Source organism: Streptomyces sp. NPDC101118 (assembly GCF_044759445.1).
In the GTDB taxonomy this organism is placed as follows: Bacteria; Actinomycetota; Actinomycetes; order Streptomycetales; family Streptomycetaceae; genus Streptomyces.
Genome location: NZ_JBIVZG010000006.1, coordinates 172,652 through 228,711, shown reverse-complemented (window position 1 = coordinate 228,711; position 56,060 = coordinate 172,652). Strand labels below are relative to the sequence as shown.

Annotated in this window: 52 protein-coding genes and 1 tRNA gene (2 of these 53 running past the window's edge); 34 read left to right on the top strand and 19 right to left on the bottom strand. The window is 72.7% G+C overall.

What is annotated here, in order from left to right:
- Positions 1-364 carry the 5' portion of a DUF6299 family protein gene (locus tag ACIQUQ_RS13775; RefSeq protein ID WP_403974945.1) on the bottom strand. Its footprint begins 74 nt before the window's first position, so the window shows 364 of its 438 coding nt (coding positions 1-364); its start codon is at positions 362-364; its stop codon lies beyond the left edge, outside the window.
- Positions 365-527: 163 nt separating this feature from the next.
- On the opposite strand from ACIQUQ_RS13775, the gene ACIQUQ_RS13770 reads away from it, so the two are divergent.
- Together ACIQUQ_RS13770 and ACIQUQ_RS13765 are read left to right on the top strand one after the other, a co-directional pair.
- The gene (locus tag ACIQUQ_RS13770; protein ID WP_403974943.1) at positions 528-1,154 is read left to right on the top strand and encodes a hypothetical protein; all 627 of its coding nucleotides are present in this window, start codon (positions 528-530) and stop codon (positions 1,152-1,154) included.
- Between the two features lie 57 nt (positions 1,155-1,211).
- Positions 1,212-1,709 (top strand): DUF5949 family protein, encoded by a 498-nt coding sequence (locus tag ACIQUQ_RS13765; protein ID WP_403974941.1) that lies wholly within the window; start codon positions 1,212-1,214, stop codon positions 1,707-1,709.
- Positions 1,710-1,867: 158 nt separating this feature from the next.
- Here ACIQUQ_RS13765 and ACIQUQ_RS13760 read toward each other — a convergent pair whose 3' ends face one another.
- The 3 genes from ACIQUQ_RS13760 to ACIQUQ_RS13750 all read right to left on the bottom strand — a co-directional run bounded on the left by ACIQUQ_RS13760 (position 1,868) and on the right by ACIQUQ_RS13750 (position 4,812).
- Positions 1,868-3,130: a cytochrome P450 gene (locus ACIQUQ_RS13760; RefSeq protein WP_403974939.1), complete on the bottom strand. Its 1,263-nt coding sequence runs from the start codon at positions 3,128-3,130 to the stop codon at positions 1,868-1,870.
- A 103-nt stretch (positions 3,131-3,233) separates the two neighbouring features.
- Entirely contained in the window at positions 3,234-4,400 is a 1,167-nt protein-coding gene (locus ACIQUQ_RS13755) for a low temperature requirement protein A (protein ID WP_403974936.1), read from the bottom strand.
- Positions 4,401-4,545: 145 nt separating this feature from the next.
- Complete coding sequence (locus tag ACIQUQ_RS13750; protein ID WP_403974933.1) at positions 4,546-4,812, bottom strand: hypothetical protein; 267 nt, start codon at positions 4,810-4,812, stop codon at positions 4,546-4,548.
- Positions 4,813-4,982: 170 nt separating this feature from the next.
- Here ACIQUQ_RS13750 and ACIQUQ_RS13745 point away from each other — a divergent pair, with 170 nt between their 5' ends.
- The 5 genes from ACIQUQ_RS13745 (at position 4,983) to ACIQUQ_RS13725 (ending at position 11,674) form a co-directional block, all read left to right on the top strand.
- Positions 4,983-6,407 carry an MFS transporter gene (locus ACIQUQ_RS13745; protein ID WP_403974931.1) on the top strand — a complete coding sequence of 475 codons (1,425 nt, stop codon included), beginning with the start codon at positions 4,983-4,985 and terminating at the stop codon, positions 6,405-6,407.
- Positions 6,408-6,730: 323 nt separating this feature from the next.
- Positions 6,731-9,001, top strand: a complete 2,271-nt coding sequence (pflB, locus tag ACIQUQ_RS13740) for a formate C-acetyltransferase (protein WP_403974928.1) — start codon at positions 6,731-6,733, stop codon at positions 8,999-9,001.
- 148 nt (positions 9,002-9,149) lie between these two features.
- Complete coding sequence (gene pflA, locus ACIQUQ_RS13735; RefSeq protein ID WP_403974925.1) at positions 9,150-9,965, top strand: pyruvate formate-lyase-activating protein; 816 nt, start codon at positions 9,150-9,152, stop codon at positions 9,963-9,965.
- Positions 9,966-10,038: 73 nt separating this feature from the next.
- Positions 10,039-11,460, top strand: a complete 1,422-nt coding sequence (locus ACIQUQ_RS13730; RefSeq protein WP_403974923.1) for a NarK family nitrate/nitrite MFS transporter — start codon at positions 10,039-10,041, stop codon at positions 11,458-11,460.
- A 31-nt stretch (positions 11,461-11,491) separates the two neighbouring features.
- Positions 11,492-11,674 carry a hypothetical protein gene (locus ACIQUQ_RS13725; protein WP_399949717.1) on the top strand — a complete coding sequence of 61 codons (183 nt, stop codon included), beginning with the start codon at positions 11,492-11,494 and terminating at the stop codon, positions 11,672-11,674.
- A 10-nt stretch (positions 11,675-11,684) separates the two neighbouring features.
- On the opposite strand, the gene mscL is transcribed toward ACIQUQ_RS13725, so the two are convergent.
- The 6 genes from mscL to ACIQUQ_RS13695 form a co-directional block, all read right to left on the bottom strand.
- Positions 11,685-12,173 (bottom strand): large conductance mechanosensitive channel protein MscL, encoded by a 489-nt coding sequence (gene mscL / locus ACIQUQ_RS13720; RefSeq protein ID WP_403974920.1) that lies wholly within the window; start codon positions 12,171-12,173, stop codon positions 11,685-11,687.
- Between the two features lie 126 nt (positions 12,174-12,299).
- Positions 12,300-12,764 carry a hypothetical protein gene (locus ACIQUQ_RS13715; RefSeq protein ID WP_403974917.1) on the bottom strand — a complete coding sequence of 155 codons (465 nt, stop codon included), beginning with the start codon at positions 12,762-12,764 and terminating at the stop codon, positions 12,300-12,302.
- A gap of 228 nt (positions 12,765-12,992) precedes the next feature.
- Positions 12,993-13,826 carry an S-methyl-5'-thioadenosine phosphorylase gene (locus ACIQUQ_RS13710; protein WP_403974914.1) on the bottom strand — a complete coding sequence of 278 codons (834 nt, stop codon included), beginning with the start codon at positions 13,824-13,826 and terminating at the stop codon, positions 12,993-12,995.
- Positions 13,827-13,923: 97 nt separating this feature from the next.
- Positions 13,924-14,241, bottom strand: coding sequence for an FmdB family zinc ribbon protein (locus tag ACIQUQ_RS13705; RefSeq protein WP_403659152.1), 318 nt, complete (start codon positions 14,239-14,241; stop codon positions 13,924-13,926).
- A 67-nt stretch (positions 14,242-14,308) separates the two neighbouring features.
- Positions 14,309-15,643 carry an MFS transporter gene (locus ACIQUQ_RS13700; RefSeq protein WP_403974912.1) on the bottom strand — a complete coding sequence of 445 codons (1,335 nt, stop codon included), beginning with the start codon at positions 15,641-15,643 and terminating at the stop codon, positions 14,309-14,311.
- Between the two features lie 274 nt (positions 15,644-15,917).
- On the bottom strand, positions 15,918-17,420 hold the full coding sequence (locus ACIQUQ_RS13695) for a potassium/proton antiporter (RefSeq protein ID WP_403974910.1): 1,503 nt from the start codon (positions 17,418-17,420) through the stop codon (positions 15,918-15,920).
- A 270-nt stretch (positions 17,421-17,690) separates the two neighbouring features.
- On the opposite strand from ACIQUQ_RS13695, the gene ACIQUQ_RS13690 reads away from it, so the two are divergent.
- On the top strand, positions 17,691-20,435 hold the full coding sequence (locus ACIQUQ_RS13690; protein WP_403974908.1) for a penicillin acylase family protein: 2,745 nt from the start codon (positions 17,691-17,693) through the stop codon (positions 20,433-20,435).
- 105 nt (positions 20,436-20,540) lie between these two features.
- On the opposite strand, the gene ACIQUQ_RS13685 is transcribed toward ACIQUQ_RS13690, so the two are convergent.
- A complete protein-coding gene (locus ACIQUQ_RS13685; protein ID WP_403974906.1) occupies positions 20,541-21,086 on the bottom strand; it encodes a 5-formyltetrahydrofolate cyclo-ligase in 546 nt (181 codons plus the stop codon).
- Between the two features lie 147 nt (positions 21,087-21,233).
- Between ACIQUQ_RS13685 and galU the strand changes: the two genes are divergently transcribed.
- From galU to ACIQUQ_RS13650, 7 genes are all read left to right on the top strand, one after another.
- Positions 21,234-22,136, top strand: a complete 903-nt coding sequence (galU, locus tag ACIQUQ_RS13680; RefSeq protein ID WP_403974904.1) for a UTP--glucose-1-phosphate uridylyltransferase GalU — start codon at positions 21,234-21,236, stop codon at positions 22,134-22,136.
- Positions 22,137-22,140: 4 nt separating this feature from the next.
- Positions 22,141-23,463 carry a gephyrin-like molybdotransferase Glp gene (gene glp, locus ACIQUQ_RS13675; protein ID WP_403974902.1) on the top strand — a complete coding sequence of 441 codons (1,323 nt, stop codon included), beginning with the start codon at positions 22,141-22,143 and terminating at the stop codon, positions 23,461-23,463.
- Between the two features lie 72 nt (positions 23,464-23,535).
- Entirely contained in the window at positions 23,536-24,015 is a 480-nt protein-coding gene (gene moaC / locus ACIQUQ_RS13670) for a cyclic pyranopterin monophosphate synthase MoaC (protein ID WP_403974899.1), read from the top strand.
- A 98-nt stretch (positions 24,016-24,113) separates the two neighbouring features.
- Positions 24,114-24,605, top strand: coding sequence for a molybdenum cofactor biosynthesis protein B (locus ACIQUQ_RS13665; protein ID WP_403975135.1), 492 nt, complete (start codon positions 24,114-24,116; stop codon positions 24,603-24,605).
- A gap of 17 nt (positions 24,606-24,622) precedes the next feature.
- Positions 24,623-25,228 carry a GNAT family N-acetyltransferase gene (locus ACIQUQ_RS13660; RefSeq protein ID WP_403659174.1) on the top strand — a complete coding sequence of 202 codons (606 nt, stop codon included), beginning with the start codon at positions 24,623-24,625 and terminating at the stop codon, positions 25,226-25,228.
- Positions 25,229-25,403: 175 nt separating this feature from the next.
- A complete protein-coding gene (locus ACIQUQ_RS13655; RefSeq protein WP_403974897.1) occupies positions 25,404-26,456 on the top strand; it encodes a hypothetical protein in 1,053 nt (350 codons plus the stop codon).
- A 106-nt stretch (positions 26,457-26,562) separates the two neighbouring features.
- Positions 26,563-26,636 (top strand) — tRNA-Ala (locus ACIQUQ_RS13650).
- 149 nt (positions 26,637-26,785) lie between these two features.
- Here ACIQUQ_RS13650 and ACIQUQ_RS13645 read toward each other — a convergent pair.
- A complete protein-coding gene (locus ACIQUQ_RS13645) occupies positions 26,786-27,451 on the bottom strand; it encodes a hypothetical protein (RefSeq protein ID WP_403974895.1) in 666 nt (221 codons plus the stop codon).
- A gap of 95 nt (positions 27,452-27,546) precedes the next feature.
- Here ACIQUQ_RS13645 and ACIQUQ_RS13640 point away from each other — a divergent pair, with 95 nt between their 5' ends.
- Positions 27,547-28,110 carry a hypothetical protein gene (locus ACIQUQ_RS13640; protein WP_403974894.1) on the top strand — a complete coding sequence of 188 codons (564 nt, stop codon included), beginning with the start codon at positions 27,547-27,549 and terminating at the stop codon, positions 28,108-28,110.
- A gap of 123 nt (positions 28,111-28,233) precedes the next feature.
- On the opposite strand, the gene ACIQUQ_RS13635 is transcribed toward ACIQUQ_RS13640, so the two are convergent.
- Positions 28,234-29,160 (bottom strand): LysR family transcriptional regulator, encoded by a 927-nt coding sequence (locus ACIQUQ_RS13635; RefSeq protein WP_403974892.1) that lies wholly within the window; start codon positions 29,158-29,160, stop codon positions 28,234-28,236.
- A gap of 136 nt (positions 29,161-29,296) precedes the next feature.
- Here ACIQUQ_RS13635 and ACIQUQ_RS13630 point away from each other — a divergent pair, with 136 nt between their 5' ends.
- Positions 29,297-29,731 carry a nuclear transport factor 2 family protein gene (locus ACIQUQ_RS13630; RefSeq protein WP_403974889.1) on the top strand — a complete coding sequence of 145 codons (435 nt, stop codon included), beginning with the start codon at positions 29,297-29,299 and terminating at the stop codon, positions 29,729-29,731.
- A gap of 1 nt (position 29,732) precedes the next feature.
- Entirely contained in the window at positions 29,733-29,939 is a 207-nt protein-coding gene (locus ACIQUQ_RS13625) for a 4-oxalocrotonate tautomerase family protein (protein WP_403974886.1), read from the top strand.
- A gap of 107 nt (positions 29,940-30,046) precedes the next feature.
- Here the strand turns inward: ACIQUQ_RS13625 and ACIQUQ_RS13620 are convergent, their stop codons facing one another.
- Entirely contained in the window at positions 30,047-30,322 is a 276-nt protein-coding gene (locus tag ACIQUQ_RS13620; RefSeq protein WP_399949766.1) for a DUF6355 family natural product biosynthesis protein, read from the bottom strand.
- A gap of 207 nt (positions 30,323-30,529) precedes the next feature.
- On the opposite strand from ACIQUQ_RS13620, the gene ACIQUQ_RS13615 reads away from it, so the two are divergent.
- The 3 genes from ACIQUQ_RS13615 to ACIQUQ_RS13605 all read left to right on the top strand — a co-directional run bounded on the left by ACIQUQ_RS13615 (position 30,530) and on the right by ACIQUQ_RS13605 (position 33,483).
- Positions 30,530-31,897 (top strand): CoA transferase, encoded by a 1,368-nt coding sequence (locus ACIQUQ_RS13615; protein ID WP_403974883.1) that lies wholly within the window; start codon positions 30,530-30,532, stop codon positions 31,895-31,897.
- 133 nt (positions 31,898-32,030) lie between these two features.
- A complete protein-coding gene (locus ACIQUQ_RS13610; RefSeq protein WP_403975133.1) occupies positions 32,031-32,516 on the top strand; it encodes a GNAT family N-acetyltransferase in 486 nt (161 codons plus the stop codon).
- Between the two features lie 175 nt (positions 32,517-32,691).
- The gene (locus tag ACIQUQ_RS13605; protein ID WP_403975131.1) at positions 32,692-33,483 is read left to right on the top strand and encodes an exodeoxyribonuclease III; all 792 of its coding nucleotides are present in this window, start codon (positions 32,692-32,694) and stop codon (positions 33,481-33,483) included.
- Between the two features lie 58 nt (positions 33,484-33,541).
- Here ACIQUQ_RS13605 and ACIQUQ_RS13600 read toward each other — a convergent pair whose 3' ends face one another.
- Positions 33,542-34,276, bottom strand: coding sequence for a MerR family transcriptional regulator (locus tag ACIQUQ_RS13600; protein WP_403974881.1), 735 nt, complete (start codon positions 34,274-34,276; stop codon positions 33,542-33,544).
- 167 nt (positions 34,277-34,443) lie between these two features.
- On the opposite strand from ACIQUQ_RS13600, the gene ACIQUQ_RS13595 reads away from it, so the two are divergent.
- The 3 genes from ACIQUQ_RS13595 to ACIQUQ_RS13585 are packed head-to-tail and all read left to right on the top strand — an operon-like array spanning position 34,444 to position 37,807.
- Positions 34,444-36,006 carry a flavin-containing monooxygenase gene (locus tag ACIQUQ_RS13595; RefSeq protein WP_403974878.1) on the top strand — a complete coding sequence of 521 codons (1,563 nt, stop codon included), beginning with the start codon at positions 34,444-34,446 and terminating at the stop codon, positions 36,004-36,006.
- Complete coding sequence (locus ACIQUQ_RS13590; protein WP_403974876.1) at positions 36,003-36,926, top strand: alpha/beta fold hydrolase; 924 nt, start codon at positions 36,003-36,005, stop codon at positions 36,924-36,926. The genes ACIQUQ_RS13595 and ACIQUQ_RS13590 overlap by 4 nt, the downstream gene beginning before the upstream one ends.
- The gene (locus ACIQUQ_RS13585) at positions 36,923-37,807 is read left to right on the top strand and encodes an SDR family oxidoreductase (RefSeq protein ID WP_403974874.1); all 885 of its coding nucleotides are present in this window, start codon (positions 36,923-36,925) and stop codon (positions 37,805-37,807) included. The genes ACIQUQ_RS13590 and ACIQUQ_RS13585 overlap by 4 nt, the downstream gene beginning before the upstream one ends.
- Positions 37,808-37,892: 85 nt before the next feature.
- On the opposite strand, the gene ACIQUQ_RS13580 is transcribed toward ACIQUQ_RS13585, so the two are convergent.
- The gene (locus tag ACIQUQ_RS13580; RefSeq protein WP_403974872.1) at positions 37,893-41,165 is read right to left on the bottom strand and encodes a S41 family peptidase; all 3,273 of its coding nucleotides are present in this window, start codon (positions 41,163-41,165) and stop codon (positions 37,893-37,895) included.
- 254 nt (positions 41,166-41,419) lie between these two features.
- On the opposite strand from ACIQUQ_RS13580, the gene ACIQUQ_RS13575 reads away from it, so the two are divergent.
- A complete protein-coding gene (locus tag ACIQUQ_RS13575) occupies positions 41,420-42,010 on the top strand; it encodes a TetR/AcrR family transcriptional regulator (RefSeq protein ID WP_403974870.1) in 591 nt (196 codons plus the stop codon).
- Positions 42,011-42,113: 103 nt separating this feature from the next.
- Positions 42,114-44,324: an MMPL family transporter gene (locus ACIQUQ_RS13570; protein ID WP_403974868.1), complete on the top strand. Its 2,211-nt coding sequence runs from the start codon at positions 42,114-42,116 to the stop codon at positions 44,322-44,324.
- Between the two features lie 69 nt (positions 44,325-44,393).
- Here ACIQUQ_RS13570 and ACIQUQ_RS13565 read toward each other — a convergent pair whose 3' ends face one another.
- Positions 44,394-44,888 (bottom strand): SsgA family sporulation/cell division regulator, encoded by a 495-nt coding sequence (locus ACIQUQ_RS13565; protein ID WP_403974866.1) that lies wholly within the window; start codon positions 44,886-44,888, stop codon positions 44,394-44,396.
- Positions 44,889-45,059: 171 nt separating this feature from the next.
- On the opposite strand from ACIQUQ_RS13565, the gene ACIQUQ_RS13560 reads away from it, so the two are divergent.
- The 4 genes from ACIQUQ_RS13560 to ACIQUQ_RS13545 all read left to right on the top strand — a co-directional run bounded on the left by ACIQUQ_RS13560 (position 45,060) and on the right by ACIQUQ_RS13545 (position 48,969).
- Complete coding sequence (locus tag ACIQUQ_RS13560) at positions 45,060-46,118, top strand: energy-coupling factor ABC transporter permease (RefSeq protein ID WP_403974864.1); 1,059 nt, start codon at positions 45,060-45,062, stop codon at positions 46,116-46,118.
- Between the two features lies 1 nt (position 46,119).
- On the top strand, positions 46,120-46,881 hold the full coding sequence (cbiQ, locus tag ACIQUQ_RS13555) for a cobalt ECF transporter T component CbiQ (protein ID WP_403974861.1): 762 nt from the start codon (positions 46,120-46,122) through the stop codon (positions 46,879-46,881).
- Positions 46,869-47,663 (top strand): energy-coupling factor ABC transporter ATP-binding protein, encoded by a 795-nt coding sequence (locus tag ACIQUQ_RS13550; protein ID WP_403974859.1) that lies wholly within the window; start codon positions 46,869-46,871, stop codon positions 47,661-47,663. The genes cbiQ and ACIQUQ_RS13550 overlap by 13 nt, the downstream gene beginning before the upstream one ends.
- 88 nt (positions 47,664-47,751) lie before the next feature.
- Positions 47,752-48,969 carry a serine hydrolase domain-containing protein gene (locus ACIQUQ_RS13545; protein ID WP_403974856.1) on the top strand — a complete coding sequence of 406 codons (1,218 nt, stop codon included), beginning with the start codon at positions 47,752-47,754 and terminating at the stop codon, positions 48,967-48,969.
- 164 nt (positions 48,970-49,133) lie between these two features.
- Here ACIQUQ_RS13545 and ACIQUQ_RS13540 read toward each other — a convergent pair whose 3' ends face one another.
- Positions 49,134-50,750 carry a penicillin-binding transpeptidase domain-containing protein gene (locus tag ACIQUQ_RS13540; RefSeq protein WP_403974854.1) on the bottom strand — a complete coding sequence of 539 codons (1,617 nt, stop codon included), beginning with the start codon at positions 50,748-50,750 and terminating at the stop codon, positions 49,134-49,136.
- Positions 50,751-50,898: 148 nt separating this feature from the next.
- Here ACIQUQ_RS13540 and ACIQUQ_RS13535 point away from each other — a divergent pair, with 148 nt between their 5' ends.
- Positions 50,899-51,720, top strand: a complete 822-nt coding sequence (locus ACIQUQ_RS13535; RefSeq protein WP_403974852.1) for a hypothetical protein — start codon at positions 50,899-50,901, stop codon at positions 51,718-51,720.
- Between the two features lie 69 nt (positions 51,721-51,789).
- Here the strand turns inward: ACIQUQ_RS13535 and ACIQUQ_RS13530 are convergent, their stop codons facing one another.
- Positions 51,790-53,535 carry a dolichyl-phosphate-mannose--protein mannosyltransferase gene (locus tag ACIQUQ_RS13530; RefSeq protein ID WP_403974850.1) on the bottom strand — a complete coding sequence of 582 codons (1,746 nt, stop codon included), beginning with the start codon at positions 53,533-53,535 and terminating at the stop codon, positions 51,790-51,792.
- A 58-nt stretch (positions 53,536-53,593) separates the two neighbouring features.
- Here ACIQUQ_RS13530 and rsmI point away from each other — a divergent pair, with 58 nt between their 5' ends.
- From rsmI to ACIQUQ_RS13515, 3 genes are all read left to right on the top strand, one after another.
- On the top strand, positions 53,594-54,496 hold the full coding sequence (gene rsmI, locus ACIQUQ_RS13525) for a 16S rRNA (cytidine(1402)-2'-O)-methyltransferase (protein WP_403974847.1): 903 nt from the start codon (positions 53,594-53,596) through the stop codon (positions 54,494-54,496).
- 160 nt (positions 54,497-54,656) lie between these two features.
- Entirely contained in the window at positions 54,657-55,226 is a 570-nt protein-coding gene (locus ACIQUQ_RS13520) for a hypothetical protein (RefSeq protein ID WP_403974845.1), read from the top strand.
- Positions 55,227-55,236: 10 nt separating this feature from the next.
- A protein-coding gene (locus tag ACIQUQ_RS13515; RefSeq protein WP_403974842.1) for a TatD family hydrolase crosses the window boundary here: on the top strand, positions 55,237-56,060 show its 5' portion. 49 nt of this gene lie beyond the right edge of the window; 824 of the gene's 873 nt are visible here — the first part of the coding sequence; it begins with the start codon at positions 55,237-55,239; the stop codon falls past the right edge of the window.

The following is a 56,060-nucleotide window of genomic DNA, read 5'->3' as shown; positions in this document are numbered from 1 at the left end:
AGTTCTCCAGGGTCATCAGCCGGGCCTGCACGCGTGCCGGACCCTCGCGGAAGCCCAGGTCGCCGCCCAGCGGCTCGACGGGTCCGCTGCTGGACCACGGGTGTTCGCCCCCGTCGCAGACCGCGTCGGTCGACCCGAAGCCGATCTGCCGGCCGTTCTGCTCCAGGCTGCTCGTCAGGAAGACCGCCCGGTCGGGTGACGCGCCGGAACAGCGGTAGGTGCCGGAAAGGGTGACCGTACCGTCGGGTGCGATGTGCACTTCGTCCCGTACGGAAATCTGACCGGAGAATGCGTCGGCCGCGGCGGGTGAGGTGAAAGTCGCCAGTGCGGCCAGGGTGGCGAGGGCGAGTCCGGTGATGCGCATGATGCCTTCCGGGGGTGGGGGGAACGGCGGCGGTGCGCCGCCGAATCGAATTGTGCTGATCGCGCGGGGCGAACTCACTCGCCGTGCCCCGTGTCGTTGGGTGCATTTGTCCGCGCGGCCGCGTGAGTATGGCGGGAATTCGAATCCCCGGAAGGGACCCCCCATGCGTCGAGCCGCGCCCCTCTCCCTGGCCCTCCTCCCCCTTCTGCTGCTCGGGTCCGCCGCGTGCCAGAGCGCCCAGGGGGGTGCGGGCGGCGCTCCCGCCGTCGCGCCGCCGCTGACCGGGCGCGACGACGCGCGGGGCGGCGCGGACGCGGAGGGTGCCGACGCCGCGGACGCGGTGGTCCGGGGGCAGGAGCGGGCCGGCAGCCGGGCCGGGGCGGCCCGGATCGGGGACACGGTGAACTTCCGGGGGCGTGAACTGGGCCGCCACCTCCAGGCCGTGCTGCACGCGTACGTCGACCCGGCGGTCAGTGCCGCCAGGGAGTACGCGCCCGCCGCGGGCAAGCGGTGGGTGGGTGCCGGGATGCGGTTCGTCAACGTCGGAGGTGCCTCGTACGGGGCGCTCGGGAGCATGTGGGCGATCGACGCCGAGGGGGTGCGCCACCCCTCCGTGCCCACGGGTGAACTGACCACCGGAAAACCGCTCCCCTTCGATTCCCTCGCCGTCGGCGAGCAGGCCGAAGGCTGGGTCGTGTTCGAAATTCCGGAGAACGTGCGCATCGTCCGTCTCCAGTACCGCGACGCGAACATGCAGGCGAATTCCGGAGAGGGTTTCTGGCAGGTCTAGTCCGAGGGGGTGAAGGGGCGGGAAAGGGCGCCGGAAAATGCCACTAGGGTGCCGCGCATGACTTCGACTCACACCGAATCCGCGGTACGCGGGAACCAGCTGGGCACCCTTTCCGTCCTCGCCTGGATCGGCGACCCGGAGGAGGGCCACGACATCCCCTACCTGCTCGCCTACTCCCTCGGCGACGGCGAGGGCGGGCCCGAGGCGGGCGAGGCGGCCGTGCGGGCGCTGCTGGAGAAGACGGGCCTGCCGATCGGCGACGTCGTCCTCGACGGCACGCGGATGCCGAGCCTCCCGGTCACGGTCCTGGTCGAGGCCGAGCAGGCGGTGCTCACGATGCCGGGCATGAACGTGCAGTGCCCCGCCCCGCCGGAGTGGGTGGCCGCCGCCGACGAACTCGGCCAGGTGTACTTCCTGTTCGCGACCCGCCCCTGGCCCGAGGCCACGCCGGGCCGCCCGGTCAGCCCCGAGCAGCTCCAGGCCTTCGCGGGCGACGAAGGGGTGCTGACCAGCAGCGCCCACTGCCTGCTGCCGGTGACCAAGCTCCGCAAGTGAGCGGGTAGTTCCCCGGTTCCTCCCCGGACGGGGGCGCGGGGAGGGCGGCCGCCGCCGGGCTCCCAGCCTGCCCGGTGGCGGCCCGTCCCCGGCACCGGGGGCGGGCCCCCGTACGCATGGCCCCCGTACGCATGGCCGCCGTACCGCCGTCGACGGCCTTACGGTCGGCGCTCGCCCGGGCAGGAGAACGCGAACCGCAGCGACCTGACCCGGTTGTCGAAGTTGGAGCCCGCGAGATCGGGCAGCCCGACCGCCCGCAGGCCCACCGGCCGGGTCAGCAGCTCGTGGAACAGCGCCTTCATCTCCACCTTCGCCAGGTGCGCGCCCAGGCAGAAGTGCGGGCCGCCGCCGCCGAACCCGAGGTGCGGGTTGGGGCTCCGGGTGATGTCGAAGGCGTCGGGGTCCGGAAAGACCGCCTCGTCGCGGTTGGCGGACGCGTAGTAGAGCACCACCTTGTCGCCCGGCCGGAAGGTGTGCCCGCCCAGCGTGTGCTCGGTGGTCACCGTCCGGCGGAACTGGATGATCGGCGTCGAGTGCCGGATCATCTCGTCCACCGTCCCGTCCGCGTACCGCTCGAAGTCCGAGAGCAGCAGCTCGCGCTGGTCCGGGAAGTCGGTGAGCAGGCTCAGCCCGTGGGTGATGGCGTTCCGCGTGGTCTCCACCCCCGCGACCATCAGCAGCGAGAAGAAGGCGCCCAGCTGGCGGGCGCCCAGCGCCTGCCCGTCGACGTTCGCGCACACGAGGGCCGAGATCAGGTCGTCGGTGGGGTGACGGCGTCGCTCGCGGCCGATGCCCGCGACCATCCGCTGCATCCGCGCCAGCGCCCGCAGGCCCCGGCCGGGCATCCGCAGGCGGGCCGCCAGGCCGCGCTCCACGCCGATGTTCTCGGAGGCGTGGTTGACGCGGTCCGCGATCTCCGGCCGGTACTCCTCCGGAATGCCCATCATGTTGCAGATGACCTCCAGCGGCAGCCGGGAGGACACGGCGGCGACGAACTCGTCCGGGCGCCGGTCGAGCATGTCGTCCACGATCCGCGCGGCCACCTTGTGGATGTCGCGCTCGGCCTCGGCCAGCAGCCGCGGGGTGAACGCCCGCGAGACGATCTTCCTGAGCCGGGCGTGGTCCGTGCCGTCCAGGTTGACCATCGAGTCGCCGAACAGGGCCCGTACCCAGCGCGCGGGTTCCGGGGTGGTGACCCCCGGCGCGCTGGCGAAGACCTTCGGCAGCCGGCTGGCCTCGGTCACGTCGGCGTGCCTGACCAGCGCCCAGTGGCCGCGCTCCGGCCCCCGCCACGAGGCCGGCCGCTCACGGAAGTAGGCCGGCCCGTCGAGGGCGCGCAGCCGCGCGAACTCCCTGAGGCGGTCGGCCGGGGCCAGTTGCCAGAACGCCGGATCGGCGAGGTTCCCTGTCACGGCCGTCATCCTCACGTGCCGCGGGGCGGGTTGCGGGCCCGTACGGCGGATGGGCGGCCAGATTCCACCCATCGTGTGAGGCGGGATGCGTTTACGTGGACACGGGCGCTCGTTACACGGACATCCGGGCGGGGGGACCGGTCCGCTCGGTCAGGACGACGCCCACGGCCACCGTCAGGGCCGACACCAGACCGGCCACCAGGACCGCGGCGTCGCCCGCGAACGAGCAGGCCAGCACGGCCAGCGCGGACACCGGCAGGACCAGCTGCTGCACCGCGCCGCGCTTGAAGTGGCGGGAGTGCAGCAGCCAGACGGTGATCAGGAAGACGGCGGTGGGCACGGTCACCGACAGGTTCGCGGCGAACTGCGAGATGTGCCCCTCGCCCGTCGCGTGCTCGACGGCCACCTCGATGCCGGCGCCGATCGCCGCGGCCGACCCGAAGATCACGTAATGGCCGTAACCCCAGGGGATGGCCTCGCGGTTGCTGGTGAGGATCTCGTGGCCGGGCACGGCGAAGTAGATCCACCAGGCCGCGAAGACGACCAGCAGACCGCCCGCCGCGATGGGCAGCAGCTCGTCCAGCGCCTCGTGCTCGTCGAGCGCGGACTGGACCGCCACGGTCGCCGCCGCGATGGTCTCGCCGAGCACGATGATGGTGAACAGCCCGTACCGCTCGGCGATGTGGTGCGCGTGCCAGGGCGTCTCGAAGCCGCGCTCGGCCACCATCGGCACGGCCAGCTCGGCCACCACCAGCACGAGGAACAGCCAGCGCCTGCTGCTCTCCGGAGCCGCCAGCAGGGCCACCCAGCCCACCTGGCAGATCACCAGCCCGACGGCGTACGTGAGGGCCGTGCGCCGGGCCGGGCCCTGCTCGCCGGCGGCGGCGCGCAGCCACTGGGTGGTGAGCGCCAGGCGCATCAGCACGTAGCCGAGGACCGCGACGGTCCAGTCGTTGTCGTTGAAGGCGCGCGGCACGCCGGCGGAGTAGACGAGCACGCCGGAGATCTGCACCAGGGTCGCGATCCGGTAGGGCACGTCGTCGACGTCGTAGGCGGAGGCGAACCACGAGAAGTTCATCCAGGCCCACCACACCCCGAAGAACACGAACAGGTAGCCGGTGATGCCGGCCGCCGCATGGTCCTCGATCAGGGCGTGCACCAGCTGTTTGCCGGCCTGCGCGACGGCGACGACGAAGCACAGGTCGAAGAAGAGCTCCAGCGGGGTGGCCGCGCGGTGTTCCTCGTCGCGGCTGCGGGCGGTCATCGGTTGGTACGCCATGCCGCCCAGCACACCAGAAGGGGCCCGTCCGGGCGGGCCGGACGCGCGGCGGGGCCGCCCGGCATGCCTCGGGTGGTCGCGGGGGGTGTGCCGGGGCGCGGCTCGGGTGCGGGGGAGTGGGCGAGGCCGCGGGTGCGGGGTGCCGTCAGGCGGCCCGTCCGGCCCCGGGGGCGTACGGGTGCCGGGCGCGCGTCTCCTCGTACCGGCGCAGCATCAGCCGGGCCGGCCGGGGGTGGTCCGCGAGCGGCGCGGTGACGGCCCAGGCCCCGGTGCCGGCCGGCGCCCGGATGAACCGGCCGGGGGCGAGCAGGTGGGCGGCGACGGCGGTCCGGTGGTGGCCTTCGGCGAGGGCCGGGGCCCGGTCGTCGAGGTGCCCGACGCGCGGCCGCCGGACGCGCAGGGCGGCGGTCAACCGGGACCCGGCCGGAGCTGCGGACCTGAGTACTGCAGGGCACGTGCCGACGGGCCGTGGGGCGACGGGACCTTTTCCGTTTCCCACGGTCCGTTCGCCTCTGATGTGAGGGCCCCCGCGGGGCGAATCCTGGAAAAGTCAGGCAACGTACCAACCTCCGGGAAGATCCGATGACTTCCGCTATCCAGGACGCGCGCACGACGCAGGGCGGACGTGCGCAATCGCCCGATCCCGAGCAGTACCGGCCAGGACGCACGATCACCGACTGGGCCCCGGAGGACCCCGCCTTCTGGCGGTCCACCGGCAAGAAGGTGGCCACCCGCAACCTCTGGATCGCGGTCCCCGCCTTGCTCGTGGCCTTCGTGGTCTGGCAGGTGTGGAGCATCACCGCGACCAACCTCAAGGACGTCGGCTTCGGCTTCAGCCAGTCCCAGCTGTTCTGGCTGACCGCCGTGCCCGGCATCACCGGCGGTACCGCCCGGATCTTCTACACCTTCCTCGGCCCGATGATCGGCCAGCGCCGGTTCACCGCCATCTCCACCGTGGTGCTCGTCGTCCCGCTGCTGTGGCTGGGCTTCGCGGTGCAGAACCCGGAGACCCCGTACGGCGTGATGGTCGCCATCGCCGCGCTCTGCGGCATCGGCGGCGCCAACTTCTCGTCCTCGCTGGCGAACATCGGCTTCTTCTACCCCAAGCAGGAGAAGGGCAACGCCACCGGCATCAACGGCGGCCTGGGCAACCTGGGCGTCTCCGTGGTGCAGCTGCTGACCCCGATCCTGATCACCTCCTCGGTGCTGGCGATCGGCGCGGGCCAGAAGAAGGCGAACGGCTCGGAGATCTACCTCCAGAACGCCGCCTTCGTGTGGGTGCCGGTGCTGGTGGTCCTGGCGGCCGTGGCCTGGTTCGGGCAGAACGACCTGAAGGTCGCCTCGACCCCCTTCAGCCAGCAGAAGATCATCTTCAAGCGCAAGCACAACTGGCTGATGACCTGGCTGTACGTCGGCACCTTCGGCTCGTTCATCGGCTTCGCGGCGGCCCTGCCGCTGCTGATCAAGACCACGTTCCCGGCCTACTCGGTCGCCACGTACGCCTGGATGGGCCCGGCGCTGGGCGCGCTCGCCCGGTGGGCGGGCGGCTGGATCGCCGACAAGCTGGGCGGCGCGCGGGTGACGATCCTGTCCTTCGTGGGCATGGCGCTCTCGATCATCGGAGTGATCAACTTCCTGCCGGCCGGCGGCGGTGAGGGCAACTTCTACGGCTTCTTCTTCTGCTTCCTGTCGGCGTTCTTCTTCTCCGGCATCGGCAACGGCTCGACCTTCCGGCAGATCCCGGTGATCTTCCGCGGGCAGCACCTGAAGGGCCTGACCGAGGGCACCCCGGAGTACGCCAAGGCACTGAAGCAGGCCGAGATCGAGTCCGGCGCCGTCACCGGCTTCACGGCCGCGATCGCCGCCTACGGCTTCTTCTTCATCCCGGCGATGTTCGCCAACTTCGCGGTGACCAGCGCGATGTGGGGCTTCGTCGGCTTCTACGCCAGCTGCATCGTGGTGGCCTGGTGGTTCTACGCCCGCAAGGGTGCCGAAGCGCCGAGCTGACCCCGCGCTCTCGGGGCTGCTCCAGCCGGGGGCGATGGTCGCGGCCATCGCCCCCGGCTCGCGCACGGGCGGGGCGGCCATGGGGCTGCGGGGCGCGGTCGGCATCCCTCCCCTGGCCGCCCAGATTCTTGTGAATGCATTCACAAGCTCACTAGGGCCCTAAGTCCCGACGAAAATCCCAGGTCAAAGAGGGTGTCGGAGGGAGTGCCGGGCGGCGGGTAGGACCTCCGGTCCGCAGCAGGGGACCAATGCGGCGCCAAATGATCGATCAAAAGGCGTGCAATGGAAGCAAGCAATGAGGCGAGATCGGAAGGTTGCGGGTCATGACTGCTGCTCGTACGGAGACGACCGTGAACGGCGGAGCCTGGGAGGGCTTCAAGGGCGGCCTGTGGCGCGACGCCATCGACGTCCGTGACTTCATCCAGCAGAACTACACCCCCTACGAGGGCGACGACGCGTTCCTCGCCGGCCCCACCGAGCGCACCACCGCCGTGTGGAAGGCGATCACGGACCGCTTCCCCGAGGAGCGGGAGAAGGGCGTCTACGACGTCGCCCACGACATCCCCTCCACCATCACCGCCCACGCCCCCGGCTACATCGACCGCGACAAGGACCTGATCGTCGGCCTCCAGACGGACGCCCCGCTGAAGCGGGCGATCATGCCGTACGGCGGCTGGCGCATGGTCGCCGGCGCCCTGGAGACCTACGGGTACCCGGTCTCGGCCGAGCTGGAGAAGGTCTTCACCGAGTACCGCAAGACCCACAACGCCGGTGTCTTCGACGCCTACACCCCCGAGATCCGCGCCGCCCGCAAGGCCGGCATCGTCACGGGCCTCCCGGACGCCTACGGCCGCGGCCGCATCATCGGCGACTACCGCCGCGTCGCGCTCTACGGCGTCGACCGCCTCATCGCCACCAAGAAGGACGAGAAGGACGAGCTCAACGCCCTCCCGCGGGACCCCGCCGCGGTCGAGGAGACCATCCGCCTCCGCGAAGAGCTGTCCGAGCAGATCAGGGCGCTCGGCGAGCTCAAGGCCATGGCCGCCTCGTACGGGTACGACATCTCCGGCCCGGCCGCCACCGGCCGCGAGGCCATCCAGTGGCTGTACTTCGCCTACCTGGCCGCCGTGAAGGAGCAGAACGGCGCAGCCATGTCGCTGGGCCGCACCTCCACCTTCGTCGACGTCTACCTCCAGCGCGACATCGAGGCCGGCCTCCTCACCGAGGAACAGGCCCAGGAACTGGTGGACGACTTCATCATCAAGCTCCGCATCGTCCGCTTCCTGCGCACCCCCGAGTACGACGAGCTGTTCTCCGGCGACCCGACCTGGGTCACCGAGTCCATCGCCGGCATGGGCGAGGACGGCCGCCCGCTCGTCACCAGGACCTCCTTCCGCTACCTCCAGACCCTCTACAACCTCGGCCCGGCCCCCGAGCCGAACATGACCGTCTTCTGGTCGCCCCGGCTCCCGCAGGGCTTCAAGGAGTTCTGCGCCAGGGTCTCGATCGACACCTCCTCCGTGCAGTACGAGTCGGACGAGCTGATGCGCCCCCGCTTCGGCGACGACACCGCCATCGCCTGCTGCGTCTCCGCGATGCCGGTCGGCAAGCAGATGCAGTTCTTCGGCGCCCGGGTGAACCTCGCCAAGACCCTGCTCTACGCGATCAACGGCGGCCGGGACGAGAAGTCCGGCGCCCAGGTCGGCCCGGAGACCGGGTCCATCACCGCCGAAGTCCTCGACTACGACGAGGTGATGGCGAAGTTCGACGAGCAGATGGAGTGGCTCGCGAACGTCTACGTCCACGCGCTGAACGTCATCCACTACATGCACGACAGGTACGCGTACGAGCGCATCGAGATGGCGCTCCACGACCGCGACGTGCGCCGCACCATGGCCTGCGGCATCGCCGGCCTCGCGGTGGCCGCCGACTCCCTCTCGGCCATCAAGCACGCCAAGGTCACCGTCCACCGCGACGACACGGGCCTCGCCACCGACTACACCGTCGAGGGCGACTACCCGGCCTACGGCAACAACGACGACCGCGTCGACGACATCGCCGTCTGGCTGGTCGAGGAGTTCATGAAGAAGGTGCGCAAGCACCCCACCTACCGCAACGCCGAACACACCCAGTCGGTCCTGACCATCACCTCCAACGTGGTCTACGGCAAGAAGACCGGCAACACCCCCGACGGCCGCCGGGCCGGCGAGCCCTTCTCCCCGGGGGCCAACCCGATGAACGGCCGCGACACCCACGGCTACGTCACCTCGGCGCTGTCGGTCGCCAAGCTCCCCTACGAGGACGCCGAGGACGGCATCTCGCTGACCAGCACCGTCACCCCCGACGGCCTGGGCCGCACCCCCGAGGAGCGGATCAGGAACCTGGCGGGTGTGCTCGACGGCTACACGGCCAGCGACGGCTTCCACATGAACGTCAACGTCCTCAACCGCGACGTGCTCGAGGACGCCATGGCACACCCGGAGAACTACCCGCAGCTCACCATCCGCGTCAGCGGCTACGCGGTGAACTTCGTCCGGCTGACCCGCGAGCAGCAGCTCGACGTCCTCAACCGCACCTTCCACGGCTCCCTCTAGAGCCCCCCCGACCGCGCGGCCCGGGGCCCGGCCCTCACCCCGGCCCCGGGACCGCGCGCCACCACCGGGCACCGCCGGCCGCAGCCTCCGGCGACCGGACCGTCCGAGACCAGACAGCCCGAGACCAGACAGTCCAGGAGCGCCTGCCATGACCATCCTGCTGGGCCAGAACCTCCCCCGTGCCACCGCCGGCCCCGCCGCCGTCACCCCCGCCGCGGCCGTCACCGGCCGCCCCAGCGAGGGCTCCGTGCACTCCTGGGACCTGTCGACCGGCGTCGACGGCCCGGGCACCCGCTTCGTCACCTTCCTCTCCGGCTGCCCCCTGACCTGTCTCTACTGCCACAACCCCGACACCTGGCGGATGCGGAACGGCAGGCGGACCTCCGCCGACGACGTCATCGCCGAGGCCGCGAAGTACACGCGCTTCATCGCCGCCTCCGGCGGGGGAGCCACGATCTCCGGCGGCGAACCGCTCCTCCAGCCCGTCTTCGCCGGCGAGCTGCTGCACCGCATGAAGCACGAACTCGGCCTGCACACCGCCCTGGACACCTCGGGTTTCCTCGGCGTGAGGGCCACCGACGCGCTCCTGCGCGACGTGGACCTCGTCCTCCTCGACATCAAGTCCTGGGACCCCGCCACCTACCGCAAGGTGACGGGCCGCCCGCCGGCACCCACCCTGGACTTCGCCCACCGTCTCGCGGACCTCGGCAAGGAGGTGCACGTGCGCTTCGTGCTCGTGCCCGGCCTCACCGACGCCCCGGCCAACATCGAGGGAGTGGCGTCCTTCGCCGCCTCCCTCGGCAACGTCTCCCGCGTGGACGTGCTGCCCTTCCACAAGCTGGGGGAGGGGAAGTGGCAGGCGCTCGGCATGGAGTTCACCCTCCACGACACCCCGTCCCCGACGGCCGGGCAGGTCGCGCACGCCCGGGGCGTATTCGCCGCCCAGGGCCTGGACGCCGTGTGAGCCCCGGGTCCCGTTGGGCCGTCCGCGGGACGCACGACAGGCCGAATATGGACATCCGACCTAGCGTGGACGAGTGTCCATACCGACCAGAACCACCCCGCGCTCGCACCGGGCGGAGACCTACAAGCCCGGATCGACCATCGTCGAGTGGCGTCCCGAGGACGATGCCTTCTGGCAGGCCACCGGCAAGCGGGTGGCCACCCGCAACCTGTGGATCTCGATCCCCGCACTCATGCTGGGCTTCGTCGTCTGGCAGGTCTGGTCCGTCACCGTCGTCCGGCTCGGGGACGTCGGCTTCGGCTTCTCCAAGTCGCAGCTCTTCTGGCTGACCGCCGTCCCCGGCATCACCGGCGGCACCTTCCGGATCCTCTACACCTTCATCGGCCCCATCTTCGGCGAGCGGAAGTTCACCGCCTTCAGCACGCTGATCCTGGTGGTCCCGATGCTCTGGCTCGGCTTCGCCCTCCAGGACACCGGCACCCCCTACTGGGAGATGGTCCTCATCGCGGCCGTCTGCGGCATCGGCGGCGCCAACTTCGCCTCGTCCATGGCGAACATCGGCTTCTTCTTCCCCAAGCGCGAGAAGGGCAACGCCAACGGCCTCAACGGCGGCCTGGGCAACCTCGGCGTGAGCGTCGTCCAGCTGGTCGCCCCGCTGGTCGTCACCGCCGCCGTCCTGGGCGCCCCCGCCGGCGGCCCCCAGCACGACACCAAGAAGGACACCGACGTCTGGCTCCAGAACGGCGCCTTCGTCTGGGTCCCGCTGCTCGTCGTCATGGCCCTGCTGGCGTGGTTCCTGATGAACGACCTCAAGGTCGCCGCCGCCCCCTTCAGCCAGCAGAAGATCATCTTCAAGCGCAAGCACAACTGGCTGATGACCTGGCTCTACGTCGGAACCTTCGGCTCCTTCATCGGCTTCGCCGCCGGCCTGCCGCTGCTCATCAAGGACAACTTCGAGTCCCAGGGCTACCAGGCCCTCACCTACGCCTGGGTCGGCCCGCTGGTCGGCGCGCTCACCCGCTGGGCCGGCGGCTGGCTCTCGGACCGGATGGGCGGCGCCAGGGTGACCATGCTGTCCTTCGTCGGCATGGCCGCCTCCCTCGTCGTGGTGATCTTCGCCCTGCCCCACGACGGCGACCAGGGCAGCTTCTGGACCTTCTACACCGGCTTCCTGGCCGCGTTCTTCTTCTCCGGCCTCGGCAACGGCTCGACCTTCCGGCAGATCCCGGTCATCTTCCGGGACCAGCACGCCAGGGCCGCGCAGGGCCAGGGCGAGCAGGCGCAGGCCGCCGCGCTGAAGCAGTCCGAGATGGAGGCGGGAGCGGTCACCGGCTTCTCCTCCGCCATCGCCGCCTACGGCTTCTTCTTCATCCCCGCCATGTTCGCGAACCTCCACGTGACCACAGCGCTGTGGATCTTCATCGGGTTCTACGCGACCTGCCTCGCGGTCTGCTGGTGGTTCTACGCCCGCAAGGGCGCCGAGGCGCCGAGCTGAGCCACCCGCACCCCGGCCGTACCCTGGAGCCATGAGCAGCACCGCCCCCACCCCCGAGCCCGCGCCCCGGCCGAAGCCCGCGCTGATCTTCGACGACCCCCTGGACCGGCAGTCCTCGGACGACACGGACCACGGGTGGGGCGAGCGGCCACCCGCCGACAGCGCCGCGGACCTCGCGCGCTTCCTCGACGAGAAGCCGCCCCACCACCTCTGAGCGGCCCGGACTAGTCCGCGACGGGGGCCCGGTGGGCGCCGGTGCCGCCCTCGCGCTGGGTGACCAGGTGGTCGCGGATCTCCTTCAGCACCTCCAGTTCGGTGATCTCGACGATCTCCTGCACGCCCTCGCGGGCCTTGCGCCGGTCCTCCTGGCGGGCCAGGTACTTCGACATGGGCAGCACCATCAGGAAGTACACGACCGCCGCGGTGATCACGAACGTCAGCGTGGCGTTCAGCACCGAGCCCCAGAGGAGGTTCACCCCCGTCGGGTTGCCCGCCCCGTCCACCCCACAGGGCTCCTTCAGGCAGGTCGCGTACACGTCCAGGTTCTTCGTGCCGACCGCGCCGACCAGGGGGCCGATGATCCCCTTCACCACGGAGTTCACGATGTTCGTGAACGCCGCGCCGATGACCACGGCCACCGCGAGGTCGACCACGTTGCCGCGCATCAGGAAGGCCTTGAACCCCGCCAGCACGCCGACCTTCTTCTCGCTCACCACTGAGCCTCTCTTCACGGGTGTCACAGGACACGGAGCCAACGGTTCCGAAAACTACGGCAGTCGGGCCGCGCAGTGTCCAATCGACGCACACCTCAAGGCGACTTGACCGGGCGTGTGTACGAATCAACACAGTGTCACCGCCAGTCGAGCCACCGCACCCGCCCCCACCAGCGCCCGCGCGGTCTCCCGCGGCACCGACAGGACCACCAGCGCCCCCGCGTCCCGGGCGCCCTCCTCCGGCACCGGAACGGCACTCACCCGCGCCGCTGCCGCCACCACCCGGGGCCGCTCCCGCTCCCGCCCGGGCTCGCCCGCGGCCACCACGTCCACCCGGTCCCCGGCCCGCAGCAGCCGGACCGTCGCCGCGTCCGCGATCCGCACCGGCGCGGACACCAGCGGCACCGCGGCCGGCGCCACCACGGGCCGCACCGGCGCCGGGTCCCCGCGCGAGGCCTCCGCCCGCGGACCGGCAGCCGCCAGCGCGGCCGCCACCACCGCCAGCCCGGCCGCGGTCGCCCGGCGTCTGCGCCGCAACGCCCTGCGCAGCCGGGCCGCGCCGCCTCCCCGTACCCGCAGGGGCTCGAACATCGGCACCGCGCGCGGCGGGGGACACGTAACGGAGGGGAAGGCATCGGATCCGGACATGACGAACACCGCCCATCGTGAGGCTCCAGCACCGGGCACTCCGCCCGGACAGCCCCCACGATCCGCCACCCGGCCCCCACCCCGCTCCGCCCTGTGGACCGCCCACAGCATGTGGAAAACCCCGCCACCCACACGGGTGACGGGGTTACGTTCCGACGGCGGCGCGGCGCCCTACGGCAGCTCGATCCCCAGGTCCCAGCCGTCGTGCGCGTGGGTGCACAGGCAGTCGCGCTCGTCCGTCTTCGGCAGCGCCTCCACGGCGTCGAAGAGCACCGACCGCAGCCGCCCGATGTTCTCGCCGAACACCCTCAGCACCTCGGTGTGCGAGACGCCCTCACCGGTCTCCGCGCCCGCGTCCAGGTCCGTGACCAGGGCCATCGAGGTGTAGCAGAGCCCGAGCTCGCGGGCCAGGACCGCCTCCGGGTGCCCGGTCATGCCGACCACCGACCAGCCCATGGCCGCGTGGAACTGCGACTCGGCGCGAGTCGAGAAGCGGGGCCCCTCGATGACCACCATCGTGCCGCCGTCCACCGGCTCCCAGGAGCGCCCGCGGGCGGCCGCCACGGCCACCCGGCGCCCGGCGGGGCAGTACGGGTCGGCGAACGTCGTGTGGACGACGTTCGGCCGGGTGCCGTCCGGCAGCGGCTCGCCGTCGAAGAAGGTCTGCTCGCGGCCCTTCGTACGGTCGACCAGCTGGTCCGGCACCAGCAGGGTCCCCGGCCCGTACTCGGCGCGCAGGCCGCCCACCGCGCAGGGGCCCAGCACCTGGCGGACGCCCACCGAGCGGAGCGCCCACAGGTTGGCCCGGTAGTTGATCCTGTGCGGCGGCAGGTGGTGGCTCCGGCCGTGCCGCGGGAGGAAGGCGACGGAGCGGTCCGCGATCCGCCCGATGTAGAGCGAGTCGCTGGGCTTTCCGTAGGGCGTCTCGACCGCCAGCTCCGAGACGTCCTCCAGGAAGGAGTAGAAGCCCGAGCCGCCGATGACACCGATCTCTGCATGCACCATGCCGTTCACCCTAGCGGGGGATGCCGAAGACCCCGCCGTCCGACAGGACGACGGGGTCTTCGCGCGAGCGGTGCAAGCAGGTGCGAGCGGTCCGCGGTCAGGCGGCGGAGCTGCTGCTCGACGAGGAAGCCGAGGAGGCCGGGGAAGAGGCCGAGGACGAAGCCGCCGGGGCGGACGACGTGCCGGACGACGAGCTCGACGAGGCGGGCTTCGAGGCGGGCGTGCTGCTCGAAGAGGCGCCACGGCTGTCGTTGCGGTAGAAGCCCGAGCCCTTGAACACGATGCCGACCGCGGAGAACACCTTCTTGAGGCGTCCCTTGCAGCTCGGGCACTCGGTCAGGGCGTCGTCGGTGAACTTCTGCACCGCCTCGAGGCCTTCGCCGCACTCGGTGCACTGGTACTGGTAGGTCGGCACGAATTTCCTCCTGGCACTCTGACTCGATGAGTGCTAACGAAACTCCATGGTGACGTATTCCGCCCGATCAGTCCACCGTCACCGGCACGCGGTGACCGACACCACGCTCGGCGGACCGCCCGCCCGCGGGCTTGGCCACGGTCGTGACCGGCGTCGTCGCCGAGGCGCTGACGATCCGGCTCGGGGCCTTCGGGGCGAGCTGCGAACGCAGCGCCACCAGGGTCACGAAGGCCAGCGCGGTGGCCGCCAGCGGGACCAGGAAGCCCGCGCCGGAGCCGTACGCGTCGGCCAGCCGGCCGGCGACGGTGACGGCGGCGGCCTGGCCCAGCGCCACGGCGCCGGTCAGCCAGGTGAAGGCCTCGGTACGGGTGGCGGCCGGGACCAGCTTCTCGACCAGCGTGTAGCCGGTGATCAGCGCCGGGGCGATGGACAGGCCCACCAGCAGGCCGAGGCCCGCGAGCAGGTAGACCGAGTGCGCGGCCCACAGCACCGAGGCGGCCACGGTCAGCGCGGCGTAGCCGAGGATCAGCCGGCGGCGCGGGCCGATCTTCCAGGCGATGGCGCCGCAGGCGATGCCCGCGATCATGTTGCCGGCGGCGAAGACGCCGTACAGGACGCCGTTGACGCCCGGGTTGCCGATCTCCTCGGAGAAGGCCGTCAGCGAGACCTGCATGCCGCCGAAGACGGCGCCGATGCCCAGGAACGCGACGATCAGGACGCGCACACCGGGGATGGACAGGGCCGAGGCGTGCCTCTCGCCCGCCGCGGCGGCGCGGCCGTGCGGCTTGGGCTGCGTGGCCCGCTGTGCGGCGAAGAGCAGACCGCCGAGCAGGGTCAGGGCGGCCTCGGTGACCAGGCCGGCGGCCGGGTGCACGCCGGTGCACAGCGCGGTGGCCAGCACGGGGCCCACGACGAAGGTGAACTCGTCCGTCACGGACTCGAAGGCCGCGGCGGTCGGCAGCAGCGGCGAGCCCTCCAGGCGGGCGGCCCAGCGGGCCCGCACCATCGGGCCGACCTGGGGTACGGAGGCACCGGCCGGGACGGCGGCCAGTGCCAGCGCCCACAGCGGCGCGCCGAGCAGCGCGAGGGCCGTCAGGCCGCTCACGGCGGCGGCGTGCGCCAGGACGACGGGGAACAGCACGGCGCTCTGGCCGAACCGGTCGGCCAGCTTGCCCATCTGCGGGGCGAAGAGGGCCATGGAGACACCGGTGACGGCGGCCACGATGCCGGCGCTGCCGTAGGAACCGGTGGTGTGCTGGACCAGGAGCACGATGCTGATGGTCAGCATGGCGAAGGGCTGCCGGGCGGCGAACCCCGGGAGCAGGAAGCTGATGGCGCCGGGCGTGCGCAGGAGCTGCCCGTAGCCCGGACGGGACTTCTCGGTCGTGACCGCGGATGCCACGGCCTTGCCTTTCTGCCGCCTGGTAGAGCCCCCGTCTGCGGACGGCGCGTGCTTTGTGGGCCGCGCCCGTACTACGGAGCCCCGAGAGCTGTCCTCATGCGCAGAACCGAGTGATACCTGGGCCACCCACTGCGGGAGGGGGCCACGGCCGCCGAGCGGTCGCGCCAGCTCTGCGTCAGGCAGAGTTGGTTCGATCTGGTGTCCTGCCATGATACAGGGGAGCGGCACTCCGTGCCCCGTGATTTCGCAGACAAGTTTGAGATTTCACCTGCGATTAACGGGACGTACGCGGTCCAGAGCCTCCGGAACCGTCCTGTCCGCGTGAAGATCCGCCGCCCCCGGTGCCCAGCCAGCCCGCCAGCTTGCCACCGCGTGCCACGGCGCGCAGCCGGGCCTCCGCGGCGTCCCGTACCGGATCCGTGGCCACCACGAGCAGGTCGTCCCCGCGCCGCAGCACCGTCGCGGGCAGCGGTACGAAGCTCTGCGCGTCCCGCACGACCAGGGTGACGGACGCCCCCGCGGGCAGCCGCAGCTCGCTGACCTCCACTCCGTGCATCCGGGAGCCCTCGGGGATGGAGAAGGAGAGCAGGTGGCCGCGGAGCCGCTCCAGCGGCGCGGACTCGATCCCGAGGTCGGTGGGGGCCCGGTCGGTGCCCAGGTCCAGCTTGCGGGCCAGCCACGGCAGCGTCGGACCCTGGACCAGGGTGTAGACGACCACCAGCACGAAGACGATGTTGAAGACCCGCTCGCTGCCCTCGATCCCGGACACCATCGGGATCGTGGCCAGGATGATCGGCACCGCGCCGCGCAGGCCGGCCCAGCTCATCAGGGCCTTCTCCCGCCAGGGCAGCCGGAAGGGCACCAGGCTGGCGAACACCTCCAGCGGCCGGGCCACCAGCGTCAGCACCAGGCCGACCAGCACCGCGGGCAGGATGTCGTCGGCCAGCTCGTGCGGCGTGACCAGCAGGCCGAGCAGGACGAACATGCCGATCTGGGCGATCCAGCCGAGTCCGTCGGCGAACCCGCGGGTGGCGGGCCAGTGCGGCAGCTTGGCGTTCCCCAGCACCATCGCCGCCAGATAGACGGCGAGGAAGCCCGAGCCGTGTGCCAGGGCGCCCGCCGCGTACGCGACCACGGCGATGGCCATCACGGCGATCGGGTAGAGGCCCGAGGCGGGCAGGGCCACGTGCCGCAGCCCGTACGCGCCGAGCCAGCCCACCGCCAGGCCGATGCCGGCGCCGATGGCCAGCTCCAGGGCGATCTTGCCGACCAGTACGTACCAGTCGTCCACCGGACCGACCGTGGAGAAGGCCACGACCAGGATCACGACGGGGGCGTCGTTGAAGCCGGACTCGGCCTCCAGCACACCCGTGACCCGCGAGGGCAGCGGCACCTTGCGCAGGACCGAGAAGACCGCCGCCGCGTCGGTCGAGGAGACGACCGCGCCGATCAGCAGCGCCTGCCGCCACTCCAGGCCGACCAGGTAGTGGGCGCCCGCGGCCGTCACGCCGACGCTGATCGCGACGCCGACCAGGGAGAGCGAGATCGCGGCGGGCAGGGCCGGCCTGATCTCCTTCCACTTCGTGCCGAGACCGCCCTCGGCGAGGATCACGACCAGTGCCGCGTAACCGATGACCTGCGTGAGCTCCGCGTTGTCGAAGGTGACCCCGCCGATCCCGTCCTGCCCGATGGCCACCCCGATGCCCAGGTAGATGAGCAGGCTGGGCAGGCCGCTGCGCGAGGAGACGCGCACCGCCGCGACGGCGATGAGCAGCACGAGCGAGGAAACCAGGAGGAGCTCGTTGAGCTGGTGGACGGTCAGCGGGCGGTCCTTTCGCGGATCGCCTTACCGGATCGTTTCTCCGGCAGACGGATGGCACGGTTACTTCGTTACCTTACCTAATCTTTGACGATTCCTTGACTGGATTGCCACATTGTGAAACGCCAGTTCGAGGAAGTGCCTGACACCGCGTCCGAATGGGGTGGACGCTGCGCCTATGGTTGCTCCCAGCACTCCAGGACCACCCTGCCCCCTCGAAGGACAGCGATGCCCGCGAACGAATCCGCCCCTTCCGCCAAGAAGAAGGGACGACGCGCCCGTCTGATCGTGCTCCTCCTGGTACTGGCGCTGCTCGCGGGCCTTGGCTACGGCGCCTACTGGACCGTCGACAGCGTCCGTGCCTCCTACCCCGAGACCACGGGCGAGATCCGGCTCAAGGGACTGGCCGGCCGGGTCGAGGTCAAGCGCGACGCCCACGGCATCCCGCAGCTGTACGCCGACAGCGACGAGGACCTGTTCCGCGCGCAGGGGTACGTACACGCGCAGGACCGGTTCTGGGAGATGGACGTCCGGCGTCACATGACCTCCGGTCGGCTGTCGGAGATGTTCGGCGGCGGCCAGGTCGAGACCGACGCCTTCCTGCGCACCCTCGGCTGGCGCCGCGTCGCCGAGACCGAGTACAACACCAAGCTCTCCCCCCAGACGAAGAAGTACCTCCAGGCGTACGCCGACGGGGTCAACGCCTGGCTGCAGGGCCGCTCCGGCAAGGACCTGTCCGTCGAGCACGCCGCCCTCAAGCTGACCGAGGACTACGCCCCCGAGCAGTGGACCCCGGTGGACTCCGTGGCCTGGCTCAAGGCCATGGCCTGGGACCTGCGCGGCAACATGCAGGACGAGATCGACCGCTCGCTGATGTCCAGCCGCCTCACCAAGGCGCAGATCGACGAGCTCTACCCGCCGTACCCCTTCGACCGTAACCGGCCGATCGTCACGGGCGGCGGCGTCGACTCCGCCACCGGCAAGTACGACCCCCAGGGCGCCTCCGGCTCCGGCTCCTCCTCCGGCAACGGCTCCGGCAGCAGCCTCCGAGGCGCCGGCCAGGGCCTGCGCACCCAGCTGACCGCCCTCTCCGAGACCCTGGACGAGATCCCGGCCATCCTGGGCCCGAACGGCTCCGGCATCGGCTCGAACTCCTGGGTCGTCTCCGGCCGCCACACCACCACCGGCAAGCCCCTGCTGGCCAACGACCCGCACCTGGCTCCGCAGCTGCCCTCCGTCTGGTACCAGATGGGCCTGCACTGCCGTACGGTCTCGGCCTCCTGCCAGTACGACGTCGCCGGCTTCACCTTCTCCGGCATGCCCGGCGTGGTCATCGGCCACAACCAGGACATCGCCTGGGGCATGACCAACCTCGGCGCCGACGTGACCGACCTCTACCTGGAGCAGGTCCGCCCCGAGGGCTACGTCTACGACGGGAAGACCCTCCCCTTCACCACCCGCGAAGAGGTCATCAAGGTGGCCGGCGGGGCCAGCAAGAAGATCACCGTCCGGACCACGAACAACGGTCCGCTGGTCTCCGACCGCAGCGACGAGCTGGCCACGGTCGGCGAGCGCGCGCCCGTCGCCGGGTCCGCCCCGGACCGCGGCACCGGCTACGCCGTGGCCCTGCGCTGGACCGCGCTGGACCCGGGCAGGTCGATGGACGCCGTCTTCAAGCTGAACCGGGCCAGGGACTTCAAGGAGTTCCGGGCGGCCGCCCGCGACTTCGAGGTCCCCTCGCAGAACCTGATCTACGCCGACAACAAGGGCGCCACCGGCAACATCGGCTACCAGGCCCCGGGCCGCATCCCGGTCCGCACCACGGGCGACGGCCGGATGCCGGCGCCGGGCTGGGACTCGAAGTACGCCTGGAAGAAGTTCGTCCCGCAGGACGAGCTGCCCTTCGACTACAACCCCAAGCGCGGCTTCATCGTGACCGCCAACCAGGCCGTCATCCAGAGCGGCGAGGACAAGTACCCGTACACCCTCACCACCGACTGGGGCTACGGCGCCCGCAGCCAGCGGATCAACGACCTCATCGAGGCGAAGATCAAGGACGGCGGCAAGGTCTCGACCGACGACATGCGCACCATGCAGACGGACAACAGCAGCGAGATCGCCACGCTGCTGACGCCCATCCTGTCGAAGATCCAGATCGACGACCCGGACGTGCGCGAGGCGCAGCGCCTGCTGGAGGGCTGGAACTACACCCAGGAGCCCGACTCGGCCGCCGCCGCCTACTTCAACGCGGTCTGGCGCAACATCCTCCAGCTGGCCTTCGGCGACAAGATGCCGAAGGAGCTGCGGATCGAGGGCCGCTGCCTGAACGTCCGCGCCGACGCCAGCGGCCCGGCGGACGACCTGAGCGAGCTGGTGCGCGAGTGCGGCCAGCGCGACGAGGACTCGGCGCAGCCGGACGGCGGCGACCGCTGGTTCGAGGTGGTCCGGAACCTCATCAAGGACGAGAAGTCCGCCTGGTGGCACTCGCCGGCGACCCGCCTCGACCCGGCGAGCACCACCCGTGACCAGCTCTTCGCCCGTGCCATGAAGGACGCGCGCTGGGAGCTGACCGCCAAGCTCGGCAAGGACACCGGCACCTGGAGCTGGGGCCGCCTGCACCGGCTGACCCTCAAGAACCAGACGATCGGCACCGAGGGCCCCGGCTTCATGCAGTGGCTGCTCAACCGCGGCCCCTGGAACCTGGGCGGCGGCGAGGCCACGGTCAACGCCACCGGCTGGAACGCGGCGAGCGGGTACTCGGTCACCTGGGTCCCGTCGATGCGGATGGTCGTGAACCTCAACGACCTGGACAAGTCCCGCTGGATCAACCTGACCGGAGCCTCCGGCCACGCCTACAACAGCCACTACACGGACCAGACGGACCTCTGGGCCAAGGGCGAGCTGCTGGACTGGGCGTTCAGCAAGGAGGCCGTGGACAAGGCGACCGAGGACACGCTGGTCCTCAAGCCGTAGGGGCCGAAGGGCCCGGTGCGGCCGGAGCCGAGGAGGGGGATCCCGCAAGGGGTCCCCCTCCCGGCGTTTCCGGGCGGGTTTCCGGGCGGGTTTCCGGGCGCGTCTTCAGGCCGTCCGGAAGCGCCGTACGCCCGAGGGCGTGGCCACGGCGTCCACGGGGTGGTCGTGGGGCTCCTCGGGCACCCGGTCCACCACCTCGGCGTCGTACAGCAGCACCACCAGGTCCGGGTGCGCCCGCGCCGCCTCCAGACGCGCGAGCACCCGGTCGTACGAGCCCCCGCCGCGCCCCAGCCGCATCCCGCGGACGTCGACGGCGAGCCCGGGCAGCAGCACCGCGTCGGCACCGGTCACGGCGGCCGGCCCCAGGCGCGGCCCGGCGGGCTCCAGCAGCCGCATCTTCCCCGCGTGGGCCACCTCGGCGAGGCTCTCCGGGCCCTCGTACAGGGCCCAGTCGAGGTCGTTGTCGGGCAGCAGCACGGGCAGCAGCACGCGCGTCCCGCGGGCCCGCAGCCCGTCGATCAGGGCGCGGGTGCCGGGCTCCGTGCCGACCGAGACGTACGCGGCGACGGTTCCCGCCCGGGCGAGTTCGGGCAGGTCGAGGGCCCGGACGGCCAGCCGTGCGGCGGCTTCCGCGACGGCCTCGGGCGTCAACGCGCGCCGCGAAGCGATAAGTTCGCGCCGAAGGTCCGATTTGGCGGATCTGTTCTCAGTCACAGCTGGCTCATAAACCCTTCTAAAACAGCCCGTATTAACCGGAAGCAAACCTTCTGCACAGGGTCAGCGGATATCGTGCCGCCCATGACTCAGTCGCACCAAGTGATCACCAAGGCTGTCATCCCGGCGGCCGGACTCGGCACCCGGTTCCTGCCGGCAACCAAGGCCACGCCCAAGGAAATGCTGCCCGTCGTCGACAAGCCGGCGATCCAGTACGTGGTGGAGGAGGCGGTCGCCGCGGGTCTGAGCGACGTCCTGATGATCACGGGCCGTAACAAGCGGCCGCTGGAGGACCACTTCGACCGCAACTACGAGCTGGAGTCCGCGCTCGTGGCCAAGGGCGACGACGACCGCCTGAAGAAGGTCCAGGAGTCCAGCGACCTGGCCACCATGCACTACGTCCGCCAGGGCGACCCCCGCGGCCTGGGCCACGCCGTCCTGTGCGCCGCCCCGCACGTCGGCGACCAGCCCTTCGCCGTCCTCCTCGGCGACGACCTGATCGACCCCCGCGACCCCCTGCTCGCGAAGATGGTCGAGGTCCAGCACCGCACCGGCGGCTCCGTCATCGCCCTCATGGAGGTCGAGCCCGCCCAGATCCACCTCTACGGCTGCGCCGCCGTGAAGGCCACCGAGGACGAGGACGTCGTCGTGGTGACCGACCTGGTCGAGAAGCCGGAGGCCGCCGAGGCCCCCTCGAACTACGCGATCATCGGACGGTACGTCCTCAACCCCGCGATCTTCGACATACTGCGTGAGACCGAGCCGGGCCGCGGTGGGGAGATCCAGCTCACCGACGCCCTGCAGAAGCTCGCCGCCGACGAGACCGTGGGCGGCCCGGTGCACGGCGTGGTCTTCAAGGGCCGCCGTTACGACACCGGGGACCGGGGAGACTACCTCCGGGCCATCGTCAGGCTCGCGTGCGAGCGCGAGGACCTCGGCCCCGAGTTCCGGACCTGGCTTCGCAGTTACGTCACCGAGGAGATGTAGCACCTTGAGCAGCACCGCACCCCAGGACACCGGCCGCCTCTGGTCGGTGGACGAGCACCTGGCGGACGTCCTCGCGGCCGTCCGTCCGCTGGAGCCGATCGAGCTGCAGTTGCTCGACGCCCAGGGCTGCGTCCTCGTCGAGGACGTCACCGTGCCCGTTGCCCTGCCGCCCTTCGACAACAGCTCGATGGACGGGTACGCCGTCCGCGTGGCCGACGTCTCGGGCGCCGGCGAGGAGTACCCCGCGGTGCTGACCGTCATCGGCGACGTCGCGGCGGGCAGCGGCGAGCTGCCCACCGTCGGCCCCGGGCAGGCCGCCCGCATCATGACGGGCGCCCCGCTCCCGCCGGGCGCCGAGGCCGTCGTACCCGTCGAGTGGACCGACGGCGGCACCGGCGGCGGCGCGGCCACCGGCATGACCGCCGCCAGCGCCGCCCCCGAGGGCGCCGGGGGCGAGGTCCGGGTCTACCGCGCCGCCGAGGCCCGCGCCCACGTGCGCTCCCGCGGCAGCGACGTCCAGGCCGGGGACCTCGCGCTGAGCGCGGGCACCGTCCTCGGCCCGCCGCAGATCGCCCTGCTCGCCGCCATCGGCCGTGGCACGGTCCGGGTCCGGCCCCGCCCCCGCGTGGTCGTCCTGTCCACCGGCAGCGAGCTCGTCCAGCCCGGCGAGCCGCTGACCGAGGGCCGGATCTACGACTCCAACAGCTTCGCCCTGGCCGCCGCCGCGCGGGACGCCGGCGCCATCGCCTACCGGGTGGGAGCGGTCGCGGATGACGCCGAGACCCTGCGCTCCACCATCGAGGACCAGCTGATCCGCGCGGACCTGCTGGTGACCACGGGCGGCGTCAGCGTCGGCGCGTACGACGTGGTCAAGGAGGCGCTGTCCTCCGTCGGGGACGAGGACGAGCCCGGCAGCGGCATCGACTTCCGCAAGCTCGCCATGCAGCCCGGCAAGCCCCAGGGCTTCGGCTCCATCGGCCCCGACCACACCCCGCTGATGGCCCTGCCGGGCAACCCGGTCTCCTCGTACGTCTCCTTCGAGCTCTTCGTGCGCCCCGCCATCCGCACCCTGATGGGCCTGGACGACGTCAGCCGGCCCAGCGTGCGGGCCGCCCTCAAGTCGGACAAGGCGCTGCGCTCCCCGGCCGCCCGCCGCCAGTTCCTCCGCGGGAAGTACGACGCGGAGAGCGGCACCGTCAGCCCGGTCGGCGGCTCCGGCTCCCACCTGATCGCCGCGCTGGCCCACGCCGACGCGCTGATCGTCGTACCGGAGGACGTCACCTCGGTGGAGCCGGGCACCGAGCTGGAAGTGGTCCTGCTCGGCTGAGGAGGGGCCGGTGCGGGTACCGTGTCGCCCACACAGGCCCTTGCGGGGCCCGGAACGGGAGCGGCACAGCACATGAGCAGCAACAGCAGGCTGACCCACATCGACGAGGCGGGCGCGGCCCGGATGGTGGACGTCTCCGAGAAGGACGTGACCACCCGGACCGCCCGCGCCACTGGACGGGTGCTGGTCGCGCCCCGCGTCATCGAACTGCTCCGCGGCGAGGGCGTGCCCAAGGGCGACGCCCTCGCCACCGCGCGCATCGCGGGGATCATGGGCGCCAAGAAGACCCCGGACCTGATCCCGCTCTGCCACCCGCTCGCCGTCTCCGGCGTCAAGGTCGACCTCACGGTCGCGGACGACGCCGTGGAGATCCTCGCCACCGTCAGGACCACGGACCGCACGGGCGTGGAGATGGAGGCGCTGACCGCCGTCGCCGTGGCCGGCCTCACCGTGATCGACATGGTCAAGGCCGTCGACAAGGGCGCGGTCATCACCGACGTCCGGGTGGAGGAGAAGACCGGCGGCAAGTCCGGCGACTGGAGCCGGTCGTGACCCCCCGCGGCGGCGAGGCGCACAGCCACAGCCACGGTCCGGGTCCCGCGGCCGGCGAGGCCCGGGCGGCCCAGCCGCCCGCCACGGACACCCCCGGCCTGCGCGCCCTGGTCGTCACGTGCTCCAACCGGGCGTCGGCCGGCGTGTACGAGGACAAGGGCGGCCCGCTGCTCGCGGACGGCCTGACCCGGCTCGGCTTCGAGGTCGCGGGCCCGCGCGTGGTGCCGGACGGCGACCCGGTGGAGCAGGCGCTGCGCGAGGGCGTGGCCGAGGGCTTCGACGTCATTGTGACCACCGGCGGCACGGGCATCTCGCCCACCGACCGGACCCCCGACATGACCGCCCGCGTGCTGGACTACGAGGTCCCGGGCATCCCGCAGGCCGTCCGCGCCGAATCGCTGGCGAAGGTGCCGACCGCGGCCCTCTCCCGCGGCCTGGCCGGCGTGGCGGGCCGCACCCTGATCGTGAACCTGCCGGGCTCGACCGGCGGCGTACGGGACGGGCTCGCCGTACTGGAGCGGATCCTGGTGCACGCCGTGGACCAGATCCGGGGCGGCGACCACCCGCGGCCCGAGGGGAGCCCGAGCTGAACCGACCCTCCTGGCCCGTGGTGCTGGCGGACGGCGATGTGGTCCTCCGGCCCATCAGGCTGCGCGACCAGCGGCCCTGGCGCGAGGTGAACCGGCGCAACCGCGACTGGCTGCGCCCGTGGGAGGCGACGATCCCGCCGCCCGCGCCGTGGGGGCCGGTGATCCACCGCCCGACGTACCGGCAGATGGTCCGGCACCTGCGGTCGGAGGCGAACGCGGGCCGGATGCTGCCGTTCGTCATCGAGTACCAGGGCCGGCTGGCCGGCCAGCTCACGGTGGCCGGCATCACCTGGGGCTCGATGTGCGCCGGTCACGTGGGCTACTGGGTCGACCGCGACGTCGCGGGCCGGGGCGTGATGCCGACGGCCGTGGCGCTGGCGGTGGACCACTGTTTCCGCACCGTCGGACTGCACCGCATCGAGGTGTGCATCCGCCCGGAGAACGGGCCGAGCCGGCGGGTCGTGGAGAAACTCGGATTCCGCGAGGAGGGCCTGCGGCCGCGCTACCTCCACATCGACGGCGCGTGGCGCGACCACCTGGTTTTCGCCCTGACCGCGGAGGAGGTGCCGGAGGGGCTGCTGAGCCGCTGGCACCGGGCCCGGCCGGGCACTCCGCAGAAATAACAAATCTGTTCGAATAATTTCGGCCGGGGATGTGTCCAGGGTCAGGGCTTGAATCCGATTCATCCATAAACTGATCCGAAGAATCACAAAAAAAGTCCGTGATATCAGCCAGATCGTGCGACACACCGGCCCAATTGGCCGATGTCGCCGCCCCAACCCCTCTACGGTGTGGGGTGTGAGCAGCAGCGGCCTCATCTACGCAGTCATTGTCGGGGCCTGGGCCGCCTACTTGGTGCCGATGTGGCTCCGCAGGCAGGACGAGCTGAACGAGGCCCGTCCGACGGAACGCTTCTCCACCGCCATCCGGCTGTTGTCCGGCCGGGCGGGTATGGAGCGCCGTTACGCCAAGGGTCTGCGTGAGCGCGGTGTCGAGGAGGCGGAGCCCCACTCGGACCCGGACGCCGGGACGGAAGCGATCCCTTCCGCCGACGCCCGGGCCGTCGTCGTGCCCCCGACCCGGCCCGAACCGGCCGTCGTCACGGCCGAGCGCGCCCGGCGCCAGCAGCGCACCAAGGTGCTGGCCCGGCGGCGCCGTACCACCGCCGTCCTCTTCCTCGCCTTCACGCTGGGGGCCGTCGTCGCGGCCGTCGGCGGCCTGGGCTTCCTGTGGGCCCCGGGCGTCCCGGCCGTCCTGCTGAGCGCGTACATCGTCCACCTGCGGGTGCAGGAGCGGCGGCGGTTCACGTTCACGATGGACCGGCGCAGGGCCGAGGCCGCCGCGCAGCGGCTGCGGGAGACCGGTCAGCGGCGGCGCGAGCCGGAGGCGGCGGAGCCGCGTACGGAACCCGAGCCCGCGCCCGTCGTCTCCCCGCAGGAGGCCGGGCGCCGCGCGCTGGTCGAGCAGACCGACCACGCCGAGTGGGTGGACCAGCAGCGCGAGCGCGAGCGGGGACCGGCGCGCGGCGACAGCTGGGAGCCGGTGCCGGTGCCGCTGCCGACGTACGTGACGGCACCCGTGGCCCCCCGGGCCACCGGGCCGGCGGTGACGGACGGCTGGAGCGCGGCGCGGTCGTCCACCGCCGAGCCGACGGACCCGCGCCTGAAGGCGCGCCCGCAGGAACCGAAGGCGGACGCGAAGCCGGACCGGGACGCCGCCCCCGGCCAGCCGGGGGGCCGCCCCCAGAACGGCCAGCGCCCGGCCCCGCAGCGCCGCCCGCGCGAGCGCGGCCGCACGCCGCTCTTCGACCAGTACGAGGACGGCGACCGCCCCCGCGCCGCGAACGAGTGACCCGGCGCGGCCCCGCCCGCACCCCGCGCGATGACCTGCACGAAGACGCCCGGGGAACGGATTTTGGAGCCGCCCGGATCACCTGCTAATGTTTCACACGTCGCAAGGGCCTGTGGCGCAGTCTGGTAGCGCACCTCGTTCGCATCGAGGGGGTCTGGGGTTCAAATCCCCACAGGTCCACAAACGACAGTTCTCGGATAGCCACCGAGAATCGTCATGAGATCCCGACCGGTCGAAAGACCGGCCGGGATCTCTGCGTTTCAGGACCTGTTCGCTCTTGTGCTCCCTGCGGCCCGAGCATCCGGACGGGTTGTCGGGCCGAGGGTGGCTCAGGCTGACGGGGCAGCGACGGGGTGGCCCAGGGCCTGGGCCGTGGCGGCGATCGCCTCGAAGTTCGCCGTGGCGGAGAGCGCTGCGACCGTTTCGCGGGTCAGGGGGGCGCCTGTCAGTACGTCCTGCACGGCCGCCAGGTCGACGGGCTGTTCGTAGTAGTCCTCGGCGAAGCGGGCGTACGCCTCCGGGCTGCCGTCGGCGAGGAGGTCGAACAGCCAGTCCGCGCCGTCGGACTCTGTGGCGTCGAACTCGACCGGCCCGCACTCCCACCGGGCGGCGCCAGTCTCGCGCCACGCGCACACCGTCGCGTCGAAGAACCCGTCGAACCGGAACTCCGGAGCGGAGGCGTAGTGGGCGATTGGTTCCGGGAGACCGTCGAGCAGCCCGGGCCAGTGCGATCGGGGCTCTTCCCGCCAGGGCGTGGCGTCGCACTCGTGGTCGAACCCGTAGAGGAAGACGCCGGCTGGGTCGAAGACGACGGCGTACTGGTCGCCGGAGCCGTTCTCCATGGTTGCCAGGTCGACTCCCGCGCGCCAGCCGCGCACGAACGAGTGGGTGGGCAGCCCGTCGTCGAGGATGCTGTCGAGCAGTGAGAACGCCCGGCACCGGGCGACCAGGACGGCGGGGTCGGGGAGCCTGGGCAGCAAGTCGTGAACGGTCATGGGGCGTATTCAACCGCCGGGTGCTGACAGCCCGTCGCGGGGTGGGCCGAGGTTCGGACGGGTCCGGTGTCGGTGGTGGGGTCTAGGTTCCGGGGATGGGGATCTACTTGTGTGGTGTTGATGCCGGGGACTGGGCCGACCCGGAGGTTTACGGGGGGCTGGCGGGGGCGCTGGGTGTGGAGTTGGGGCGGCGGGGGGTGCCGGTCTTCGGGGCATGGGCCGAGCCGGCGGTGGGGTTCGAGGAGAAGATGAGCCGGCCCATCGAGGGGTTCGAGGCGCTGTGCCGGGCTCAGCCCGGTGGGGCCGGCGTCGTTGATGCGCTGCTCGGGTGGGAGCTGCTCGTACCGGCCGGGTTCAGCGGTGTGTTCGAGCTGTCCGTGCCGGGGCCCTACAGCGACGTCACCACGGTCGGCAGCGCGCGGGGGGCCCTGGAGGCGGCTCGGGGACTGGCGGTGCGGCTCGGGCTTCCCCCGCAGGTTCCCCGGGACGGCGGCAGCCTGGCGCTGACCAACTGGTTCGACAGCACGGAGGCCGCGGCGGCTGCCGTCAGCCATCCGGGGCCGTGGGCCGAGGACCCGGACACCGCCTTCTACGCCGCCGTCCACCTCCGGGCGGCGGAGCACTCGGTGCGGTGGTCGTGCCCGATGACCTACTCCTGACCCGCCGTGAGCCGACGGTACGCGTCCGCCCCGGCGGTCGCTGTGCCCTCGTGGGGCCGCCGGGGCGGGTTCGGGTAGCCACGCGCCCGGCAGCAATCGGGTGTGTGGGTCGATGCAGCCACGTTAGGGGCGGGCACTGACAGCGGGGTGGGCGCGGAGGTGTTCGGCGAGGACCTCCGCGAAGGCCGCGACGTGGGGCGGGAGGGGGCCCCGGCGGGTGGCGCAGGACCAGGTGCGGGTCAGGGGGGCGGGGGCCGGGCGGACCAGGGCCAGGCCGTGCGTCGCGACGTACGGGGCCGCGGCCCAGTTCGGCAGGACCGTCACGCCCTGGCCGCCCGCCACCATCTCGATCACCAGGTCCGTGACCACCGGCATGGTGGTGATCCGGGCCGGCCGCGCGCCGTGGGGGAGCGGCAGGGGGACCGACGGGATGCGGGTCTGGTCGTACGCGTCGAAGAGGATCAGGTGGGCTTCGGCGAAGTCCTCCGCGGTGAGGTGCGGGCGGGCGGCCCACGGGTGGTCCCGCGGCACCACGGCCACCATCTCGTCGTCGAAGAGGCGGGTGAGGGCGACCCGGTCGGCCTCCCGGTCCGGCTTGGTGACGAGGGCCACGTCGACGAGGTCGGCCAGCAGGGCGGGAACCGGGGCGTCGTCGGGGACGGTCTCCAGACGGACCTCGGCCTCCGGGTGCCGCTCCCGGAACGCGCGGATCACCGGCGGCAGCCACGGCAGGGTGGTGCTGCACTGGGCGGTGAACCGGACCCGCCGGTCGCGGCCCTCGCGCATCTCCCGCAGGTCGCGGGTGGCGGAGCGGATCTCGCCCAGCACCCGGTGGGCCGTCACCAGCAGCCGCTTTCCCGCGGCGTTCGGGACCAGCCGCCGGCCGCTGCGGTCGAAGAGCGGCATGCCCAGCCGGTCCTCCAGGCGGGTCAGCCGCTGCGAGAGGGCGGGCTGGCTGACGTACAGGAGCTCGGCGGCGGCCGTGAGGGAGCCGGACTCGGCGGTGGCGGCGAGGAGTTCGAGGTCCCGCAGGTCCAGGTCCTGGTTCATAAGGCCACGTTATCGGTCGCTTCTTTTTCCGTCGTGGTGTGATCGGCCGGCCGCTCGTAGCGTCGGGGTGCGCGTTCCGGTGAGTTCCTCCTGGGTTCTCGTGAGTTCTCGCGACCTGCGACGAGAGGCGGCAGACATGGCCACGGAAGTGATCACCGGCGCATCGGACGCGCCCGGCGCGGCGGGGCGGGACGCCGCCGTCCGCGAGGTGCTCGGCCGGTACTTCGACGGGCTCTACACCGGCGACACAGAGCTGCTCGCGGGGGTGTTCCATCCCGGGGCCGTGTACGCCACCGCCGGCGGGGGCGAGTTGCTGCGGCTGGACATGGACGCGTACTTCCCGGTGGTGGCGCGGCGCGAGCCGCCCGCGGCGCGGGGCGAGGGGCGCCGCGACCGGATCGTGTCGGTCGACTTCGCCGGGCCGGTGACGGCCCTGGCGCGGGTGGAGTGTGCGCTCGGCCCCCGCTTCTGCACCGACTTCCTGACCCTGGTCCACGTGGAGGGGCGCTGGCAGATCGTGGCCAAGGTCTTCCACTACGAGACCTCCGCCCCCGAGAACGCCGGAGGCTGACGTGCCGTACGTCAACGTGAAGGTCACGCGCGAGGGGGTCACCCGCGCACAGAAGGCCGAGATCATCGGCAGGGTCACCCGGCTCCTGGCCGAGGTGCTCGGCAAGGACCCCGCGACCACCTTCGTGGTCATCGACGAGGTCGAGCCGGAGGACTGGGGCATCGGCGGGCTGCCGGTCGCGGAGTACCGGCGCCCGGCGGCCGGCTGAGGCGCCGCCGCGGGAACGTGTGGTGGTCCCGCCCGGGCCTCGCAAACCGGGCGGGACCACCTGTCAGGGGGTGTGGCGGGGAACGGGAAAGAGGGCCGGGGTGCCGGTCAGCAGGTGCGGCCCACGTACCAGGCGCCGTCGATCTTGCTCGCGGAGCCCAGCCAGGTGTCGCCGGGGCCCACGCAGCGCTCGTAGTTGGGGCCCCACACCTCGACCTCGATGATGACGCGCGTGTCGGTCGCGCAGTGGTTGTACCAGGCGTCGCTGTGCGTCTCGTAGAAGCCGCAGGGGTTGGCCGCGGCGGGCGAGGCGACCGCGGTGGACAGTCCGAAGAGCAGGGCCGTGGCGGCGAGCGTGCTGGTCAGGGCTCGGTACTTGGGCATGGCGAAAGCTCCCGTCGAGGAGTGGAAGAAGGCCCCCGGTCGATCACCGGTGCCGCTACCGAGTGTGGCCAGTGTCACTGTCCGTGGTCACGCCGGTTCGCTCGGGCGAGCGAAACTGTTCACCGGTTCGAGTGGCATGAGGTTTCGACCGTGCGACGTGACGAACTGCACGGTCTCCACCCGCCGTCGGCGTGGCATGAATGGATCATGACGACAACACGGGGAGACGAGACCACCGCGCAGGCCTGGGCCGCGCTGGGTGGCGACGCGGCGGCGGCCGGACGCGTGGAGTACCGGGGCGGCAGCGCCCTCGGCACCGGTCGGCTGCCGGTGCGCGAACTCGCCAGGGCCACCGTCGGGGCCTGCTCGCTCGCCGCCGACGAACTCGCGGCGGTCCGCGCGGGCCGCCGGCCCGGGTCAGGCGACGGCCCGCTCACCGTGGACGAGGGTGCGGTCTCCACGGCCTTCGTCAGCGAGCGCCACCTGCTCGTCGAGGGCCGCGCACCGGTCAGTTTCGCGCCCCTCTCCGGCTTCTGGCGGACGGCCGACGGCTGGCTTCGGACGCACGCCAACTACCCGCACCACCGCGGCCCGCTGCTCACCGCCCTGGGCATCCCCGACGACGACCGGGCCCCCGAGGTGATGCGCAAGCAGCTCGAAGGGCTGCGCGCGGCCGAGGTCCAGGAGCGGGTGTACGCGGCCGGCGGACTGGCGGTCGCGGTGGCGCAGCCTTACGGGGACCCGCAGCCCCTGGTCACCTGGGGGCCCCGGTCCGGCGGGGGACGGGAGCTCGGGCCCGCCGCCACGGCCCCGGACGGCGCGGTGCTGCCCGCCTCCGGCGTACGCGTGCTCGACCTCACCCGGGTGATCGCGGGCCCCGTCGCCACGCGCACCCTCGGACTGCTGGGCGCCGACGTGCTGCGGGTGGACCCGCCGCAGCTGCCCGAGGCGGACGACGCGCACGCCGACACCGGCTTCGGGAAGCGCTCGGCGCGGCTGGACCTGACCGCCGCCGGGGACCGGGCGGTGTTCGAGGAACTGCTGGCCACCGCCGACGTGGTGGTCTCGGGGTACCGGCCGGGGGCGCTGGACCGGCTCGGACTGTCCGCGGAGGCCCTGCTGGAGCGGCGGCCGGGACTGGTCGTGGCCGAGCTGTGCGCATGGGGCTGGACCGGCGACTGGTCGGGCCGCCGGGGCTTCGACTCGCTGGTCCAGGCCGGTTACGGGATCTCCGCCGCGGAGGCGGACGCGGAGGGGCGCCCCGGGGTGCTGCCCGCGCAGGCGCTCGACCACGGTACGGGGTACCTGACGGCCGGTGCCGTGATGCGGGCGCTCGCCGGGGGCGGGGGCCGCACGGTGCGGCTCTCCCTCGCGGGGACGGCCTCCTGGCTGGTGCGGGAGGTCGCGCCGGTGGCGCCGGGCGAGGAACCGTACGCGGCCGGGGACTGGCTGCGCCCGGCGCCCTCCGGGTACGGGGAGCTGCGCCACGCGCTGCCGCCCGTGGCCGTCGGCCCCGCCGACTGGTCCCGTACGCCGTCCCGCTGGGGCACGGACGCGCCGGTCTGGCTGTCGTGACGGCGGCTGACCTGCGGGCCTGAGGAAGGCGGCCCGGGCACACCCGCCCGGGCCCCGCGGCACGGCTCAGTACGATGTTCGAATGCCTCACGGGACCACGGACGGGACCGCCCGCCGCACCGACCACGGGATCATCGAGATCCGGCCCACGCCGTACGACCACCCGGACGCGGTGGAGCTGAACGACCGCGTGCAGATCGAGTACCGGCAGCGGTACGACGGCGAGGGCGACGCGACCCCGCTCGACCCCGGCATGTTCACCCCGCCGAACGGCCTGTACCTGCTGGCGTACAACGCCGCGGGCGAGCCGGTGGCCAGTGGCGGCTGGCGCGCCCAGGACGAGAACGAAGAGGGCTACGCGGACGGCGACGCCGAGCTCAAGCGCATGTACGTCGTCCCGGAGGCCCGCGGCCTCGGGCTGGCCCGGCGCATCCTCGCGGAGCTGGAGGACTCGGCGCGCGCGGCGGGGCGGCTGCGGATGGCCCTGGAGACCGGCGACCAGCAGCCGGAGGCGATCAAGCTCTACCTGTCCGAGGGGTACGCACACGTGACCCGGAAGTTCGGCCTGTACCGGGAGTACGACTCCAGCCGCTGCATGGCCAAGCCGCTCAACCCCTGAGCGCCGCCCCGGGCACGCCCGGCACGCCCCGGCACACCCGGGCACGCCCCGGGCACGGGCCGGGCACCCCGGGGCGCCGCGCCGCCCCGGGGAATGAGACGCGGAGCCGCCGCGGGGGCGGCTCCGGTTAGGCTCTCCACGTTTTGTCCGATCTGGGGAGCCCGCTTTGATCACCGTGACCTCCGTGAACGTCAACGGCATCCGTGCCGCGTCCAAGAAGGGCCTGGTGCCCTGGCTGGCCGGCACCGACGCCGACGTGGTCTGCATGCAGGAGGTGCGGGCCGAGGCGCACCAGATCCCCGACGAGCTGCGCGAGCCCGAGGGCTGGCACACCCTGCACGCCCCCGCCGCGGCCAAGGGCCGGGCCGGCGTCTCGCTGTACACGCGCCGCGCCCCCGAGCGCGTGCAGGTCGGCTTCGGCAGCGAGGAGTTCGATGGCAGCGGCCGGTACGTCGAGGCCGACCTGCCCGGCGTGACGGTCGCGAGCCTCTACCTGCCCTCGGGCGAGGCGGGCACCGCGAAGCAGGACGAGAAGTACCGGTTCATGGCCGAGTTCCTGCCCTACCTCGCCGAGCTGAAGGTCCGCTCGGCCGCCGAGGGGCGCGAGGTGCTGGTCTGCGGCGACTGGAACATCTGCCACAACGAGGCGGACCTCAAGAACTGGAAGACCAACCGCAAGAGCGCCGGCTTCCTCCCCGAGGAGCGCGAGTGGCTCGGCAAGGTCTACGGCGACGAGGGCGGGTACGTCGACGTGGTGCGCGCCCTGCACCCCGAGCAGCCCGGTCCGTACTCCTGGTGGTCCTACCGCGGCCGCGCCTTCGACAACGACGCCGGCTGGCGGATCGACCTGCACGTGGCCACGCCCGGACTGGCCGAGAAGGCCGTCAAGGGCTTCGTCGAGCGCGCCGAGACCCACCCCGAGCGCTGGTCCGACCACGCGCCGGTCACCGTGGTCTACGACCTCTGACAGGCCTCGGGCACGCCCCGGGCAGGCTCCGGCCGGCCCCCGGAGGGGACCGCGCCGGTCACTGCCCCCGCAGCCGCCGGTCCATGGCCATCGAGAGTTCCGCCTCCACCACGCTCTTCGCGAGCGGGCGGAGGCGGTCCACGGCCTTGGCCAGCACTTCCGGGTCCACCGGGCCGGCCGTGTCCTCCGGCTCCGCCGACACGTGCGCCGCGATCAGGTCCGTGAAGAGGCCGGCCAGCGCCTCCGCGTGCTCCCGCACCCGCCGTCCCGTCTCCAGGACGGCCGCCAGCGGCACGCCCTCGCGCACCAGCGCCGAGGACACGTCCAGCAGCCGCCGGCTGACGTGCACGATCTCGTCGCCGTCCACTGCCAGGTAGCCGAGGTCCAGCGAGGCGGCCAGGTTCTCCGGGGTGACCTCGCCCTCGAAGTAGTCGGCCAGCTCCTCGGGGGTGAGCCGGACCGGCGTCTCCTCCGACCAGCCCAGGCCGCCGCCCTCGCCCAGCCCCAGCAGCTCGCCGAGCTGGTTCACGTCCCGGCCGTTCTCGAAGGCGGCCGTCAGCTCCGCGATGCCGCCCAGGGTGTGCCCGCGCTCCAGCAGGGCCGCGATGGTCCGCAGCCGGGCCAGGTGGTGGTCGTCGTACCAGGCGATCCGGCCCTCGCGGCGCGGCGGCGGCAGCAGCTTCCGCTCACGGTAGAAGCGCAGGGTGCGCACCGTGATCCCGGCCGCATCCGCCAGCTCCTCCGTGCGGTATTCGCGTACCGTGCCCTGGGGTTCCGCCTCGTGTTCCGACACACCCGCAGCCTAAGCGCTCGCGGGTCCGGCGAGGGGACCGGCCGGGCGACGGCCCGTACCGGCGGTAACTTTCCCCGCGGACCCCCTACCCATGAGTACGGAGCTGCTCTACGCTCCACCGTGCCAGTGATTGCTGGCAGAGTCGCGAACTGCGGGAGGGCGGCGGCATGGCCGAGCGCGAGCACGTACGAGTGGCGGTGGTCGGATCCGGATTCGGCGGCCTGGGGGCGGCCGTCCGGCTGCGCCGCGAGGGGATCACCGACTTCGTGGTGCTGGAGCGCGCCGGCTCCGTGGGCGGCACCTGGCGGGACAACAGCTACCCGGGCTGCGCCTGCGACGTCCCCTCCCACCTCTACTCCTTCTCCTTCGCCCCCAACCCCGACTGGCCCCGCACCTTCTCCGGCCAGCCGCACATCCGCGCCTACCTGGAGCACGTGGCCGACACCTTCGGCCTGCGCCCGCACATCCGCCTGGACCACGAGGTCCGGATGATGCGCTGGGACGCCGAGGAGCTGCACTGGGAGATCGAGACCTCGGGCGGCAGCCTCACCGCCGACGTGGTGGTCTCCGCGACCGGACCGCTCTCCGACCCGAAGATGCCCGAGATCCCCGGCCTCGCGGACTTCCCCGGCAAGGTCTTCCACTCGGCCCGCTGGGACCACGACTACGACCTGCGCGGCAAGCGCGTCGCGATGGTCGGCACCGGCGCCTCGGCCATCCAGATCGTCCCGGCCATCGCGCCCGACGTCGAGCGGCTGACGCTCTTCCAGCGCACCCCGCCGTGGGTCCTGCCGCGCACCGACCGCGCCATCACCGGCGTCGAGAAGTGGCTGCACCGGCAGCTCCCCTTCACCCGCGCCGCCCGCCGCGGACTGCTGTGGGGCATCCGGGAGCTCCAGGTCAGCGCCTTCACCAAGCGCCCCAACCAGCTCGGCTTCATCGAGACCCTGGCCAAGTCCAACATGGCCAGGGCGATCAAGGACCCGCAGCTGCGGGCCAAGCTGACCCCCGACTACCGCATCGGCTGCAAGCGGATCCTGCTGTCCAGCGAGTACTACCCGGCGCTCGCCCGGCCCAACGTCGACCTGGTCGCCTCGGGCCTGAAGGAGATCCGGGGCTCGGTGCTCGTGGCCGCGGACGGCACGGAGACCGAGGTCGACGCGATCGTCTTCGGCACCGGCTTCCACGTCACCGACATGCCGATCGCCGACCGCGTCGTCGGCGCCGAGGGCCGCACCCTCGCCGAGGAGTGGAAGGACGGCATGCAGTCGCTGCGCGGCGCCACCGCGGCCGGCTTCCCGAACTGGATGACGATCATCGGCCCCAACACCGGGCTCGGGAACAGCTCGATGATCCTCATGATCGAGTCCCAGCTGAACTACATGGCCGACTACCTGCGCCAGCTCGGCGTGCTGGGCGGGCGCGTGGCGCTCGCCGCCCGCCCCTCCGCCGTGCACACCTGGAACCGCAAGGTCCAGGACCGCATGAAGCGGACCGTGTGGAACACCGGCGGCTGCACCAGCTGGTACCTCGACGCCGCGGGCCGCAACACCACCGTCTGGCCCGGTACGACGGGCGAGTTCCGCCGCGAGACGCGGACCGTCGACCTGGCCGAGTACGAGATCGTGCGCGTCGGCAAGCGGGTCCCGGCCCAGGCGGCAGCGTCGGCGAAGACCGCCGCGAAGTCCCCGGCCAGGACCGCCAAGACCACCGGGGAGGCCTCCGCATGAGCCGCCTCATGCACGTCACCGCCGGTCCCTACGCGCCCCCCGCCGCCCGCCGCGAGCTGGTGGTCACCTCCCGCGACGGCGCCCGGCTGCACGCCGAGGTGCACGGTCCCGAGGACGCCCCGGCCGTCGTGCTGGCCCACGGCTGGACCTGCTCCACGGCCTTCTGGGCGGCGCAGGTGCGGGCCCTGTCGGCCACCCACCGGGTGGTCGCCTACGACCAGCGGGGCCACGGCCGCAGCCCCGCGTCCCCGGGCCGGTACGGCACGGAGGCGCTGGCGGACGACCTGGCCGCCGTCCTCGCGGCCACCCTCGCGCCGGGCGAGAAGGCCGTGCTCGCCGGCCACTCCATGGGCGGCATGACCCTGATGGCCGCCGCGGACCGCCCGGAGTTCGCCGAGCACGCCGCCGCGGCCCTGCTCTGCAGCACCGGCAGCTCCCGGCTGACCGCCGAGGCACTGGTGCTGCCCATCAGGGCCGGCGCCCTGCGCACCCGCGTCACCCGGGCCGTGCTCGGCGCCCGCGCTCCGCTCGGGCCCGTCACGCCGGTCGCCAGAAAGGTGCTCAGGTACGCCACGATGGGCCCGGGCTCCTCGCCGGACAAGGTCGAGGCCTGCGCGCGCATCGTGCACGCCTGCCCGACGGGCGTCCGCCACGGCTGGTCCCAGGTGCTCGCCACCCTCGACCTGGACGCGGGGGTACGGGCGCTCCGCGTGCCCACGGCCGTGCTCGGCGGCACCGCCGACCGGCTCACCCCCATCACCCACGCCCGCTCCCTCGCGGAACGCCTCCCGGACTGCGCGGGCCTCACCGAACTCGCCGGCATGGGCCACATGACCCCCGTGGAGGCCCCCGAGGCCGTCACCGGCCGGATAGCCGAACTCGCGAAGCTGTACGTACCCGCCAAGGAGGAGACGCCGTGAGCGCACGCAGGAGTCTGGAAGGCCAGGTCGCCGTCGTCACCGGAGCCGCCCGCGGCGTCGGCGAGCTGCTGGCCCGCAAGCTGTCGGCGCGCGGCGCGAAGGTCGCGCTGGTGGGCCTGGAGCCCGCGGCGCTCAAGGAGGTCTCCGAGCGGCTGGCGACGGACAGCGACCACTGGCACGCCGACGTCACCGACCACGAGGCGATGGCCCGCGTGGCGCAGGAGGTCAAGCAGCGCTTCGGAAAGGTCGACATCGTGGTCGCCAACGCGGGCGTCGCCGCGGGCGGCCCGTTCGCCGACTCCGACCCCGACGCCTGGCGCCGGGTGATCGAGGTCAACCTGATCGGCGGGGCCGTCACCGCCCGCGCCTTCCTCCCCGTACTCATGGAGAGCCGCGGCTACTTCCTCCAGATCGCCTCGCTGGCCGCCATCACCCCGGCGCCCATGATGACGGCGTACTGCGCCTCCAAGTCCGGCGTCGAGGCCTTCGCGCACAGCCTGCGCGCCGAGGTCGGGTACAAGGGCGTCCGGGTCGGCGTGGGCTACCTGTCCTGGACCGACACCGACATGGTGCGCGGGGCGGACCAGGACGACGTGATGCGCGAGCTGCGCCAGCGGCTGCCCTGGCCGTCGAACCGCACGTACCCGCTGGGGCCGGCCGTGGACCGGATCGTCGCCGGCATCGAGCGGCGCTCCGCGCACGTGTACGCGCAGTGGTGGCTGCGCGGCATGCAGTCGGTGCGCGGCTACCTGCCGGGCATCATCGCCACCGTCGGGCAGCGGGAGATGCAGCGCTTCGAGCCGCGCCTGGGGAACGTGCGCAAGGGGCTGGTCGGTGCCGGGGGCGCGGCGGACGAGCAGGAACGCACCACCGCGCACTGAGCGCCGCCCGAGGGGCCCGTACGACACGAGCCACGGGGCGCGGACCGGATGCCGGTCCGCGCCCTTCGCGTTCCCTCCGTACGTCTCAGGACCGCGGCGGCAGCGCGGGCCGGCGGCGGTCCGGGACGTCGCTGTAGCCCGGCGGCACCGAGGCGGGGGTGCGCTCCAGCAGTTCCAGCGCCAGGTACACGGCGTCGTCGAGCTGCGCGTGCCGGCCCTCCGCCCAGTCGAGCGGGGTGCGCTGGATGGAGAGGTCCGGTTCGACGCCGTGGTTCTCCACGCCCCAGCCGTACTCGTCGAACCAGGCGGCGTTCATCGGCACCGTGATGACCGTGCCGTCGCCCAGGGTGTGCCGTCCGGTCATGCCGACCACGCCGCCCCAGGTCCGCTGGCCGACCACGGGGCCGAGCCCGAGCAGCCGGAAGGCCGCGGTGATCATGTCGCCGTCGGAGGAGGTGGCCTCGTCGGCGAGGGCGACGACCGGTCCCCGGGGCGAGTTGGAGGCGTACGAGACGGCCTGGGCGTCGCGGGTGAGGTCCCAGCCCAGGATGCGGCGGGTGAGCTTCTCGACCACCAGCTCGCTGATGTGGCCGCCGGCGTTGCCGCGCACGTCCACGATCAGCGCCGGCCGGGAGACCTCCATCCGCAGGTCGCGGTTGAACTGGGCCCAGCCCGAGCCGCCCATGTCCGGGATGTGGAGGTAGCCGCACTTGCCGCCGCTGACCTCGCGGACCACGGCCCGGCGCTTGGCCACCCAGTCCTGGTAGCGCAGCGGCCGCTCGTCGATCAGCGGCACGACCGCCACCCGCCGGGAGCGGCCCTCGCCCTCGGCCGGCTGGAAGGTCAGCTCGACGGTGGTGCCGCCGGCCGCGGCCAGCAGCGGGTACGGGCCGGTCACCGGGTCGACGGGGCGGCCGTCGACGTGGGTGAGGACGGCGCCCTCGCGGATGCCCGTACCGGCCAGCGGGGAACGGGCCTTGGAGTCCGAGGAGTCGCCGGGCAGGATCCGCGAGACCACCCAGCCCTCCTCGCGCGGCACGAGGTTGGCGCCGAGCAGGCCCATGGCCCGCTGGTAGTGCGGGGGGCCCTCGTTGCGGCGGGCGGCGGCCACGTACGCGTGCGAGGTGCCCAGTTCGCCGAGCACCTCCCGCAGCAGGTCGGCGAACTCGTCGGGGGAGGCGACGCGTTCGACCAGCGGACGGTACTGGGCGAGTACGCCGTCCCAGTCGATCCCGCACATCTTCGGGTCCCAGAAGTACGCCCGGATCAGCCGCCCGGCCTCCTCGTACGCCTGCCGCCACTCGGCGGCCGGGTCCACCTCGTGCAGGATCCGCCGCAGGTCGAGGTAGACGGTGGAGTCCCCGTCGCCGGACTCGGTGGCGGGCACGGCGCGCAGGTCGCCGTCGTCCACGACGACGAGGCGGGTGCCGTCGCCGCTGACCGCGAACCAGTCGAGGTCGCCGACGAGTTCGGTCTTGCGGGCCTTGGTGATGTCGAAGAACTCCAGCGAGGGCTTGCCGGAGGTGTCGGCCGGGTTGGCGAAGGTCTCGCCCAGCGCGCCCGAGATGGGCCACCGCATCCAGACCAGGCCGCCGCCGCTGACCGGGTACAGGGCCGAGTACTTGGAGGCGGTCACCGGGAAGGGGGTGACCCGGTTCTCCAGGCCCTCGACCTCGACCGTCACCGTACCGTCGCCTCCCTCGCTCTCGGTCGGGTCGAGCCCGCCCGCCGCCGGCCGGCCGTCGGGCAGCAGGGCGAAGGGGGAGGGCGTGGCGGAGGAGAGCGGGACGAGGTACGGGCGGCAGCCCAGCGGGAAGGAGAGGTCGCCGGTGTGCACGTCGTACACCGGGTCGAAGCCGCGCCAGGAGAGGAAGGCCAGGTAGCGGCCGTCCCGCGTGAAGACCGGGTTCTCGTCCTCGAAGCGGCCGTTGGTGACGTCCACGATGGTGCGGGCGCCGGGTCCGGCGATCCGGGCCATCTTGATCTGGCGCAGGGACCGGCCGATGCCGGGATGGGACCAGGTCAGCCAGGCGCCGTCGGGGGAGAACGCCAGATCCTTGACGGGGCCGTTGATCGACCGGATCAGCTCGGTCGCCTCGCCGGTGGACTCCTCCGTGGCGTCGAGGAGGAGCAGCCGTCCGTCGTGCGCGGCCACGGCCAGCCGCTCGCCTTCCGGGTCGGCGACGAGCTCCAGGACCCGGCCCAGCTCCCCGGAGGCCAGCCGCCGAGGTTCGCGGTGGCCGCTGGCCCGGGGCAGGTACGCGATCTCGATCGCGTCCTCGCCCTCGGCGTCCGTCACGTACGCGACCTGGCCGCCCGCGCCCAGCATCTCCGGCAGCCGCACCCGCACGCCCGGGGTGTCCGCGATGGTCCTGGCCGGCCCGTCGCGGTGGGTGAGCCAGTACAGCGAGCCGCGCACGACCACGGCGCTGGCCCGCCCGGTGGCGTCCACGGAGAGGGAGTCGACGTGGCTGGCGGCCGGCACCGAGTACGTACGCCGTCCCGTGCGCGCGCCGCCCAGCCGGACCGCCAGCCTGCGCGGCTCCGCGTCGGGTTCGAGGGAGTCGACCAGCCACAGGTCCCCGGCGCACTGGTAGACCACGCGCCGCCCGTCGCTGGAGGCGTGCCGGGCGTAGAACTCGTCGTGGTCGGTGTGGCGCCGCAGGTCGGTGCCGTCGGGCAGGCAGGAGTAGAGGTTGCCGATCCCCTCGTGGTCGGAGAGGAAGGCGATCCGCCCGGCGACGAACATCGCGCAGTCGAGGTGGCCGCCGAGGTCCGGCAGCAGCTGTTCGCCGTGCAGCCACAGCCGGCCCATGGCCCCGCCGCGGTAGCGCTTCCACGCGGCCGGCTCGTGCGGGGGCTTGCCGGTGAGGAGCAGCGTCTTCCGCTCGCCGTCCGTCTCGGCGACCGCGATGTCGGAGACGGGGCCCCAGGGCAGGCGCTTGCCCGGGCTGCCGTCGGTGGCCTGGGTGTAGGCCCAGGAGAAGTACGAGAAGGGCTGGCCGTGCGAGGAGACGGCGAGGATGTCGCTCCGGCCGTCCTTGTCCGGCGGGGTCCAGCCGCAGACCCGGGTGTCGGTGGAGCCCCAGTGGCTCAGCCGCCGGGCGGTGCCGCCGTCCACCGGCACCAGGTGGATCTCGGGGTCGAGGCTGCGCCAGGTGGTGAAGGCGATGTGGGACCCGTCCGGGGAGAACCGGGGATGGCCGATGCGGGTGCGGTCGACGGTGATCCGCCAGGCCCGGCCGGGGGTCTCGCCCTCGGGGACCAGGGGGGCGACCCACAGGTCGTCCTCGGCGGCGAAGCACAGGAGGTCGTCGTGCAGGTGCGGGAACCGGAGGTACGCGACGTCGTGACTCACCCCCCAATGCTTTCCGCGCCAGAGGGGCCCGGCAACTCGTACAGACGAACGCGTGGTGCGAACGCGCGTGTGGTCCGGGTGGGGCGGGGGTGTGGTCGGGCCGGCGTCGGCGCGGCGTCGGGGCGGCGTCGGGGCGGCGTCGAGGCGTGACGGAGCCCACCTCGAAAGCGAAACGAAACGGTTTCGTTTCGCCCGGCGCGGGGGTATGGTCTTAACAGTACGGAACGGTTTCGTTTGGATGGGAGTCCGGAACGATGGCGGACACGAGCGCCTCACGGCGCAGCCGGATCACCCCCGAGCGGGAGGCCGAGCTGCACGAGGCGGTACTGGACCTCCTGCGCGAGGTCGGGTACGAGGCGCTCACCATGGACGCCGTCGCCGCACGTACGAAGTCCAGCAAGGCCACCCTCTACCGCCAGTGGGGGAGCAAGCCGGAGCTGGTCGCGAAGGCACTGCGCTGCACCCAGCCGGTCTCCCTCCGGGAGATCGACACGGGCTCGCTGCGCGGCGACTTCGCGGTGATGGTCGAGAAGTCCGACGACGCGCAGATGGCCAAGGACACCGCCCTGCTGCGGGGCCTGGCCCACGCGGTGCACGAGAGCCCCGAGCTCCACACCGCACTGCGCGAACTGCTCATCGAGCCCGAGATCACCGGCCTGGACGCGATGCTGCGCCGGGCCGTGGACCGGGGCGAGGTGGCCGCGGACTGTCCCGCCCTGAGGTTCGTACCGCACATGCTCATCGGCGCGTTCATCGCGCTGCCGCTGATGGAGGACCGCACGCCGGACCGCGCGTTCCTCGCCGATTTCATCGACTCCGTGGTGTTCCCCGCCCTCGGCGTCTGACCCAGCACCTTCCCCTGAGGACCACCTGACACGCCGCTCTCGTCGTCGGGCCGGCTTCCGCATGCCCTGATCCGCACCACGACCTGAACGGGAGAACCACCTCGTGGCCACCTTCCTCTACCGCCTCGGCAGGGGCGCCTTCCGGCGCCGCCGCCTCGTCGCCCTCGTCTGGGTGGCGCTGCTGGTGCTCGCCGGCTTCGGCGCCGCCTCGGCCGCCACCCCGACGTCCAGCTCCTTCTCGATACCCGGCACGGAGGCCCAGAAGGCCTTCGACCTGCTGGAGAAGCGTTTCCCCGGCTCCCGCGCCGACGGCGCCACCGCCCGGGTCGTCTTCAAGGCCCCCGACGGCAAGAAGATCACCGACCCGGCCGCCAAGGCCGAGGTGGAGAAGGTCGTCGCCGACCTGAAGTCCGGCTCGGACCAGGTCGAGCGCGTCGTGGACCCGTACCAGGGCCACGCCGTCAGCCAGGACGGCAAGACGGCCTACGCCCAGGTGACGTACAAGGTCAGCGGCATGGAGCTGACCGACGACACCCGTGAGGCCCTCAAGGAGTCCGGCAAGGAGGCCCAGGCCGCCGGCCTGAAGGTGGAGATCGGCGGCGACGCGCTGATGTCCGTGCCGGAGAGCGGTCCGGGCGAGGTCGTCGGCGTCGTCGTGGCCGGCATCGTCCTCGTCATCACCTTCGGCTCGCTGGTCGCGGCCGGACTGCCGCTGCTCACCGCGCTGCTCGGCGTCGGCATCGGCGTCTCGTCCATCACCGCCCTGGCGAACGTGCTGGACCTCGGCAGCACCACCTCCACCCTCGCGATGATGATCGGCCTCGCGGTCGGCATCGACTACGCGCTCTTCATCGTCTCCCGCTACCGCGCGGAGCTGGCCGAGGGCCGCGAGCGCGACGAGGCCGCCGGCCGCGCGGTCGGCACCGCCGGCTCGGCCGTGGTCTTCGCCGGCCTGACCGTGGTCATCGCCCTGGTGGGCCTGGCCGTGGTGAACATCCCGATGCTCAGCAAGATGGGCTTCGCCGCCGCCGGCACCGTGGTCATCGCCGTCCTGGTCGCCCTCACCCTGATCCCCGCGATGCTGGGCTTCGCGGGCCGCCGCGTGCTGCCCATGGGCACCAAGAGCCGGCTCTTCGGGGGCGGCAGGGAGAAGTCCGCGGCCGCCGCGGAGAAGCCCAACATGGGCACCCGCTGGGCCCGCTTCGTGCTGCGCCGCCCGGTGATGGTGCTGCTGGCCGGCGTCATCGGCCTCGGCGTCATCGCCGTACCGGCGAGCAAGCTGGAGATGGGCCTGCCGGACGACGGCGCGCAGCCGGTCTCCACCACCCAGCGCAAGGCCTACGACATGCTGTCCGACGGCTTCGGCCCCGGCTTCAACGGCCCGCTGCTGGTGGTCGTGGACGGCAACAAGGCCGCCGCCGACCGCACGGTCGAGCAGATCAAGGATCTGAAGGGCGTCGTCGCGGTCATGCCGCCGACCCTCAACAAGGCCGGCGACACCGCGATGATCACCGTGGTGCCGAAGGACCGTCCGTCCTCCGCCGAGACCGAGGACCTGGTCCACACGATCCGCGACGCCAGCGGCGACGACGTCCTCGTCACCGGTCAGACCGCGATGAACATCGACTTCTCGCAGAAGATGAACGACGCGCTGCTGCCCTACCTGGCGCTCGTCGTCGGCCTCGCCTTCCTGCTGCTGATGGTGGTCTTCCGCTCGGTGCTGGTCCCGCTCAAGGCGGCCCTCGGCTTCCTGCTCTCCGTGGTCGCCGCCCTCGGTGCCGTGGTCGCGGTCTTCCAGTGGGGCTGGCTGGGCTCGGTGTTCGGCGTCGAGCAGACCGGCCCGATCATGAGCATGATGCCGATCTTCATGGTCGGCGTGGTGTTCGGCCTCGCGATGGACTACGAGGTCTTCCTGGTCACCCGGATGCGCGAGGCGTACGTCCACGGCGAGCGCCCGGGCCAGGCCATCGTGACCGGCTTCCAGCACGGCGCCCGGGTGGTCGTGGCCGCGGCGGTCATCATGATCGCGGTCTTCGCGGGCTTCATCGGCTCCAGCGAGCAGATGGTCAAGATGATCGGCTTCGGCCTCGCGGTGGCGGTCTTCTTCGACGCCTTCGTGGTCCGCATGGCCATCGTGCCGGCCGTGCTCGCGCTGCTCGGCCACAAGGCCTGGTGGCTGCCGGGCTGGCTGAACCGCCTGCTGCCGAACGTCGACGTCGAGGGCGAGGGGCTGCGCAAGCACCTCGGCGACGACGCCGCCCGGGGCCCGGGCGAGCCGGGCGCCGGCGCGGAGCGGGAGCTGGTCGGCGTCTAGCCGGCCCGGTTCCGGCGGCGGACTGCCGCCGCCGGAGCGCCCCCCTGCGGACGGCCCGGTCGCATCGGGTCACGGACGGCCCGGTCGCACCATCGCGGTGCGGCCGGGCCCCTTCGTCTGCGGGGCGGACGCCGCGCCGCCGGGGGACGCGGCGCCCGGCGCCGCGGGGCCGGCCGCACCGGCCCGCAGCGCGGACCTCGGCGCGCCGGCACCGGTCGGCGAGACGGCGTACGTCCGGCGCAGGAAGCGGCGCAGGGCGGACGTGTCGAACTGGACGACGGCCACGCCGTCGGGGGAGTGGAACTCGACGACCGCCTGCACCCGGCCGCACGGCCAGACCCGGACGTCACCGGTGCCGGTCGGGGCCTGGAGCCCGGTCTCCAGCAGGGTGCGGGCGAGCACCCACTCGTTCTCGGTGCCCTCGGGGGAGATGCCGGCGGGGAAGACGATGCGCACGGCGAGTGGCTCGTCGGGCAGGAACCGCAGGGCGACGGGGATCACCCGGTAGAGGGGATCGTCCGTCACGACCCGGCCGCGGACGCGCTCTTCGATCGGGGAACTCACGGCTCGGGCTCCTCACACTCGCGGCATTTATCCCCAATGTCGCATATTTCAGGGGAAACGTTCCCTCGCTTTTTGGTATGCGGACGCTCTTGCCAGTCATTTGCAAGTGGGCCCTATCATCAGACGTTGCCCACACGGAGGCAGAAGACACGCAGGAAGCGGAGCCCGACCATGCACGTCCCCGACGGATTCATCGACGCACCGGTCTCGGTGGCCGCGGGAGTAGTCGCGGCGGGAGCCGTGGCCGTCAGCCTGCGCGGTGCCCGCAACGAGCTGGGGGGCGCGCGGCTCGGAGACCTCGGCGGGGAGCGGACCGCCCCGCTGGCCGGCCTCGTCGCCGCCTTCGTCTTCGCCGTCCAGATGCTCAACTTCCCCGTCGCCGCGGGCACCAGCGGCCACCTGCTGGGCGGCGCCCTCGCCGCGATACTCGTCGGCCCGTACACCGGCGTGCTCTGCGTCTCCGTGGTCCTGCTGATGCAGGGCATCCTCTTCGCCGACGGCGGCCTCACCGCACTCGGCGTCAACATCACCACCATGGGCGTCGTGACCGTCGTGGTCTCCTACGCCGTCTTCAAGCTGCTGGTGAAGGTGCTGCCCAAGGGCCGCCGCTCGGTCACCGCGGCCGCCTTCGTCGGCGCCCTCGTCTCCGTCCCGGCCTCCGCGGCCTTCTTCACCCTGCTCTACGCCATCGGGGGGACCACCGACGTCCCGATCGGCAAGGTGCTCACCGCCATGGTCGGCGTCCACGTGCTGATCGGCATCGGCGAGGCCGCGATCACCGCCGCCACGGTCGGCGCCGTGCTCGCCGTACGCCCCGACCTGGTGCACGGCGCCCGCGGCCTGACCACGCGCCTCAAGCTCCGCGTCGGCGGCGAGCTGGTGGACGCGCCCGCCGCGGCCCCCGTCGCCGTGGCCGCCCGCCCGGCCCGGAAGGTGTGGGCCGCCGGCCTGGTCACCTCCCTCGTCCTGGCCGGCTTCGTCTCCTACTACGCCTCCGCCAGCCCCGACGGCCTGGAGAAGGTCGCCGCCGACCAGGGCATCGACCGCAAGGTCGAGGAGCACGCCGCCGCGGACTCCCCGCTCGCCGACTACGGCGTCAAGGCCGTCTCCGACGCCCGGCTCTCCGGCGGCCTCGCCGGCGTGATCGGCGTCGGCGCCACCGTGGCCTTCGGCACCGGCGTCTTCTGGGTCGTCCGGCGCCGCCGCACCGCCGAAGCCCCGGCGGTCTGACATGGCCGCGGGCCACGCCCACAAGCTCTACCGGCACGGGCACTCCGCCGTCCACGCCCTGCCGCCGCACTGCAAGCTCGTCGCCGTCCTCGGCTTCGTCGTGGTCGTCGTCGCCACCCCGCGGGAGGCGGTGTGGGCCTTCACCCTGTACGCCGTGCTGCTCGCGGGCGTGGCCGCGGTGGCCCGCGTACCGGCCGGCTTCCTGCTGCGCCGGCTGCTGATCGAGGTGCCCTTCGTCCTCTTCGCCGTCCTGATGCCCTTCGTGGCCCAGGGCGAGCGGGTCGAGGTGCTCGGCATGTCCCTGAGCGTCTCCGGCCTGTGGGGCGCCTGGAACGTACTGGCCAAGGGCACCCTCGGCGTCGCCGCCTCGGTGCTGCTGGCGGCCACCACCGAACTGCGCGAGCTGCTGCTCGGGCTCCAGCGGCTGAAGCTGCCGCCGCTGCTGGTGCAGATCGCCTCGTTCATGATCCGCTACGGCGACGTGATCACCGACGAGCTGCGCCGGATGTCCGTCGCCCGCCGCTCGCGCGGCTTCGAGGCGCGGGGCCCCCGGCACTGGGGGGTGCTGGCCAAGACGGCCGGCGCGCTCTTCATCCGCTCGTACGAGCGCGGTGAGCGCGTTCACCTGGCGATGCTCAGCCGCGGGTACGCCGGGACCATGCCGGTGATCGACGAGGTCACCGCCTCGCGCACGCAGTGGGCCCACGCGGCCGCACTGCCGGTGACGGCCCTGGCCGTCTGTCTGATGGGATGGATGCTGTGACTGCCCCGACCTCCGCGACCGCGTCCTCACCCGCCACCGCGCCCTCCCTCGACGTGTCCGGCCTCGCCTTCGCCTACCCCGACGGCCACCAGGCCCTGTTCGGCGTAGAACTGAGCATCGGCAAGGGCGAACGCGTCGCGCTGCTCGGCCCCAACGGCGCCGGCAAGACCACCCTCGTCCTGCACCTCAACGGCATCCTCGGCGGCGGCGTCGGCACGGTCAGGGTGGCCGGACTGCCGGTGGAGAAGAAGAGCCTCGCCGAGATCAGGCGCCGGGTCGGCATCGTCTTCCAGGACCCCGACGACCAGCTCTTCATGCCGACCGTCCGCGAGGACGTGGCCTTCGGCCCGGCCGCCGCCGGCCTGCGCGGCGCCGAGCTGGAGGCCCGGGTGACCGCGGCGCTGGAGCGCGTGGGCATGGCGGAGTTCGCCGGCCGGCCCCCGCACCACCTGTCGTTCGGGCAGCGCCGGCGGGTCGCCGTGGCCACCGTGCTCGCCATGGAGCCGGAGATCCTGGTGCTGGACGAGCCCTCGTCCAACCTCGACCCCGCCTCCCGCCGCGAGCTGGCCGACATCCTGCGCTCCCTCGACGTGACGGTGCTGATGGTCACCCACGACCTGCCGTACGCGCTGGAGCTCTGCCCGCGCTCGGTCGTGCTGAGCCAGGGGGTGATCGCCGCCGACGGCCGCACCCAGGACCTGCTGTGCGACGAGGACCTGATGCGGGCGCACCGGCTGGAGCTGCCGTTCGGCTTCGACCCCCGGTCGGTCGCCGTTCCGTAGCCCGCCGCCCCCCGTCCACGGGGCCCGCGGATGTGACGTGTGACGTACTGCGGCCCCGGAAGCATCGCGGGTCGTTTCACGTTGCACCATGTTGGTCGGCACCACCCGGGTGCCGAGTGGCACCAGGGAGCGGGACGTGGACGTCGACGTCCAGGGCAGCGTGGCGGCGGGCTTCGAACCCGTCAGGGACGCCTTCGTACGCAACTTCACCGAGCGGGGCGACCGCGGCGCGGCCGTCACCGTCTACCGCGACGGGCGCCCGGTCGTGGACCTCTGGGCCGGCACCCGCGACGCCGACGGCGGCACCGAACCCTGGACCGCGGGCACCGCGCAGATCGTGCGCTCGGCCACCAAGGGCGTCGCGGCCTCCGTGCCGCTGCTCCTGCACCAGCGCGGGCTGCTGGACCTCGACGCGCCGGTGGGCGACCACTGGCCCGAGTTCAAGGCCGGCGGCAAGGAGCGGGCCCTGGTCCGGCACCTGCTGTCCCACCGGGCGGGCGTGCCGGCCCTCGACACCGGGCTCACCCCGGAGCAGGCCGCCGACGCCGAGCAGGCCGCGCGGGCCGTCGCGGCCCAGTCCGCCGCCTGGGAGCCGGGGGAGGCCCACGGGTACCACGCCCAGACCTTCAGCTGGCTGCTCGGCGAGCTGGTGCTGCGGGTCACGGGCCGCACCCTCGGCCGGTGGCTCGCCGAGGAGGTCACGGGCCCGCTGGGGCTGGACTTCTGGATAGGCCTGCCGGACGAGGAGGCCCACCGGGTGGGCCGGGTCGCGGCCGTGGCGCCGCCGCCCGTCGCCACGGGCGGGCTGAAGACCCGGCCGAAGCGGGACGTCTCCGCCGCGTACGACGACCCCGATTCCCTCACCCGGCGAGCCTTCGCCGCGATCGACCCGCTGCCGGACGAGAACGCCCCGGCCTACCGCGCCGCCGAACTGCCCGCCTCCAACGGCATCGCCACCGCCCGTGCCCTGGCCCGGTTCTACGCGGCCACCTTCGGGGAGGTCGAGGGCGGCACCCGGCTCTTCACGCCGGAGACCACGGCGCTGGCCGGCACCGAGGAGGCCGCCGGCCCGGACCGCGTACTGGTCGTGAACACCCGCTTCGGCCCGGGCTTCATGCTGCACGGCCCGGCCTCGCCGCTGCTCTCCCCGGCCTCGTACGGGCACCCGGGCCGCGGCGGCTCCCTCGGCTTCGCCGATCCCGATGCGGGCATCGGCTTCGGCTACGTCACCAACGCCCTGGCGAAGTCCGTCACCGCGGACCCGCGGGCCCAGGCCCTGGTCCGGGCCGTGAAGTCGGTGCTCTGAGGGAGGGGCCGGGCGGGGCCGGGCGGGGCCGAGCCGTGAAGTCGGGGCCCTGACGCCGGGGCCGGGCGGGGCCGGGCCGGGAGAGGGGCAGGCTCAGCCCGCCGCTGCGGCCGGTACCACCCCTGCGGCCGGTCCCGCCCGCAGCGGCCGAACGCCTCCTCCGCTCAGCCGGCGCGCAGCACCTGCGCCACCAGCGGGCCGGCCGCCTCCGCGCCGTGCCCGCCGCCCTGGACGAACGCGGCCGCGGCCACGTCACCGCTCCACCCGGTGAACCAGCTGTCCGGGTTCACCGCCCCGTCGACCTCCGCCGACCCCGTCTTCGCGCCCTTCGGGCCGCCGACGGACGCCATCGCGGAGGCCGCCGTACCACTGGCCGCGGTCTGCTGGAGCATCCGCTTCAGCTGCGCGGCGACGGCCGGCTTCATCTGCCGCTCCGCGGTCGCGATCCTCCGGTCGCCCAGTTCCGCCGGGACGACCAGCGGCTGGCGGAAGACGCCCGTCTTGGCGGTGGCGAGCATCGAGGCGATGGTCAGCGGGTTCATCCGGACCTTCCCCTGGCCGATGTACTCGGCCGCCGTCTCCGCGCCCGTCACCTCCGGCACGTCACCGTCGAAGCTGGCCACCCCGGTCTGCCAGTCCAGCCCGATGCCGAAGACCTCGCGCAGCTCCCGCGGGAGCGCCGCGTCGTCGTCCACCTGCTTGATCCGCTTGATGAAGGCCGTGTTGCAGGAGCGGGCGAAGGAGGTGGCGAAGGTCTTCCCGGTGAGCGAGAAGCCGCCCTGGTTGCGGAAGGGCTTGCCGTACCAGGACACCGTCCCCGGGCACTCCGCCACGCGGTCCGCCGCGACCAGGCCCCGGTCCAGCAGCATGGCGGCCGTACCGATCTTCAGCGTCGAGCCCGGAGCGGTGGTGCCGAGCATCGCCGCGTCGAAGCCGTCCTCGCGGTTGTTGGCCACGGCCAGCACATCGCCCGTGCTGGGCCGGAGCGCGACCACCGAGGACGACTCGTGCGCCTTGACCGCCCGCTCGGCGGCCGCCTGCACCGTGGCGTCGAGGCGGGTCCTGATCGACCCCGGCCGGCCGGGGTCGAGGGTCAGCACGGTCCGCTTCGGCTGCTCCGCGACGGCCGGCTCGATCCAGAGCTCGGCCCCGCCCTTGCCGCCGGCCCCCGCGGAATACCGGGCGCGCAGCTCGTCCAGGATCCGCCGCAGCGAGGGGTACTCCTCTGCGGTGAGCGGTCTGCCCTCGCGGTCCACGACGCGTACGGGCGGCAGAGCGGGCTCCCCGGCCCGCAGCTTCTCGCCCTCGCGCAGCCGGGGGTGGATGACCGAGGGCACCCAGTCCACCAGCGGCTCCTTGCTGGTCAGCCCCCGGACCACGGTCAGCGAGGAGGCGTACTCCAGGGGCTTGCCGACGCCGCCGTACGAGACCTGCGCCCGCACGGTGAACGGCACCGTGGTGCCGCTGGGCTTCCCGGGCGTGATCACGGCCCCGGTGACGTGAGCCTCCGCCGCGTAGTCCCGGACGGCGTACTGGGCGGCCTCGGGGTTGTTCGTCAGACTGGCCGCGGCGTGCTCGTCCCCGGCAGCCCAGGCGGCGAGGAAGGCCTTGGCGGTCTGCAGCGCCTCCCCTTCCCCGACCGGCCCGCTGCCCTTCGTGGCCTTCACCCCGGTCTCCGCGGCGGCATCACTCCCCACCAGGGAGTACACCCCCAGCCCCGCCCCGCCGACCATGACGAGGAACACCCCGCCGACGACCGCCGCCTTCCCAGAACCCCGCACCCCAAGCCCCTCCCCCAGACGCTCCGCGAACGCGCCCGACGCTACCCGCGGCCGTCGAAAAGGTCCTGAGTACGGCTACTCAGAAGTCACCAAGTCCCCGAGGTTCCCGCCGTGTTCAGGGACGGCCGCCCGCCTTACGATCTTGCGCATGCCGATCACATCCTCGATACCCGTCCTGCAGGGAAGCGGCGGCGCCGTGCTGAGCGCGGAACCGGACGGGCTGCTCCTCGACCGCCCCGGCCAGAAGGCGACGATCCCCGTCCGGGCGGTCGCCCGCGTCCACGCCGAGTCCCGGAGCGTCACCGTCGAGCTGCGGGCCCTCCCCGGGGCCACCCCGTCCGTCCACCTGATCGAGGGCGTGAGTGAGGCTGCGGGTGCCGCCTTCGCCGAGGCCGTGAACGCCCTGCTGCCCGCGCCGGCCGAGGACGTCGACGGCGCAGCCCTCGTCGACCTGCGCACCTTCACCAAGACCTGGCTGGAGGGGTACCGGCGCAGACTGGGCCGGGTCGTCCTCGGCTATCTGGGCGCGATCCTCGCCCTGGCCCTCGTCACCGCCATCGCGGGCCCCGGGGAGACCGGCGTGGCCGGTGCCGTGTTCATCGTGCCGCTGGGCCTCCTCGCGGCCGTGATGCTGTGGCTCGGCGGGGTGTGCGTGGTGCCGTGGTTCCACGAGACCCGGCTGCGCAGGCACGGAGTGACCGTCGACGCGGAGCCGGCGGACGACCCGGGTACGTACCGCTACACGGACACCACCGGCACGACGCACGTCTTCGCCCACCAGAGCACCGCCCCGTCCGTCCGGGTCGCCTACCCCCCGCGGGATCCGTCGAGCGTGCTCGTGCTCCAGGCCAGGAACGACCGCATCCTCGAAATCGTCCTGGGCCCCGGCTTCATCTTCTCCGGGCTGGTCGTCACCGCGTTCCCGATCTGGCTGGCGACCAGCGTGCTCCAGGGCAAGCAGCTCCCCTAGCCCCCCGCACGCGAACCCGGAAGAGCCCCGGCGCCGTCACCGACGCCGGGGCTCCGCGTCCGCCCCGCCCTAGACCCAGGTGTCGAACCACATGCGGTTGCGCCAGGCGTCCATCGGGAGGGTCTGGCCCGTGTAGATGGGCCAGAAGTAGATGAAGTTCCAGAGGATCAGGAGGACCAGGACGCCGGTGGCTACGGCGCCTACGGTGCGGCGGCGTTCCGTGGCGCCCGGGGGGCCCAGGAGGGCGCCGGCCAGCATGGCGACCGCCAGGCACAGGTACGGGACGAAGACCACCGCGTAGAAGTAGAAGATGGTCCGCTCCTGGTAGTTGAACCAGGGCAGGTAGCCGGCGGCCAGGGCGCAGGCGATCGCGCCGGCCCGCCAGTCGCGGCGGAAGAACCAGCGCCACAGGACGTAGAGGAGCGCGAAGCAGCCCGCCCACCACAGCAGCGGGGTGCCGAGGGCCAGGACCTCGCGGGCGCACTTGGAGGCCTCGGTGGCGGGGCAGCCGTCGGTGCCGGGGGCGGGGGACTCGTAGAAGTAGGAGACGGGGCGGCCGAGGACCAGCCAGCTCCAGGGGTTCGATTCGTACGTGTGGCCCGAGGTCAGGCCGACGTGGAACTTGTAGACCTCGGTCTCGTAGTGCCAGAGGCTGCTCAGCCAGTCCGGCGCCCACCAGACCCCGCCCTGTTTGGCGGACCAGTCGCGGAAGTAGCCGCCCTTGCCGTTGTCCGGGCTGAGGATCCAGCCCGTCCAGGACAGTACGTACACGGCGAACGCCACCGGGACCGTGGCCAGGAACGCCTTCGCCGCGTCCCAGAGCATGCGCCAGTACAGGGTGCCCGCGCCCGCCACCCGGCGGGCGGCCACGTCCCACAGCACCGTCAGGATGCCGAAGAAGGCCAGGACGACCGCGCCGTTCCACTTCGTCCCGAAGGCCAGGCCCAGGCACACGCCCGCGACCAGCCGCCAGGGCCGCCACCCCAGCGGCAGCGTCTCGGCGATGTGCGCGTCCGGCCGCGTCCGGCCCTCGTCGTCCACCGGCAGCGCGTCCGCGAGCCGGGCCCGTGCCCGGTCCCGGTCGATGAGCAGCGCCCCGAAGGCCGCCAGTACGAAGAACATCAGCACCAGGTCCAGCAGTGCCGTGCGGCTCATCACCAGGTGCAGGCCGTCCACGGCCAGCAGCGCGCCCGCCAGGCAGCCGAGGAAGGTGGAGCGGAAGAGACGGCGCCCGATCCGGCAGAGCATCAGCACCGAGAGCGTGCCGAGCAGGGCGGTCATGAACCGCCAGCCGAAGGGCGTGAAGCCGAACATCCACTCGCCGAGGCCGATGACCCACTTGCCGACCGGCGGGTGCACGACGTAGCCCGGGTCGAGCGGCAGCGCGACGCCCGTCGGGTCCTTGATGATCAGCTTGTCGACGTCCTTGGGCCAGCTGGCCTCGTAGCCCTGCCGGATGACCGCCCAGGCGTCCTTGGCGTAGTACGTCTCGTCGAATATCACCGCCTTGGGGCTGCCCAGGTGCCAGAACCGAAGGGCTCCGGCGACCAGCGCGACCAGCAGCGGACCCACCCACGCCATGGCCCGGGCGATCCGCTCGCCGAGTGCGAGCGGCACGCCGACCGCCTGCCACAGCCCGGGCGAGGGCTGTGCGTACGGCGGTACCAGCCGGGTGCGCGCGTCGGCGGCGGCCGCGGGCGCGGGCACGTAGCCGAACCGGCGCAGGCGCCGCGGCCAGGAGGGCGTCTCGTCGCACACCGGCGGGCCGGGCGGGGCCCCCGCGGGGCTGGGCTGAGGCGTCGCGGTACTGGTCACCGGGTCATCGTAGGGAACACATCTGTGTGAGACCCCCGATCGGGCCTGCGAGGATGGAGTGGTGACAGATCAGCAGCCTCCCGCCAGCCGTCCCCAGCCGTCGTCCGCCGGTGTCCTGGTGCTCGCCGGCACCCCCATCGGGGACGTGGCAGACGCGCCGCCGCGGCTCTCCGCCGAGCTGGAGACCGCGGACGTGATCGCCGCGGAGGACACCCGCCGGCTGCGCGGCCTCACCAGGGCGCTGGGCATCCACACCACCGGGCGCGTCGTGTCGTACTTCGAGGGCAACGAGTCGGCCCGTACGCCCGAACTGGTCGAGGCGCTGGAGGGCGGGGCCCGCGTGCTGCTGGTCACCGACGCCGGGATGCCGTCGGTCTCCGACCCCGGCTACCGGCTGGTCGCGGCGGCCGTGGAGAAGGACATCAAGGTCACGGCGGTGCCCGGGCCGTCCGCGGTGCTGACCGCGCTCGCCCTGTCGGGCCTGCCGGTGGACCGCTTCTGCTTCGAGGGCTTCCTGCCCCGCAAGGCCGGCGAGCGCCTGGGCCGGCTGCGCGAGGTGGCCGGCGAGCGCCGGACGCTCGTCTACTTCGAGGCACCGCACCGGCTCGACGACGCCCTGGCCGCCATGGCAGAGGTCTTCGGCCCGGACCGCCGCGCGGCCGTGTGCCGCGAGCTGACCAAGACGTACGAGGAGGTCAGGCGCGGCGGCCTCGGGGAGCTGGCGGCCTGGGCGGCGGAGGGCGTGCGCGGCGAGATCACGGTGGTGGTCGAGGGCGCCCCCGAGACCGGACCCGAGGAACTCGACGCGGAGGAGCTGGTGCGCCGGGTGCAGGTGCGCGAGGAGGCGGGGGAGCGGCGCAAGGAGGCCATCGCGGCCGTGGCGGCCGAGGCGGGCCTACCCAAGCGGGAGGTCTTCGACGCGGTGGTGGCGGCAAAGAATGCGGCTCAGAAGGTGCCGTAAACGGGTAAAGGGCTAACCTGAAAAGCAAAGCTTAGGCCGCGCACCGGGCAGTTTGGGCATGAACGCCCCAAAGTCCGTCCATAACTCGACAGGGCCTGATGCGCTCCCGCCGGAACAGGCGTCCACTGGCTAGTGCCACCAGCGGACCAGAGGAGCTGGCATGAGTGAGATCGCAGACACCCCCGTCCCCGCAGCGGCCCCGGCCGCGGCACCTTCCGCCGGCGCCGGAATACACACGGTCCGCGAGGCCTACGCCTTCGCCTGCATGAAGTGCGGGTACGGCTGGGAACAGTCGTACGAGATCGAGCACCACGTCGACGGCAAGGGCCAGCCGTTCATCATGTACACGGTGAACGGGGAGCGGGTGCCCTCGCCGCTCTCCAACCCCACCTGCATGAACTGCGGCGGGCACGTGGTGCGGATCATGCGGGAGGGGCAGGTCTCCTCGGTCCTCGGCATGCTCGACCAGCTCTACCACCACCGCCGCATCGCGCCCGGCATCGCCGGACCGGTGCCCGCGACCCTCGACGAGCACGACCACGGCCACGCCGCCGGGCGTCGGGTGAAGGAAGCCAAGGCGGCCAAGGCGGCCAGGGAAGCCAAGCCGCCGCGGCAGGCCCGGGCCGCGGCCACCCACGACGCCCCGGGACCCGTGGCGCTCACGCCCGAGGACCGCGGTGAGCGCGGCGGCCTCCTGGCCCGGCTCAAGAGGCTCTTCCGCTCCTCATAAGATCGGCCGTATGAGCCCCAAGGACGCGATGCCCCCGCTGCCCGAGCCGCTTCGGGTGGCGGTGGCCGATTCGCACACCCACCTGGACATGCAGAAGGACGGCACCGTCGACGAGGCCCTCGCGAAGGCCGCCTCGGTCGGTGTGACCACCGTCGTGCAGGTGGGCTGCGACGTGAAGGGCTCGATCTGGGCCGCCGAGACGGCCGCGCGGTACGAGAACGTCCACGCGGCGGTGGCCCTGCACCCCAACGAGGCGCCGCGCATCGTCCTGGGCGACCCCGACGGATGGTCGCGGCAGGGTGCCCGGCAGCCGGGCGGCGAGGCCGCCCTCGACGAGGCGCTGGCCGAGATCGAGCGGCTGGCCGCCCTCCCGCACGTCAAGGCGGTCGGCGAGACCGGTCTGGACTACTTCCGCACCGGCCCCGAGGGCATGGCCGCGCAGGAGCGTTCCTTCCGCGCCCACATCGAGATCGCCAAGCGGCAGGGCAAGGCCCTCGTCATCCACGACCGCGAGGCACACGCGGACGTCCTGCGGGTGCTGCGCGAGGAGGGTGCTCCGGAGCACACCGTCTTCCACTGCTACTCCGGGGACGCGGAGATGGCGAAGGAGTGCGCGGAGGCCGGCTACTACATGTCCTTCGCCGGCAACATGACCTTCAAGAACGCGCAGCACCTGCGCGACGCCCTCGCCGTCGCCCCGCTCGACCTCGTGCTGGTCGAGACCGACGCGCCGTTCCTCACCCCCGCGCCCTACCGCGGACGGCCCAACGCCCCCTATCTCATTCCGGTCACGGTGCGCGCCATGGCCGAGGTGAAGGGCATCTCCGAGGACGA

Excerpts from the sequence above, each read along its gene's own strand:
- ACIQUQ_RS13560 (WP_403974864.1), top strand. The coding sequence starts at position 45,060 with ATGCACGTCCCCGACGGATTCATCGACGCACCGGTCTCGGTGGCCGCG.
- moaC (WP_403974899.1), top strand. The coding sequence starts at position 23,536 with ATGAGCAGCAACAGCAGGCTGACCCACATCGACGAGGCGGGCGCGGCC.
- ACIQUQ_RS13635 (WP_403974892.1), bottom strand. The coding sequence starts at position 29,160 with ATGAACCAGGACCTGGACCTGCGGGACCTCGAACTCCTCGCCGCCACC.
- ACIQUQ_RS13520 (WP_403974845.1), top strand. The coding sequence starts at position 54,657 with ATGAGTGAGATCGCAGACACCCCCGTCCCCGCAGCGGCCCCGGCCGCG.
- ACIQUQ_RS13630 (WP_403974889.1), top strand. The coding sequence starts at position 29,297 with ATGGCCACGGAAGTGATCACCGGCGCATCGGACGCGCCCGGCGCGGCG.
- ACIQUQ_RS13690 (WP_403974908.1), top strand. The coding sequence starts at position 17,691 with ATGCCCGCGAACGAATCCGCCCCTTCCGCCAAGAAGAAGGGACGACGC.
- ACIQUQ_RS13535 (WP_403974852.1), top strand. The coding sequence starts at position 50,899 with ATGCCGATCACATCCTCGATACCCGTCCTGCAGGGAAGCGGCGGCGCC.
- ACIQUQ_RS13615 (WP_403974883.1), top strand. The coding sequence starts at position 30,530 with ATGACGACAACACGGGGAGACGAGACCACCGCGCAGGCCTGGGCCGCG.
- ACIQUQ_RS13645 (WP_403974895.1), bottom strand. The coding sequence starts at position 27,451 with ATGACCGTTCACGACTTGCTGCCCAGGCTCCCCGACCCCGCCGTCCTG.
- ACIQUQ_RS13550 (WP_403974859.1), top strand. The coding sequence starts at position 46,869 with ATGGATGCTGTGACTGCCCCGACCTCCGCGACCGCGTCCTCACCCGCC.
- ACIQUQ_RS13595 (WP_403974878.1), top strand. The coding sequence starts at position 34,444 with ATGGCCGAGCGCGAGCACGTACGAGTGGCGGTGGTCGGATCCGGATTC.
- ACIQUQ_RS13715 (WP_403974917.1), bottom strand. The coding sequence starts at position 12,764 with ATGTTCGAGCCCCTGCGGGTACGGGGAGGCGGCGCGGCCCGGCTGCGC.
- ACIQUQ_RS13590 (WP_403974876.1), top strand. The coding sequence starts at position 36,003 with ATGAGCCGCCTCATGCACGTCACCGCCGGTCCCTACGCGCCCCCCGCC.
- ACIQUQ_RS13545 (WP_403974856.1), top strand. The coding sequence starts at position 47,752 with ATGTTGGTCGGCACCACCCGGGTGCCGAGTGGCACCAGGGAGCGGGAC.
- cbiQ (WP_403974861.1), top strand. The coding sequence starts at position 46,120 with ATGGCCGCGGGCCACGCCCACAAGCTCTACCGGCACGGGCACTCCGCC.
- pflA (WP_403974925.1), top strand. The coding sequence starts at position 9,150 with ATGACCATCCTGCTGGGCCAGAACCTCCCCCGTGCCACCGCCGGCCCC.
- ACIQUQ_RS13640 (WP_403974894.1), top strand. The coding sequence starts at position 27,547 with ATGGGGATCTACTTGTGTGGTGTTGATGCCGGGGACTGGGCCGACCCG.
- ACIQUQ_RS13725 (WP_399949717.1), top strand. The coding sequence starts at position 11,492 with ATGAGCAGCACCGCCCCCACCCCCGAGCCCGCGCCCCGGCCGAAGCCC.
- ACIQUQ_RS13755 (WP_403974936.1), bottom strand. The coding sequence starts at position 4,400 with ATGGCGTACCAACCGATGACCGCCCGCAGCCGCGACGAGGAACACCGC.
- ACIQUQ_RS13765 (WP_403974941.1), top strand. The coding sequence starts at position 1,212 with ATGACTTCGACTCACACCGAATCCGCGGTACGCGGGAACCAGCTGGGC.
- pflB (WP_403974928.1), top strand. The coding sequence starts at position 6,731 with ATGACTGCTGCTCGTACGGAGACGACCGTGAACGGCGGAGCCTGGGAG.
- galU (WP_403974904.1), top strand. The coding sequence starts at position 21,234 with ATGACTCAGTCGCACCAAGTGATCACCAAGGCTGTCATCCCGGCGGCC.
- ACIQUQ_RS13710 (WP_403974914.1), bottom strand. The coding sequence starts at position 13,826 with ATGGTGCATGCAGAGATCGGTGTCATCGGCGGCTCGGGCTTCTACTCC.
- ACIQUQ_RS13620 (WP_399949766.1), bottom strand. The coding sequence starts at position 30,322 with ATGCCCAAGTACCGAGCCCTGACCAGCACGCTCGCCGCCACGGCCCTG.
- ACIQUQ_RS13745 (WP_403974931.1), top strand. The coding sequence starts at position 4,983 with ATGACTTCCGCTATCCAGGACGCGCGCACGACGCAGGGCGGACGTGCG.
- ACIQUQ_RS13770 (WP_403974943.1), top strand. The coding sequence starts at position 528 with ATGCGTCGAGCCGCGCCCCTCTCCCTGGCCCTCCTCCCCCTTCTGCTG.
- ACIQUQ_RS13760 (WP_403974939.1), bottom strand. The coding sequence starts at position 3,130 with ATGACGGCCGTGACAGGGAACCTCGCCGATCCGGCGTTCTGGCAACTG.
- ACIQUQ_RS13575 (WP_403974870.1), top strand. The coding sequence starts at position 41,420 with ATGGCGGACACGAGCGCCTCACGGCGCAGCCGGATCACCCCCGAGCGG.